General features: G+C 46.3%; 53 protein-coding genes and 1 pseudogene (1 of these 54 cut by a window edge). 29 read left to right on the forward strand and 25 right to left on the reverse strand.

Going from position 1 to position 57453, the window contains the following annotated elements; translation table 11 throughout:
- Window positions 1-471, forward strand: the final stretch of a protein-coding gene (locus tag PMG25_RS21145) for a metallophosphoesterase family protein (protein ID WP_283768880.1). Its footprint begins 780 nt before the window's first position; the window shows 471 of its 1251 coding nt (coding positions 781-1251); the start codon falls outside the window, past its left edge; it ends in the stop codon at window positions 469-471.
- A gap of 61 nt (window positions 472-532) precedes the next feature.
- Here the strand turns inward: PMG25_RS21145 and PMG25_RS21150 are convergent, their stop codons facing one another.
- Entirely contained in the window at window positions 533-2053 is a 1521-nt protein-coding gene (locus PMG25_RS21150) for a family 10 glycosylhydrolase (RefSeq protein ID WP_283768881.1), read from the reverse strand.
- A gap of 324 nt (window positions 2054-2377) precedes the next feature.
- Between PMG25_RS21150 and PMG25_RS21155 the strand changes: the two genes are divergently transcribed.
- Complete coding sequence (locus PMG25_RS21155; protein ID WP_283768882.1) at window positions 2378-3136, forward strand: PEP-CTERM sorting domain-containing protein; 759 nt, start codon at window positions 2378-2380, stop codon at window positions 3134-3136.
- A gap of 28 nt (window positions 3137-3164) precedes the next feature.
- Here the strand turns inward: PMG25_RS21155 and PMG25_RS21160 are convergent, their stop codons facing one another.
- Window positions 3165-5882: a CHAT domain-containing tetratricopeptide repeat protein gene (locus PMG25_RS21160; RefSeq protein WP_283768883.1), complete on the reverse strand. Its 2718-nt coding sequence runs from the start codon at window positions 5880-5882 to the stop codon at window positions 3165-3167.
- 31 nt (window positions 5883-5913) lie between these two features.
- Here PMG25_RS21160 and PMG25_RS21165 point away from each other — a divergent pair, with 31 nt between their 5' ends.
- A complete protein-coding gene (locus tag PMG25_RS21165) occupies window positions 5914-6645 on the forward strand; it encodes a hypothetical protein (RefSeq protein WP_283768884.1) in 732 nt (243 codons plus the stop codon).
- Window positions 6646-6757: 112 nt separating this feature from the next.
- Here PMG25_RS21165 and PMG25_RS21170 read toward each other — a convergent pair whose 3' ends face one another.
- A complete protein-coding gene (locus tag PMG25_RS21170; protein ID WP_283768885.1) occupies window positions 6758-6895 on the reverse strand; it encodes a hypothetical protein in 138 nt (45 codons plus the stop codon).
- A 97-nt stretch (window positions 6896-6992) separates the two neighbouring features.
- On the opposite strand from PMG25_RS21170, the gene PMG25_RS21175 reads away from it, so the two are divergent.
- The 6 genes from PMG25_RS21175 to PMG25_RS21200 all read left to right on the forward strand — a co-directional run bounded on the left by PMG25_RS21175 (window position 6993) and on the right by PMG25_RS21200 (window position 14602).
- On the forward strand, window positions 6993-8828 hold the full coding sequence (locus PMG25_RS21175) for an NAD(P)H-quinone oxidoreductase subunit F (protein WP_283768886.1): 1836 nt from the start codon (window positions 6993-6995) through the stop codon (window positions 8826-8828).
- 21 nt (window positions 8829-8849) lie between these two features.
- Complete coding sequence (locus PMG25_RS21180; RefSeq protein WP_283768887.1) at window positions 8850-10346, forward strand: NADH-quinone oxidoreductase subunit M; 1497 nt, start codon at window positions 8850-8852, stop codon at window positions 10344-10346.
- A 117-nt stretch (window positions 10347-10463) separates the two neighbouring features.
- Entirely contained in the window at window positions 10464-11765 is a 1302-nt protein-coding gene (locus PMG25_RS21185; RefSeq protein WP_283768888.1) for a CO2 hydration protein, read from the forward strand.
- Window positions 11766-11900: 135 nt separating this feature from the next.
- Complete coding sequence (locus tag PMG25_RS21190) at window positions 11901-12302, forward strand: fasciclin domain-containing protein (RefSeq protein WP_347178904.1); 402 nt, start codon at window positions 11901-11903, stop codon at window positions 12300-12302.
- Between the two features lie 394 nt (window positions 12303-12696).
- Window positions 12697-13635 carry a D-hexose-6-phosphate mutarotase gene (locus PMG25_RS21195; RefSeq protein ID WP_283768890.1) on the forward strand — a complete coding sequence of 313 codons (939 nt, stop codon included), beginning with the start codon at window positions 12697-12699 and terminating at the stop codon, window positions 13633-13635.
- A 388-nt stretch (window positions 13636-14023) separates the two neighbouring features.
- On the forward strand, window positions 14024-14602 hold the full coding sequence (locus PMG25_RS21200; RefSeq protein WP_283768891.1) for a Uma2 family endonuclease: 579 nt from the start codon (window positions 14024-14026) through the stop codon (window positions 14600-14602).
- 152 nt (window positions 14603-14754) lie between these two features.
- On the opposite strand, the gene PMG25_RS21205 is transcribed toward PMG25_RS21200, so the two are convergent.
- Together PMG25_RS21205 and PMG25_RS21210 are read right to left on the reverse strand one after the other, a co-directional pair.
- Window positions 14755-15060, reverse strand: coding sequence for a type II toxin-antitoxin system RelE/ParE family toxin (locus PMG25_RS21205; protein ID WP_283768892.1), 306 nt, complete (start codon window positions 15058-15060; stop codon window positions 14755-14757).
- Complete coding sequence (locus tag PMG25_RS21210; RefSeq protein ID WP_283768893.1) at window positions 15060-15317, reverse strand: hypothetical protein; 258 nt, start codon at window positions 15315-15317, stop codon at window positions 15060-15062. Before PMG25_RS21210 ends, PMG25_RS21205 begins: the two co-directional genes overlap by 1 nt.
- A gap of 149 nt (window positions 15318-15466) precedes the next feature.
- On the opposite strand from PMG25_RS21210, the gene PMG25_RS21215 reads away from it, so the two are divergent.
- Window positions 15467-15730 carry a Uma2 family endonuclease gene (locus tag PMG25_RS21215; RefSeq protein ID WP_283768933.1) on the forward strand — a complete coding sequence of 88 codons (264 nt, stop codon included), beginning with the start codon at window positions 15467-15469 and terminating at the stop codon, window positions 15728-15730.
- A gap of 190 nt (window positions 15731-15920) precedes the next feature.
- On the opposite strand, the gene arsC is transcribed toward PMG25_RS21215, so the two are convergent.
- The 6 genes from arsC to PMG25_RS21245 all read right to left on the reverse strand — a co-directional run bounded on the left by arsC (window position 15921) and on the right by PMG25_RS21245 (window position 22803).
- Window positions 15921-16313 (reverse strand): arsenate reductase, glutathione/glutaredoxin type, encoded by a 393-nt coding sequence (gene arsC, locus PMG25_RS21220; RefSeq protein ID WP_283768894.1) that lies wholly within the window; start codon window positions 16311-16313, stop codon window positions 15921-15923.
- Window positions 16314-16328: 15 nt separating this feature from the next.
- On the reverse strand, window positions 16329-17474 hold the full coding sequence (gene arsB, locus PMG25_RS21225; protein ID WP_283768895.1) for an ACR3 family arsenite efflux transporter: 1146 nt from the start codon (window positions 17472-17474) through the stop codon (window positions 16329-16331).
- A 21-nt stretch (window positions 17475-17495) separates the two neighbouring features.
- Window positions 17496-18524: a PstS family phosphate ABC transporter substrate-binding protein gene (locus PMG25_RS21230; protein ID WP_283768896.1), complete on the reverse strand. Its 1029-nt coding sequence runs from the start codon at window positions 18522-18524 to the stop codon at window positions 17496-17498.
- 117 nt (window positions 18525-18641) lie between these two features.
- The gene (locus PMG25_RS21235) at window positions 18642-20540 is read right to left on the reverse strand and encodes a M48 family metallopeptidase (RefSeq protein WP_283768897.1); all 1899 of its coding nucleotides are present in this window, start codon (window positions 20538-20540) and stop codon (window positions 18642-18644) included.
- A 109-nt stretch (window positions 20541-20649) separates the two neighbouring features.
- Complete coding sequence (locus PMG25_RS21240) at window positions 20650-21249, reverse strand: LemA family protein (RefSeq protein ID WP_283768898.1); 600 nt, start codon at window positions 21247-21249, stop codon at window positions 20650-20652.
- Between the two features lie 111 nt (window positions 21250-21360).
- Window positions 21361-22803 (reverse strand): CHASE3 domain-containing protein, encoded by a 1443-nt coding sequence (locus tag PMG25_RS21245; RefSeq protein WP_283768899.1) that lies wholly within the window; start codon window positions 22801-22803, stop codon window positions 21361-21363.
- Window positions 22804-22988: 185 nt separating this feature from the next.
- On the opposite strand from PMG25_RS21245, the gene PMG25_RS21250 reads away from it, so the two are divergent.
- Both PMG25_RS21250 and psb35 read left to right on the forward strand, forming a co-directional pair.
- The gene (locus PMG25_RS21250; protein WP_283768900.1) at window positions 22989-23501 is read left to right on the forward strand and encodes a hypothetical protein; all 513 of its coding nucleotides are present in this window, start codon (window positions 22989-22991) and stop codon (window positions 23499-23501) included.
- 180 nt (window positions 23502-23681) lie between these two features.
- On the forward strand, window positions 23682-23867 hold the full coding sequence (gene psb35, locus PMG25_RS21255) for a photosystem II assembly protein Psb35 (RefSeq protein ID WP_283768901.1): 186 nt from the start codon (window positions 23682-23684) through the stop codon (window positions 23865-23867).
- Between the two features lie 8 nt (window positions 23868-23875).
- Here the strand turns inward: psb35 and PMG25_RS21260 are convergent, their stop codons facing one another.
- A complete protein-coding gene (locus PMG25_RS21260; protein ID WP_283768902.1) occupies window positions 23876-25237 on the reverse strand; it encodes a 16S rRNA (cytosine(967)-C(5))-methyltransferase in 1362 nt (453 codons plus the stop codon).
- A gap of 128 nt (window positions 25238-25365) precedes the next feature.
- Between PMG25_RS21260 and PMG25_RS21265 the strand changes: the two genes are divergently transcribed.
- The 3 genes from PMG25_RS21265 (at window position 25366) to PMG25_RS21275 (ending at window position 33229) form a co-directional block, all read left to right on the forward strand.
- Window positions 25366-26118, forward strand: coding sequence for a hypothetical protein (locus PMG25_RS21265; RefSeq protein WP_283768903.1), 753 nt, complete (start codon window positions 25366-25368; stop codon window positions 26116-26118).
- Window positions 26119-26324: 206 nt separating this feature from the next.
- A complete protein-coding gene (gene leuC, locus PMG25_RS21270) occupies window positions 26325-27728 on the forward strand; it encodes a 3-isopropylmalate dehydratase large subunit (RefSeq protein WP_283768904.1) in 1404 nt (467 codons plus the stop codon).
- 200 nt (window positions 27729-27928) lie between these two features.
- Window positions 27929-33229: an AAA family ATPase gene (locus tag PMG25_RS21275; protein WP_283768905.1), complete on the forward strand. Its 5301-nt coding sequence runs from the start codon at window positions 27929-27931 to the stop codon at window positions 33227-33229.
- Window positions 33230-33519: 290 nt separating this feature from the next.
- On the opposite strand, the gene PMG25_RS21280 is transcribed toward PMG25_RS21275, so the two are convergent.
- The 4 genes from PMG25_RS21280 to PMG25_RS21295 all read right to left on the reverse strand — a co-directional run bounded on the left by PMG25_RS21280 (window position 33520) and on the right by PMG25_RS21295 (window position 38801).
- On the reverse strand, window positions 33520-34887 hold the full coding sequence (locus PMG25_RS21280; RefSeq protein WP_283768906.1) for a UDP-glucose dehydrogenase family protein: 1368 nt from the start codon (window positions 34885-34887) through the stop codon (window positions 33520-33522).
- 70 nt (window positions 34888-34957) lie between these two features.
- Complete coding sequence (locus tag PMG25_RS21285) at window positions 34958-35890, reverse strand: UDP-glucuronic acid decarboxylase family protein (RefSeq protein WP_283768907.1); 933 nt, start codon at window positions 35888-35890, stop codon at window positions 34958-34960.
- Window positions 35891-36010: 120 nt separating this feature from the next.
- Entirely contained in the window at window positions 36011-37636 is a 1626-nt protein-coding gene (locus PMG25_RS21290; RefSeq protein WP_283768908.1) for a bifunctional pantoate--beta-alanine ligase/(d)CMP kinase, read from the reverse strand.
- A gap of 163 nt (window positions 37637-37799) precedes the next feature.
- A complete protein-coding gene (locus PMG25_RS21295; protein WP_283768909.1) occupies window positions 37800-38801 on the reverse strand; it encodes a septal ring lytic transglycosylase RlpA family protein in 1002 nt (333 codons plus the stop codon).
- A 529-nt stretch (window positions 38802-39330) separates the two neighbouring features.
- Between PMG25_RS21295 and purM the strand changes: the two genes are divergently transcribed.
- The 5 genes from purM to PMG25_RS21320 all read left to right on the forward strand — a co-directional run bounded on the left by purM (window position 39331) and on the right by PMG25_RS21320 (window position 45210).
- Complete coding sequence (purM, locus tag PMG25_RS21300; protein WP_283768910.1) at window positions 39331-40356, forward strand: phosphoribosylformylglycinamidine cyclo-ligase; 1026 nt, start codon at window positions 39331-39333, stop codon at window positions 40354-40356.
- A 185-nt stretch (window positions 40357-40541) separates the two neighbouring features.
- Window positions 40542-41543, forward strand: a complete 1002-nt coding sequence (gene egtD, locus PMG25_RS21305; protein WP_283768911.1) for an L-histidine N(alpha)-methyltransferase — start codon at window positions 40542-40544, stop codon at window positions 41541-41543.
- 6 nt (window positions 41544-41549) lie between these two features.
- A complete protein-coding gene (gene ovoA, locus PMG25_RS21310) occupies window positions 41550-42878 on the forward strand; it encodes a 5-histidylcysteine sulfoxide synthase (protein ID WP_283768912.1) in 1329 nt (442 codons plus the stop codon).
- 32 nt (window positions 42879-42910) lie between these two features.
- Window positions 42911-44671, forward strand: coding sequence for an HAL/PAL/TAL family ammonia-lyase (locus tag PMG25_RS21315; protein ID WP_283768913.1), 1761 nt, complete (start codon window positions 42911-42913; stop codon window positions 44669-44671).
- Between the two features lie 44 nt (window positions 44672-44715).
- Window positions 44716-45210, forward strand: coding sequence for a DUF427 domain-containing protein (locus tag PMG25_RS21320; protein WP_283768914.1), 495 nt, complete (start codon window positions 44716-44718; stop codon window positions 45208-45210).
- Window positions 45211-45223: 13 nt separating this feature from the next.
- On the opposite strand, the gene PMG25_RS21325 is transcribed toward PMG25_RS21320, so the two are convergent.
- On the reverse strand, window positions 45224-45637 hold the full coding sequence (locus PMG25_RS21325) for a type II toxin-antitoxin system VapC family toxin (protein WP_283768915.1): 414 nt from the start codon (window positions 45635-45637) through the stop codon (window positions 45224-45226).
- 2 nt (window positions 45638-45639) lie between these two features.
- Window positions 45640-45978 carry a hypothetical protein gene (locus PMG25_RS21330; RefSeq protein WP_283768916.1) on the reverse strand — a complete coding sequence of 113 codons (339 nt, stop codon included), beginning with the start codon at window positions 45976-45978 and terminating at the stop codon, window positions 45640-45642.
- Between the two features lie 91 nt (window positions 45979-46069).
- On the opposite strand from PMG25_RS21330, the gene PMG25_RS21335 reads away from it, so the two are divergent.
- Window positions 46070-46420, forward strand: coding sequence for an AEC family transporter (locus PMG25_RS21335; RefSeq protein WP_283768917.1), 351 nt, complete (start codon window positions 46070-46072; stop codon window positions 46418-46420).
- A 362-nt stretch (window positions 46421-46782) separates the two neighbouring features.
- Window positions 46783-47859, forward strand: coding sequence for a heat-inducible transcriptional repressor HrcA (gene hrcA, locus PMG25_RS21340; protein WP_283768918.1), 1077 nt, complete (start codon window positions 46783-46785; stop codon window positions 47857-47859).
- A gap of 6 nt (window positions 47860-47865) precedes the next feature.
- Here the strand turns inward: hrcA and PMG25_RS21345 are convergent, their stop codons facing one another.
- Together PMG25_RS21345 and PMG25_RS21350 are read right to left on the reverse strand one after the other, a co-directional pair.
- Window positions 47866-48297, reverse strand: a complete 432-nt coding sequence (locus tag PMG25_RS21345; protein WP_283768919.1) for a hypothetical protein — start codon at window positions 48295-48297, stop codon at window positions 47866-47868.
- A gap of 128 nt (window positions 48298-48425) precedes the next feature.
- Window positions 48426-48572 carry a hypothetical protein gene (locus PMG25_RS21350; protein WP_283768920.1) on the reverse strand — a complete coding sequence of 49 codons (147 nt, stop codon included), beginning with the start codon at window positions 48570-48572 and terminating at the stop codon, window positions 48426-48428.
- 157 nt (window positions 48573-48729) lie between these two features.
- Between PMG25_RS21350 and PMG25_RS21355 the strand changes: the two genes are divergently transcribed.
- From PMG25_RS21355 to PMG25_RS21370, 5 genes and pseudogenes are all read left to right on the forward strand, one after another.
- A complete protein-coding gene (locus PMG25_RS21355; protein WP_283768921.1) occupies window positions 48730-49599 on the forward strand; it encodes a transporter substrate-binding domain-containing protein in 870 nt (289 codons plus the stop codon).
- Window positions 49600-49607: 8 nt separating this feature from the next.
- Entirely contained in the window at window positions 49608-50351 is a 744-nt protein-coding gene (sfsA, locus tag PMG25_RS21360) for a DNA/RNA nuclease SfsA (protein ID WP_283768922.1), read from the forward strand.
- Window positions 50311-50427: pseudogene (locus tag PMG25_RS24560) on the forward strand (BrnT family toxin); the annotation flags it as partial. The gene sfsA and the pseudogene PMG25_RS24560, both read left to right, overlap by 41 nt.
- A complete protein-coding gene (locus PMG25_RS21365) occupies window positions 50390-50656 on the forward strand; it encodes a BrnA antitoxin family protein (protein ID WP_283768923.1) in 267 nt (88 codons plus the stop codon). The pseudogene PMG25_RS24560 and the gene PMG25_RS21365, both read left to right, overlap by 38 nt.
- A 111-nt stretch (window positions 50657-50767) precedes the next feature.
- Window positions 50768-50977, forward strand: coding sequence for a hypothetical protein (locus tag PMG25_RS21370; RefSeq protein ID WP_283768924.1), 210 nt, complete (start codon window positions 50768-50770; stop codon window positions 50975-50977).
- A 183-nt stretch (window positions 50978-51160) separates the two neighbouring features.
- Here the strand turns inward: PMG25_RS21370 and PMG25_RS21375 are convergent, their stop codons facing one another.
- From PMG25_RS21375 to PMG25_RS21390, 4 genes are all read right to left on the reverse strand, one after another.
- A complete protein-coding gene (locus PMG25_RS21375) occupies window positions 51161-53617 on the reverse strand; it encodes an HAD-IC family P-type ATPase (protein ID WP_283768925.1) in 2457 nt (818 codons plus the stop codon).
- A gap of 34 nt (window positions 53618-53651) precedes the next feature.
- On the reverse strand, window positions 53652-54209 hold the full coding sequence (locus PMG25_RS21380) for a Uma2 family endonuclease (RefSeq protein WP_283768926.1): 558 nt from the start codon (window positions 54207-54209) through the stop codon (window positions 53652-53654).
- Between the two features lie 324 nt (window positions 54210-54533).
- The gene (locus PMG25_RS21385; protein ID WP_283768927.1) at window positions 54534-55085 is read right to left on the reverse strand and encodes an ExbD/TolR family protein; all 552 of its coding nucleotides are present in this window, start codon (window positions 55083-55085) and stop codon (window positions 54534-54536) included.
- A 30-nt stretch (window positions 55086-55115) separates the two neighbouring features.
- Window positions 55116-55508, reverse strand: a complete 393-nt coding sequence (locus tag PMG25_RS21390) for an ArsR/SmtB family transcription factor (protein WP_283768928.1) — start codon at window positions 55506-55508, stop codon at window positions 55116-55118.
- Window positions 55509-55646: 138 nt separating this feature from the next.
- On the opposite strand from PMG25_RS21390, the gene PMG25_RS21395 reads away from it, so the two are divergent.
- Window positions 55647-55814, forward strand: a complete 168-nt coding sequence (locus tag PMG25_RS21395) for a metallothionein (RefSeq protein WP_283768929.1) — start codon at window positions 55647-55649, stop codon at window positions 55812-55814.
- Between the two features lie 230 nt (window positions 55815-56044).
- Here PMG25_RS21395 and PMG25_RS21400 read toward each other — a convergent pair whose 3' ends face one another.
- The gene (locus PMG25_RS21400; RefSeq protein WP_283768930.1) at window positions 56045-56746 is read right to left on the reverse strand and encodes a MotA/TolQ/ExbB proton channel family protein; all 702 of its coding nucleotides are present in this window, start codon (window positions 56744-56746) and stop codon (window positions 56045-56047) included.
- A gap of 197 nt (window positions 56747-56943) precedes the next feature.
- On the opposite strand from PMG25_RS21400, the gene PMG25_RS21405 reads away from it, so the two are divergent.
- Window positions 56944-57246: a YkvA family protein gene (locus PMG25_RS21405; RefSeq protein ID WP_283768931.1), complete on the forward strand. Its 303-nt coding sequence runs from the start codon at window positions 56944-56946 to the stop codon at window positions 57244-57246.
- Window positions 57247-57453 lie beyond the last annotated feature (207 nt).

The following is a 57453-nucleotide window of genomic DNA, read 5'->3' on the forward strand; positions in this document are numbered from 1 at the left end:
TATTATCAGCGACCGATTGTCCGCCTTAAGTTAAAGGTGAATAAGGAGCAAACGCAAGAGGAAGTTGAAGAAGCGGCGGTGGAGAAGGTGAGTAAGGAAAAAGACAAGATGAGGGGGGCGATCGTTGAACTGCGAATTGAGGGACAATTGGGATTTAATCGCTTAGATATTAATGTGCGTCAATTACGGCAAAAATTACATGAAAAAAGTGAAGCGCTGATTTTCTTGCTCAAATATGAAGTCACCGGAACGGAATATGAAAGTCCTTTCCCCAAAGGTGGAGACCCCCCAAAACGGGAAGAGATTGAACAACAAGTTTTTGAGGATTTACTCAGCGCCAATACCAATTATCAGCATCAAGCCGAACCTCTAGCCAAAGGCTTAAGAGTGCTAAAACAACAGGTTTTAGACAGCGAACATCCCTCTGTTCTCTATCAGTTTGTCGAGCAATTATTGACAGAGAAAGAGTAGGGGCTTGCATACAGCGCTTTGCGCTTTTAAGTAATGAGTAATGAGTACAGAAGAGGGGTATTTATGACGAGGATTGCCGACAGGAGCGCCGTTGGCGATCGATTTGCGGTTCTTGCCAAGAAAAAGCAAAATGACTAATGGCTGAAATGCGGCCCTGCCACCGTTGCAAATCACGCATCTGAGCTTCTAAAGAGGGACGATTTCTGTAATCTCGTCCCCATTGTCCGGCTAAGACGGGCTTAACTTGCACATTTTGAGCCGCCATACTTAACACCCGCTCCACCTGTTCGGTAATACACTCGGTTCCGCCACAAACACCGTAGGACATGGGATGCCATTCCATAGAGGCGGGGAATCTGTCCCAAGGTTGCAGGCGGGAATCATAACCTTTGCCCACTACTTTGTTAGCATCAGGGAAAAAGACCGCTCCGGTGGGTAACCCTTGCCGTTGAGCCGGGGCACTGGCGAGAACCAGAAAATCGATCACCCCTTGCAGAGCATGGGCAACACTGAGTAACCAGAGTTCCTGTTGTAGGCGGTTTTGCTGTTGTCTTAAACTGAGGGAGCCTTGGGGAGTATTGCGACCTTGCCACAGGGGTTGCCCTTCTTGGGGATAGCGCTGCTTGGCGGCTTGCAGATCGTCAATGGTAATGTATCCTTTGCTGATATAGGCTTGAATGATGTATTGACCCTGGTTATTCGTGGCCCGTTGATAGAGCGCCTGTTGGGAGGCGGGGCCATAAATCCATAAATCTTGGACTTTGGTGGCGACGGAAGCGGGGCCGGTGAGCCGAGGATAGCGAATATAGTCAAAGAGCATCCCATCAGGCTGACGTTTGAGGATGGAGTTGACTAAATAATAATAATCTCGTTTGGCTTGGGGATGATAGGGATCGATAAATACATTCTGGCTGTCGCCTCCGGTGAGATCGTAGCCGGTGTCTTTTGCGTCATGAACGGAGAGGCTGGTTTGGTTGTTGCCGTTGCGGGCTAGGGCTTGTTGGCGATCGCCCAACAAACTATAGTTATAACCAAAGTTCATGGAAAAGAGCCAGGCATAAGCCCGTAACCCCCGTTCTCTAGCTTTCTCAATGGCTAGGGCTAACAAATCAGCATTTTCCTGCCCCTGAAGCCGAACTACAGAGGGCCAAGGGGTGGGATTATCGTTGGCGGGTAAGAGAACCTGACCGTTAAAAAAGGCTTCAATATAGACCTCGTTATAGCCCTTATTGACAATCTCATCCATCACCCGATCTAAGTTTCCGTTAAATAAATCACAGGGATAGAGGCGCAGCCAAATGGCTTGGGTTTGGGGCCAAGTGCGGGCGCGGCAATTTTGCAGTTGGGCGGTATGTTGTTGAACTAAAGCTTGATAGCGCTGTTGGGCTTCAGGATTTCCACTCAGGGCGGCTTGGCGTGCCTGTTCTTTTGCTTGCCGCTCTTGATTGGATAACTGACAGTGGGCATTGACAGCCGCAGAGCCGGGTTTGACCTGGGTCAGGGTTCCTAAAATGGGGGAGAGAAGCAGAAATAAGGCCAGCCAAAGATTGAACTTGTAAGGTCTCAAGAAGGGAGAAGTCATGAAAAACAGATCGAGTGGGTTGCAGGAGTTGGTAGGGGTGGGTTCTCCCCGATCTAGGATACCGAAGATCGATGAGGTGAATTCGCCCTAAGACTACCGATCATTGTACCGAGTGAAGGGGGGAAAATCTGGATGAGGCGATCGCCAGTTATATGAGTCCGATAGGAGATCCGTAGTTTACCGAATCTTCATATCCATGTGAAGAGTTGGTGAAGAAGGGGATTTAAGCTAGTCACGAGCAAAACTGGCAGCTTAAATTAGGGATATGACATGCACTCAATCTTATTCAAACCCCTAAACGTGCGCTACCCAGGAGAAATAATTATGAAATCCTCTCAAGTTTTTGCAGCGATAATGCCCCGCATCGCTGGCGCGATCGCCACTACCACCACCTTAAGCTTACTCTCTATGACCAGCGCCGCCCAAGCCTTCACCATTGGCGGCCATCTCAATGGAGCTGAATTTGACGACTTAGGTTTAGACATTCCCTGGGCAGCAGAAAGCCGCATTGGTCGTGTAGGAGACCATGAACTGAATATTCACGACCATACCAACAGTTCCCAAAATCGGGTGCAAGCCAACTATGATAGTTGGGTAAGTGGTGAAGCGGTTGATTTTTCCTTAGCCTTTGACAGTCTGCTCAATACCCTCACCTATACCGTCGCTGGTATTGAACTGAGCAAAACCGAGATCTTCGAGGATAATTTTTCCGACCTCTACATCCGCACCAGCGCTCGCAAGGAAGGAACCAGTATGGTGGTGGATAACTTATTCTTGAGTGATGAAACCATGTCATCCGCTATTGGCGCTTTCTCTAGCGCCTCTTGTTCAAGTGGAGTCGGTTGTGGCTACGTTGATGCTGACTATCTTCACATCGGCAATATCGTCGGTGACTTTACCCTCACAGGACAATCAACCATGACTTGGTTAGAAGGCGCGAAACCCAATAATTCTAATCTCGCCTATCAGATTAAATTGGTTGAAGGAGATCCAGGGGTTTCTGTTCCAGAACCCGCTACCTTGTCTCTGTTCTCTCTCGGTTTAGTGGGTTTGTTGGCTGGTCGCAAACGCCGTCAATCTTAATGAAGATTCACTGAGAGTAGAGGGTATTTTATAGTCCCTTTGAAGGTTGCCATTCTCCCTGGAGGGTGAAAGCTGCCCAGAAGTAAGGCAGTTGGTATTCTTCGCTATTCCAAAGTTCTAGCTGGGCAGCTCGGAGAGCGGCGGCGGGCGAGAGGTTGTTTTGCAGCATGTTTTGATACAGGTGAATCATCAGTTGGGCGGTGGCGCGGTCATCGACTTGCCAGAGACTAACGATCGCCCGTGCCGCACCCGCATAGAGGAAGCCTCTAGTCAGTCCAATTAAGCCTTCACCCCGAACCGCTTTTCCGAGTCCCGTTTCGCAGGCGCTGAGAACCACGAGTTCAGCGCGAAGATCGAGGTTATAGATCTCGTGGAGACGGAGAAAACCGTCGATCGCCTCTCCTTCGGGGTTGAGCAGAGAAAGAACTAAGCCGGAGAGTTCCGGGGTGATACTGTTGAGCAGTCCATGGGTGGCAAAGTGGAGGATGCGATATTGGCTGATGTCGGGACTGGTAGCGATCGCCTTAGACGCTTGGAACCCAAAGCCTTGGGTTGTTTGTTCTGGGGGCAATAGGGCGAGAATTTCTTCAGCTTCTGCTTGGGTAAAGGGGAGGCGATCGAAAATGAGTCCCGCTTCTCTAGCCGATCGCTCTAACTCTGGTGGTAAAAAATTTTCTGCGGGTTGAGTTTCAAGTTTAAGCCGGTTGTCTTGGGGACTAAACACCGGATCGGCAAGGATCGCTAGGGTTTTGGGGGCGGGTTGGCGTTGGGCAATATCCTGCCTGAGTTGACCGAGACTAGAGGCACTGGGAAGGGTGACGAGTTCATAATCAACAATCAGAGGGGTATAGGTATTTACAGAAGCCGGAGCAGCGATCGCCGCCCAAGGAATGTATTGTAGTCCCCCATCACTGATAATTGCCAGCCGTTCCCCCTCCAGATAGGGAGCAATGGGGTCTAAAATCATGGTGCTGAGGATGTGCGCTGCTCCTTCTGTGCGTCGTCGGCGAATTCTGAGGGTGGGAGCAATCACCGCTTCCCGAAACTCGGCGGCAGCTTTTTCGATCGCCTCTCGGCTCGGCAGTTGGGCACTATGCAAACCATTAGAATTTAAAACCCATACAGTGCTGCGCTCTTTTCCCAGAGCATAGGTGATGAGAGTCGTATCCCGATCCACGACTTGCTGTTGCATCTGCGCCACAGTCAGGGGTTGGGGTTGGGTGAGGTTGGCGTAGTGGGGACTGGTGGCACGGATACGAGCGCGAACATCGCGGTAAGTGAGTAATAACTCTTCTATTTCTCGATCGAGTTGTGCCGCTAGATCGGCTTGATAATGGTTTCGCAGCAGCCTAAGTTTTCGCTCTTCTAGGGCGGATAGTTGCTCTCTGAGGTCTGTTTCTTGTGCAACCAGTGCCGGATCGACTCCCGTATGCAAGTCAATTTTAGCTTCTGTGAGCAAGTCCAGGAGCGATCGCCCACTGGCTCGTTCTTTGGCTTCTAAAGCTTGAGCATCATATCCGCGATCGGGGTTATTTCGATGAAGCTCCATGAGCAGATCGATATAAAACTCATAATACTCTTGCTTGCTGGCAAAAAATGTGCTTCTGAGATCCTGGGCACTGACGCGGGTTCGCAGATCCTCGATCAAGGTAAGGGCGCTTTCTATAGTCGTTTGAGCCAGTTCGAGATCCCCGTGTTGGCGCTGCGCTTGGGCAATAGAATAGAGTGTCAGGGCTTCCTTGGGGCGATCGCCCACCTGTCGCCGTAATTCCAGAGCCTGGTTATAGTAAGTTAGGGCTAACTCTAAATCGCCTTGTTGGGCATAAACATAGCCCAGATTATTTAAGGTACTCGCTTTTCCGGCGCGATCGCCCAATTTTTCCCATAACGGCAGCGCATTCACATAAGTTGCTAAAGCATTATCGAGCTTATCCAACTTCGCATAGACAAAGCCAATATTATTAAACGTACTCGCCTTTCCCCTTAGATCCTCCTCCTCTTGCCACAGTTCCAGGGCATCCTGATAGTAAATCAAAGCTTGGGAATAGCGCTCCAAATCGCTATAAGTTCCACCAATATTATTTAACGTTGCGGCGATCGATTTTGAATTGCCCAACTCCTTCACTAACTCCAAAGCGCGGTTGTAGGTAGCAAGCGCCTGGTTATAGTCCCCCAACTCCGTATAGACGACACCAATATTATTCAACGTCGCCGCCTCTCCCGTTTGGAAATTGACACTGCGCCAAACCCCCAACGCCTGATTATACATATCCAAAGCCTCTTGGGTGTTAGAGAGCTTTGTATGCACCTGCGCCAAGGACAACAGCACACTGGCTTCGGTTTGGGGACGACTAGCCGTTCTCGGTAAAAGCTGGTTATAAAGGGAGAATGCTTGGTCAAACTCCCCCAACTCGCGATAGGTTAACCCCATCCAATTGAGGATGATGATTTCCTGGGCAGTATTTTCACTCTCTTGCGAAAGCTTGAGTGCCACTTCCCAAGACTTCAGCGCCTCCCGCAGTCCCGTGGCTGTTCCTTGGGTATAGTGTTTCATCCCTTCTCGGAACATCTCCATAGCTTCTGGGGAACTTTCCACCCCCCAGGCTAGGGGTTCTGCATGGGGACGGTGAGGAGCGAACGGAATTGGGGCGAAAAGTTTTTCGCCCCCAATTGCCAAAAGTATGCCCAATAGGACAGCGAAGAGCCACAGCCTGAAACGGGTTGGAGTTAAGCGATTGAAACTCATATTATTTTATACATTTGAAAATCATCAACCTATGAATACTCTGCCCAGAATTTCTCGTATTCTTATCAGCAGTTTACTCGCGAGTGGAACAATTTTCTGTTCTCCCCTCTCTAGCTTGGCTCAAATTAACCAAGCTGAAGTGAACGAAATTTTAGATAGTGAAGAAGTCTTCATCGAAGAAAACCCCGCCAAAGTGGAAGATCAAGCCGATTTTGGCCAAGCCGTGGTTACCCAAGAAGCTAGAGCGGGTCTAGAGTTTAATAATGGAGCTGTGGGTCGTTTGGGAAGTCATTCTTCGGTTACCGTCGGTCAATGTGTGGAAGTGAAAAATGGTCAATTGCTGGTGAGCGGGCCAGTTGATGGTTGTATTGCCGGTTTTTTAGTCAATGTTCAAGGAACGCTTTATCTTTTAGAAATAGATGCGGAAAATAATGGCAATATCAAGGTTTTAGAAGGTACAGTTTCAGTCATTCCCCAAGGAGCGTTAGACGCGGTTGAACCGGTGATTTTAAGCGCGGGTCAAAAGCTGCCCGTGGTGGGTAATCTTTTAGGACAAATTCAGGATATTACCCCGGAAGAATTCGCCCAAATTGTTGCGGGTGAACTGTTCCAGGGCTTTACGATACCGGTGACTGTAGAAGGGGCCCTGCGATCGGTTTGTCTACAATTATTTGGGGATTTAGGCTTTACTTGTACTGCCCAAGGAATTCCGGTTCCTGCACCCCCAGTTCCGGTTCCCAGTGTTCCCAGATTACCCTTTTAATGATTATTTTTATTCAATTTTGTAGGGGCAGGTTCTCCCAATACAGGGAAAAGTGCTGTATTGGCGGAATGGGGGAGCCTCAGCAACAGTCTTAATCTAGGTTTGGGTACTTTCACTTGGAAGCGCTTTTTTGCAGGGTCTGCACTTCTGCTAGAGAAATACGGGGATTTAGGCGATCGCCACCAGTCGATCCCGTTTGTTTTTTGATCGAGAAGACTTTATAATCCGTAAAGGTATAGACTTTTGGCAATGCATAATCCCAAAAGCAAGGATAAAGCTTATCCTATTCTTTTAGGTTGCTTAAGTCTAACTTATGTTTTTCTCCTAAATGGATGATCGTCTCACCCATGAACACCTTTAGTCAAACGATTTGGTTAGTCCCGATGTATGCCGTATTCGGTGCATTATTGACCATTCCTTGGTCACCGGGCTTAATTCGTAGCACCGGCCCTCGGCCGGCGGGTTACATTAACTTATTGATGAGTTGTGCCGCATTTATCCATAGCCTCCTCGGTTTACGGGAAGTCTGGGATGCACCGACCCACTACTCCCTCAATTGGCTCCATGCGGCCAATCTGAATATTACGTTTGATGTGGAAGTTTCCGCCACCACCGTCGGCGCGTTAGTGGTGATTTTGGGCTTGAATATCCTTACCCAAATCTATGCCATTGGCTACCTGGAAATGGATTGGGGTTGGCCCCGGTTCTATGCGCTCCTGGCGGTGTTTGAAGCAGGGATGGCTACCTTGATGCTGACCAATTCCCTATTCTTCAGCTATGTGATGCTGGAAATCCTCACTTTGGGAACCTATCTGCTGATTGGCTTTTGGTTTAATCAGTCTCTGGTGGTGACTGGCGCGAGAGATGGGTTTCTGACGAAGCGGGTGGGGGACTTGGTGCTGCTGATGGCGGTCGTTGCCCTCTATCCCCTGGCGGGAACCTGGAATTATGATGAGTTAACGGTTTGGGCTTCTTCGGTGGAACTGAGTCCCACGGTTGCCACCTTACTCGGTTTAGCGTTGCTGGCCGGGCCGTTGGGTAAATGCGCCCAATTTCCCCTACAACTGTGGCTCGATGAAGCTATGGAGGGGCCGATGCCTGCGACGGTACTGCGAAATTCGATCGTGGTTTCTACGGGGGCTTGGGTGCTAATTAAGATGCAGCCGGTTTTGGAGTTATCGCCGTTGGTGGTGAAGGCAGAAATTGCGGTGGGCGCGTTTACTGCGGTGACCTGTGCGGCGATCGCCTTAGCCCAAGTGGATATTAAGCGGGTATTTTCCTATGCGACCAGTAGTTATTTAGGCATCGTGTTTATTGCGGTCGGTACGGGCAACAGCCAAGGAGCGCTGATGCTGCTGCTGACCTATGCGATCGCCATGGCGCTGATGTTAATGGCAGTAGGTGGTATTATCCTTAACAATGTTGCCCAAGATATTACTCAACTGGGTGGCTTGTGGTCTCGTCGTCCCATTTCTGGAATTTGCTATGTTGTGGGCGCTCTCTCCTTGGTCGCTGTTCCTCCCCTGGGCTGTTTCTGGGGATTAGCAAAAATTGCCCAAGGTTTACCCCCAACCTTATTAATGGTTTTGTTAGTCGTTAATGGCTTAACTGCGTGCAGTTTAGCGCGAGTCTTCGGGCACTTGTTCACCGGCTCCATTACCGACTGGACGAAGCGATCGCCAGAAGGTCTATGGGCCTTGGTGCTGCCGATGATGATTTTACTTGGTGTCGCTCTCCATTTACCCCAATTACTGGCCGTTGTAGGACTATTACCGGGTCTAGCTTTGGTTACTCAACCGGCTTCCTTACTCTTGATTGGCTCGACGGCGATCGGTGCAGGAGTGGGATTATACCTCTATGGGGGTGACAGAATTCCCAAACCCATTAAGCTCCCGGTTCCAGCCATTCAAGATTTCTTTGCCTATGATTTATATACCGCCAAACTCTATAAAGTCACCGTGATTGCCCTAGTCGGATTTATGGCTAAAGTGATTGATTGGTGCGATCGCACCTTAGTCGATGGAGCCGTTAATTTTGTCGGCCTGTTCACCATTGCTAGTGGCGAAAGCTTGAAATACAACACCACCGGACAAGTGCAGTTTTATGCCCTGTCCATCCTCTTCGGTACACTCCTCTTTGGACTCTTACTCGTGTATCCCCTGCTCTTTGGCCTACCTCAATAACAATCAACTGTTGTCATTCCTATGCTCTCTGCCTTACTCCTAATTCCTGTATTGGGCGCGATCGCCATTTATCTGTCTCCTAAACCCGAATCCAGTCGGGCGATCGCCACAGTTGCCAGTCTCGCCAGTTTCGGTTGGAGCCTCTATTTACTCAGTCAATTTGACCTCAACCCAAGGGGACTGAGCGTAGTCCAATTTAGTGAATTCCATATTTGGATTCAACCCCTGGGCCTAAACTACAGTGTTGGTGTAGACGGCCTCTCCTTACCCCTACTGGTTCTCAATGGTCTTTTAACCCTCATCTCCCTCTATACCAACCGCAAAGATCTCGATCGCTCCCGGCTCCATGACAGCCTGATCCTCCTGATTAATGGCGGAATTGCGGGCGCTCTGATGGCCCAAAATCTGCTCTTATTTATCATCTTCTATGAATTAGAACTGATTCCCTTTTATCTACTGATCGCCATTTGGGGAGGAGAAAAACGGGGGTATGCTTCCACCAAGTTTCTGCTCTATACCGCCATTTCTGGCTTAACGGTGATTGTGGGATTCTTGGGGGTTGTGTTCCTGGGTGACACCGGTAGCTTTGAGTTTAGCCATCTGCAAATCGACGATCTCGATCTGATTACCCAATTGATTCTGTTGAGTGCCCTCCTGATTGGGTTTGCCATTAAAACGCCCCTGGTTCCCCTGCATACCTGGATGCCGGATGCCTATGTAGAAGCCTCCCCCAGTACCACGGTGCTGCTCGGTGGTATTTTTGCTAAGTTGGGAACCTATGGCTTATTGCGCTTTGGGCTGCAACTGTTTCCCGTGGCTTGGCAAACCATGGCTCCAGGTTTAGCGATTATTGGGACAGTGAGTGTGATTTATGGGGCGTTAAGTGCGATCGCCCAACGGGACATTAAGCGCATGGTCGCCTATAGTTCCATTGGTCACATGGGGTATATCCTCGTGGCGGCGGCTGCGGGGACTGAATTGAGTGTATTGGGGGCGATCGCCCAAATGATTGCCCACGGCCTCATTCTCGCCCTCCTCTTCTTCCTCGTCGGCATCGTCGAACAAACCACCGGAACCCGCGATCTCGATGTCCTCAACGGCCTAATGAACCCCATTCGCGGCCTACCTCTAACCAGTGCCCTGCTCATTTTAGCCGGAATGGCCAGCGCCGGTATCCCCGGTTTAGTCGGCTTCGCTGCTGAATTTGTCGTCTTCCAAGGCAGCTTCGCCACCTTCCCTATTCCCACCCTGATCTGTATCCTCTCTTCAGGATTAACCGCCGTCTACTTCGTCATCCTCATTAACCGCACTTGTTTCGGCAAGTTAGACAACCAGAAAGCCTATTATGCCCGCGTTACCCTGAATGAACAATGGCCAGCCCTAGTGCTAACGGCCATTATCCTCTTTTTAGGCATTCAACCCAACTTCCTCCTGCGCTGGATGGAACCCACCACCAACCGCATTGTCGCTGAGTTGCATCAACCCAAAGTTACTCATATTGCTGCTCTGGAGAGATAGGGAGATAGGGGGATGGGGGGATAGGGAGATAGGGGGATCTCATCTTGCCTATTACCCATTCCCTATTACCCATTCCCTATTACCCATTCCCTAATTACCCATTCCCTATAAAAAACCATGACTACAACTCTAGATTCATCAACCACAAAAATCCCTCCTTCAACCCACAAATACGCCGAAGTCATCCATCGCCTAGAAGCCGGTGGCTCCATGTTGCCGGACACCCCCGAAAACCTGATGCAAATTATCGGCATTTATAAAGCCTATGCCGTACCCATGGATTTCTATTGGCGGGATTTGCTCTACATTGCCGAGCGGGTGTTTCTAGACCCTTTACCCTTCTTTAAATACTTCTTACCCCAAGAATATTTAGACCTGCCCAATCATTACGCTGGAGACACCGCAGATTTTCGGGTTTGGCAAAAGGGAGAAGCCAGCGCTCACCCCGAATTATTAGAATTTATGGACAAGGGAGAACTCAAGAAAAAGCTCCCAAAAATATTCCATCATCTCTGGCACGATCGCGTTAACATGGAATTCGCCGAAGCCTGTATGCGAGCCATGCTCTGGCATCAGGGCATGGGCGGCCAGTTTTATGACTACCTGGAGAGCGACGAATATATCGCCAACTGCGATAAAGCCATTAAAGCCTATTTCAAGGGCAATCCCTTGATGTTGGGACTCTATAAGCTGTTCCCACAAATGTTCTACGAAAAGGTGCGCGAACTGTCCTATTACGCCAACTTGGGCTTATTCTGGGAAGTCATGGCTCCCGTCTTCTTTGAAATGAGCGATCTTTATGATGCCGGAGAGTTCAAAACCGTCCCCGATGCCATGAATTTTCTGGTTAATGGCATCTTCATTGCCGCCGGACGACCCATTTATCACCATGTCTATATTGGCGATGAATGTTATGAAATCATTCCCAAATCAAAAGGGTTTATGTGGCTCTATGAAGCCGCCCTGCCCTATGTCGAAGCCGTGTTTTACCGGACGGCTCCCTTCCGAGGCACTAAATCCTACAACGCCCAAGCCAAACAAGTTCCAGAAGAGCAAAAAGACTTTCACTATGGCATTCTCTACGCCGATGTCTTCCCCGTGGGAACCGCAGGCATCCCCCCCACACTGCTGATGCAGGATATGCTCCACTTTCTCCCCCCCTATCTAGAGGAGTATTACCAAAAATACTGTCGGGGTGAAGATGATATGCTGATTCAGTTGGGCATCACCTTCCAGCGATCGATGTACAATGTTACCTCGGCGGTCATTCAAGCCTTAAGAGTCGCCCTACTCTATCCCTTAGATGACCCCAACCCCGAACACTTATTAAAAAATCGCCAATTCTTTGAAGCCCAAATGGACAGATTCCTGCGTCCAGAAGCCCGTTTATCTGATATCCAAAGCCAAGATTATCGTTAACGGACTGAATCCCAAGAAACAAAGTTTTCCCTCTTGCCTCTTGCCTTTTGCCTTTTGCCTTTTGCCTTTTGCCTTTTGCCTATTCCCCATTCCCTATTCCCCATTCCCTATTCCCTATTACCCATTCCCGAAAACATGCCAAATATTGTTGAAATTGCCGTTAGTAATGATGCCTTCTCGACTCTCGTCACTGCGGTTAAAGTGGCGGGGTTAGTCGAGGCCTTGCAACAACCTGGCCCGCTCACGGTTTTTGCCCCCAATGATGATGCCTTTGCCAAATTATTACCCGGAACAGTAGAGAGTTTGGTGCAGAATATTCCCCAACTTCAGCGTATCCTGACCTATCATGTGGCTGCCGGACGCTATACCACAGCAGAATTAAAGGATCTAGAGAGTGTAACTTCTCTGGAAGGTTCTCCTATTCCTATTCGTTGTGGTGAAATTTTTGAAGTGAAAAATGCCACAGTTTTAGCCCCAGATATTGAAGCGACTAATGGCATTATTCATGTGATTGATACAGTGATTTTGATGGGGTAATATCAAGTCCGGTTAAAGACTGGTCATTGCGACCATAGGGACGCAATCCCTGCAATTTGCGAGATGATCGAGATTGCTTCCCTGCGGTCGCAATTACAATTCTAACCCATAGATTAATGTTGTACCTCATAACAGTGCAAAGCGCTGTATTTTCTGCCAAAATAAGGAGACGGCATTGCCGTCTCCTTATGGAAATAAAGAAATTGGCGAAGGGATTACTTGACTTGCTGGCATCATAGTCCAGGGATTCCAGGTTCATAGGATAAAAATCGCGACAATTTTCAATCCAGGGCAAATAGCAAAACGGTTTATAGAAATGTTGATGAACTTTGCAGGTTTCGTAGAAATGGTATTATTGAAGTCCTAACCGAGTTTAACAGCAGGGCCGGCTAATATGATTCATCAACTCAGCGATCGCCATGCCATTGAGGGCCAACTCAAGTTTATAGAGGGCAAAACCCTATTCAGACCCGATCAAATGGTATCCGGTTCTGAAGCAATGGCAGACTTTCCCGTTATCCAAATTGAGAATAACTTCGCCAAAGCCGCCATTTCCCTTTATGGGGGTCATATCCTCTCCTTTCAACCCGTCACCGAATCCGAAGATCTCCTATTTCTGAGCGAAAACGCCATCATCCAATCTGGAAAAGCCATTCGCGGTGGGATTCCCGTCTGCTGGCCCTGGTTCGGCCCCCATCCCGAACGATCCGATCTTCCCAGTCATGGATTTGTCCGCAATCGGTTTTGGTCAGTCTTATCCACCGGAACCACTCCAGAAGGAGAAACCCAAATCCAACTCGGATTAACCGACACTCCAGAAACCCGCGAACTTTGGCCCCATGCTTGGGAATTAGTCCTTGATATTGTCGTCGGCGATACCTTAACCGTCAGTTTAATTACCCGCAACCGAGGCAATGAACCCTTTACCATTACCCAAGCCTTACATTCCTATTTTCAGGTGGGTAGTATTAATGGGGTGAGAATTTTAGGTTTAGATCGAACAGAATATATGGATAAAGTAGACGGTGGAGCGCAAAAATATCAAGCGGGAGTGGTAGAGATCGCCTCAGAAGTCGATCGCATCTACACCCATGTTCCGCCTAAACTTGTCGTTGATGATTCCACCTGGAAACGCCAAATCGAGGTACTCTCTCAAGGGAATAGCAGCGCTGTTGTTTGGAATCCCTGGTCTGAGAAATCAGCAAAATTTCCAGATTTAAGCGACGATGACTATCTTCGCTTTGTCTGTGTTGAAACCACCAACGCCGGCCCCGACCAGATTCAAGTTTTACCCGGAAATGAACATCGATTAGAATCAAAGATTAGGAATTGAAAATATACCCTGTGAGCGTGCCCTGAACAAGGGGCTTCAGCCCCTTGTCCTTCAAGACAGAATGGTTTCAATTCTTACTCATTACTCATTACTTAACAGCGCAAAGCGCTGTAAACACTTGGCCAGATTTTCCCACGTGAATGGTGTCCAGAAACTGATTGAACACCAGGAACACCCATCATTATGCCAGTAAAACTTTCATGCCAGCCAACTATTACAGAATGTGTTTATACTCTCCTCAACTTTAATTGGGGTCGATTTATGGACTATTTAAGGAAAGGTTAAAACCCGGTTTTTTTGCATTGCTTTTTGCCTTCCCAAGATACCAGCAAATTAATGCTATCCTGAACTCAGACTATTTCTACTTGTTACCCTGGTTCGTCTCATTATGGCTGCTTTAACCCTCGACCTCAGTCCGATCGCCACTTTAACCCGCAGTGAGTTCCGCAAGCTCTGTGCTGCTAACCCCGATCGCCACCTCGAACGCAGTCCCCAAGGAGAACTCATTATCATGTCCCCAACCGGTGGAGAAACTGGCCATCGTAACTTTTGTATCGCTGGGCAGCTCTATGTATGGAGCCAAACCAACGGTGAAGGTAAAGCATTTGACTCCTCGACTGGGTTTGAGCTGCCATCCGGGGGCGATCGCTCTCCCGATGTTTCCTGGATACCCCTAGAAACATGGAACGCTCTCACCCCCCAAGAGCGCAAAGGCTTTTTACCCCTATGTCCCGATTTTGTTATCGAGCTGCTTTCCCCCTCCGACTCTTGGACAGCAGGACAACGAAAAATGGAAGAATATCAAGCCAATGGTTGTCGTTTAGGCTGGTTATTAGACCCCAAAGGCAAGCGAGTGGGAATCTATCGCCCTAATCAACCGGTAGAAATTTTGCATCAACCTGCAACCCTTTCTGGAGAAGATGTATTAATCGGATTTGAATTAGATGTAGAGTTTTTGTGGGTCTAGTACCGTAGTGCGAGCATCTTGCTCGCTGCCTTTTCCTAAGATCTTACTGGCTTTTCCTAAGATTTTAATACCTTTTCCTAAGATCTTGCTGGCTTTTGAACCCTAGAGAGCAAGACTTTTGAACCCCAGGGAACTCCTAAAGCTGGCTTTTGCTAACTATCTCCATTCTCACCAAATAAGGCATCTAAATCGCGATATCCACTGACAATACGAACAATCACAATCCCTTCATCATGAGGGTAGTAAAATACAATGTAGTCTGCTACCAAAAATCCTCTTAAATTCGGCCTAATCTTGTCATACCGCTTACCCATATTGGGGAAATTAGCAACTAACTTGCATTTTTGCCGAATCGCATCAAAGAGATTACTGGCAGAGGAATGATTATTCTGGGCAATATAATCGCAAATTTTATTAATGTCTCCGATCGCATCTTCGGAAAATTGATAATTGGCCATTATTTCAATCCGAACTCATTTCGCAATCTAGCTTGTAATTGCTCGAAAACTAATTCTCCATCGGTGACATTACCCTCCAGAATCTGTGCAGTCGCACTATCAATTTTTTGACGTAACTCTTCTAGTTGACTATTGGTTTCATTGTCTTCTTCAGCTAAGATAATCACCTCAACCCTTTGACCGGGGGCAAAAGGTAGATCCGATAAAACCAACTGTTCTGGATTGTCAATAGTGACATATTTTTTGTAAGCATTCATGATTTGAATCTCCCGAATTGAGATTGATACAGATGTAGTTATTTTGCCATCTCTTCAAAGGGTCACCTGCCTAGGAGATAATCCTTGCTTTCAATACTATCCTAAACTCAGGCTATTCCTAATTTGTACCCTGGTTCATCTCATTATGGCTGCTTTCCCCCTCCGACTCTTGGACAGGAGGACAACGAAAAATGGAAGAATATCAAGCCAATGGTTGTCGTTTAGGCTGGTTATTAGACCCCAAAGGGAAGCGAGTGGGAATCTATCGACCCCATCAACCCGTGCAAATTCTGCATCAACCGTTAACCCTTGTTCCGTGTTTATATGTTGTTCCGAGTTCTTATTTATTACGAGGATTTAATAAATTGATTTACGGTGTTAATCAATTTCAATTCTTTTCTCCTTCCGGATAATTGGCAAATTTCCTATTCATTGAACCCGGAGAGTGACAGAAAAGCAATAAAAGCACAATGGAATGAATAATTATAAACAAGTTTCAGCCGAGAAGGGGAAGGAGTTGTTTATTGCCAATAGTGCTGAATAATGTAGGGGATTTCCGACCGGAAATCCCCTACAACCTGGTCTGATTATGAATTGAATCAACTATAATTTGCCAATTAACCCTTCTACCTGTTCTTTAATTTCCCCCCGCACTCGGCGAAAGGTTTCTAGGGGTTGACCGTCGGGATCGTCGAGTTGCCAATCTTCAAAGATTTCTCGTAAAACCCAATCTTGGGGGAGATTCACTCCACAGCCACAGAGAGAAATTACGGCATCATAGTCTTCAGATTTAAAGTCACTAATGGGATCGGAGGTTTGACCAGTAATATCAATGCCAATTTCTTTCATTACTTCGATCGCCGTCGGATGGACTCTAGAGGCTTCTAAACCGCAACTGGTCACTTCAATTTTATCTTTACCTAGGGTGCGAGCAAAGCCTTCTGCCATTTGGGAACGGCAGGAGTTGCGTTTACAGACAAACATAACTTTTTTCATGGAAATGACCTCAAACTATCTCAAAGAATCAATACAGCGCGGATCGAGTAAAGTTGCTTTTTCTGGATTTCGAGGAAACCAAAAAGCTGTTTTTTTACAAATTTCTACTAATAGCAACATCACTGGGACTTCGATTAAGACTCCCACAACGGTGGCTAAAGAAGCGCCAGAATTAAGACCAAACAGCATCACGGATGTGGCAATCGCGACCTCAAAGTGATTGCTTGCACCAATTAAAGCAGCAGGGGCTGCATCTTCGTAGGTCAGATTGAGTTTGAATGCCAGAACATAAGTGATTAAAAAGATAAAGTGGGTTTGAATAAACAAGGGAACTGCAATTAATAAAATATGCAGGGGGTTATTGACAATCAGTTCTCCTTTAAAAGCAAAAAGTAAAACTAAAGTTAATAACAGAGCTGTTGTGGCAATGGGACTCAGGTAGTGTAAAAAACGACGCTCAAACCAGTCTTTTCCTTTGTACTTAAATATCCAATAACGACTATAAATTCCAGCCGCTAAAGGCAAACCTACATAGATTAAAACTGAGAAGACGATGGTTTGCCAAGGAACCACTAAATTATTGACTGAAAGCAGCCATTTCCCCAGGGGAGCATAGAGGAAGAGCATGGCTAATGAGTTGACAGCAACCATGACTAGAGTATGCCCTTGATTGCTATAGGAAAGATATCCCCACATGAGTACCATTGCTGTACAAGGTGCAATTCCTAATAAGATGCACCCGGCAATATAGGAATTAGATAGGGTGACTTCTGAACCTCGAATGATCTCCGTTGAGTTTAATAGGGGTGAAAAAAACCAGCCTAAAAAGAACTGGGCAAAAACGACCATTGTAAAGGGTTTAACTAACCAATTAATGACTAATGTCAAAAGTACAGGTTTAGGATTTTTTGAGGCTTTCACTGCTTGGGAGAAATCTATTTTTACCATGATCGGATACATCATGAAAAATAGGCATATCGCAATGGGAATGGAAACATTATAGACACTCATTGAGTCTAAGGTTTCTGCTACTCTAGGAAAGGTACGCCCTAATATAATACCGAGAATAATACAGACAGCCACCCAAAGGGTAAGGTAAGCTTCAAAGATACTGAGTGTTCCTCCCGCTTTGACTGCCTTGGGGTTAACTTTATTCGTCATAGACTTTTCTTTCCTTTTATGTTAATACTGGGCTTGCTTACGCATTAGCTCGGCGATCGAAAGTCCAAATTGAGATTGTCCTTCAAAAACCGTGCCGACTTCCCCTTCATTATACGTGACTTCGTTAATATGATAAACCTCATCTGGTAGCGGCACATAACCGACTTCTGCTGCAATTCCCGATGCTTGTTCTAAATAGTAATACACGAATTCCCTCATCGCTGCGTTTTCTTGAGCTGCCGCTAGATTAATATAGATAAATAAGGGACGAGCAAGAGGCTGATATTCACTGTTTTCTACCGTTTCTCTAGAAGGAAAAACAGGGCCCTTACCACTATCGACACCTAGGGCTTTTAGCTCATCTTTATTTTGTTCGTAATACGCTAATCCAAAATAACCTAAGCTATTGACATCTGAGCTGATTTGTTGCTCAAGTAATATATCATCTTCACTGGCAATATAATCACTACGACTCGATCCCGCCGTTCCCACAACTGCTTCAGTAAAATAATCATAAGTTCCTGAATCCGTACCCGGGCCATATAATTTTAAAGGAGCATTGGGCCAAGAGGATCGAATTTGATTCCATCGGGTAATGGTTTGTTGCGCTTCGGGTTGCCAAATTTTTCGCAATTCATTGATTGTAATGTCCTCAATCCAAGTATTTTGAGGATTTACGACTACAGTAATCGCATCAAAGGCAATAGGAAGTTCAATATAAGCCACTTTTCCCTGTTTACAGGCTTCCATTTCTGATAGGCTAATCGGTCTAGAGGCGTTATTAATATCTGTTTCTCCCGCACAAAATTTATCAAATCCTCCCCCAGTCCCCGAAAAGCCTACCGTTACTTCTACCGGAACACTTTGACCTTGGTTAAAGCGGTCGGCAGCCATTTTGGTAATGGGATAAACGGTACTTGAACCATCAATATTAATCGGTTGATAGGATTGAGGCGTAGAAGATTGACACCCATTGAGTAAGGAAGTAGACACTAGAGCTAAAATGAAGAACCCTATAAAGGGTTTAACCGTTTTCAGAAAGAATCGCATAATTCCCCACTCTGCCATTAGAGACCCACTTGTTATCATTTCAAAAAATGGTCAAATTTAAGTTAAATTTAGGTTAAATTAAAGTTAAAAATTGGTAAAAAATATAGAGAATTCTAGCTATAAGGTTTCTAAAAAGGGAGGAATGGGACAATCTAAGAGGATAATAATGGTGCGTAAGAGTTCGGCCTCTTCGATATTCACTTGATGATTAAATAATACGGTATGGGCACAACCTTCAACAATGGCTTGTTTTAATTTTGGGGTTGTATTCATCAGTCGTCTAAGACTGCGACGAATACTGATAATATTGGTGGGAATGAGTTGGTTAGGAAGCGTTTTTTTAGCTGTGCCAGGTAGCTGTTTTAATCCTGATAAAAAAGCCTGAATTGCTTGCTGTTCATTCGGATGTCCGACTTCGGCTAAGGCCGATAAAATGATCAGACAATCATTCCAAATTTCATGGACGGTTGTCGATACAGTTTTGGGGTTACGAGTGGGGTGGAAATAGGGGGCGAGACGATGGAGTAAAACGACCTGTAAAGTGTATTCTGATAAGGATAATTTTCCGTCGGCATCAATGAGGGTTTGCACTTGTTGACTGAGATGTTGATAAGAGTCAAGGGATAAAGTTCTGAGGAGGGGAATGGTTAAGTCAATCAAAGGTAAACGGTAGCGAGGGTTTAAGTCTTCAAAATAGGGGAAAATCTGCCAGAGATGATCGAGGAGTTCTGGGGGTTCGGTGGCTCTGAGGTGGCTGATTTGGCGCTCCTGAATAGATTTATCCTGTGTGTTGAATAACAGTCCATAAATGAGGGCTTGGCAACCGGGTTCAGATTTGAGGGCGGTTTTAATGGTTTCTGGAAGTTGAGCGAGTAAGGATTGGGCATAGTTGAGATGGGCGCGGTCAGTTGTGCCAATTTCAGGGACAATTGATTTAGGATTGGCGCGAAGGGTTTTCTGTGGTAATTGACTGATTTCTGGGGTTTCTAAAGTGGCGCTGAGTGGCTTTTCTGGTGGGGCAATATCCTCTGATAATGCGCCAGAGGGCAAGTTTTCTAAGCGTTCAATCCGCTCGGTGAGGGGGGGATGGGTGGCAAAGAAGCGTTGATTGAAGTGGCGGATGGCTTCACCAAAAAATAGATGGCTGGCTTCTTCGGCTGTGGGGGTTTTGATTTTTGAGCCGTCTTTTAATTCGCCAATTTTACGCAGAGCGCCGGAGAGTCCGAGGGGATTGCGGGTGAATTGAACTGCACTTGCATCGGCTAAAAATTCTCGCTGACGAGAGATGGCGCTTTTAATCATTCTGCCGCAGAGGAAGCCGATATATCCAATGCCTAAAAGGGCTAAACCGGCAATTATGAGAAGACCTTGTTTTTTTCGGTTCACCCTAGGGCCATTGTTTATGACTTCTAACATTGTGCGCCCTAAAATGTGGATGAGTAAAATACCTTGGATAATTCCCATCAGATATAAGTTTAGCCGCATATCGCCGTTGATAATATGGCTAAATTCATGGGCAATGACTCCTTGAAGCTGATCGCGGGAGAGTTCTTTTAAGCAGCCTTGGGTTACGCCAATGACGGCATCGTTGATGGTAAATCCGGCGGCAAAGGCGTTGATGCTGGGTTCATGATCGAGGAGGTAGACGGGGGGAATGGAGGTTCCGGAGGCGATCGCCATTTCTTCGACTACATTCAGCAGTCGTTGCTCCGAGAGATCGGGGGTGTCGGGTTGCACCAAACGCCCGCCCAGACTAAAGGCTACGATTTTGCCCCCCGCTCGCAATTGCAGGATTTTATGGCCGCTGCCAAACCCGACAACCAGCAATACAGCGAAGGTAATGAGGATGAGTAATTCCGGTGAAATGAGCGATCGCCTCGTTTGCAACTCCATGTAAGTGATGATGGCGACTACAGAATACAGAGCCAGGATCATCCCCAAAATGGCGATCGCAAACAAGAAAATCAGATAAACCGTTTTCCGCCGTGCTTGCTCTTGATGCTCAAAAAAGTTCATCGTTGTCTAGGACACATTTATAATGTCCCCTCTCCTGTGGGAGAGGGGGTTGGGGGTGAGGGCTATACCTCATTGAATAGAGAAAGGCTATATTAAACTTCATCGTTTTCTAAAACGAAACCGTAGGCGCATTTTTCACATCGGGATCGGTTTCTTGCAATAACTGCGCCGCCCGAAAATTAAACAAACCGGCAATAATATTACTGGGAAACACTTGGCGCTTCGTGTTGTAGAGCGTCACCCCATCATTAAACGCCTGACGCGCAAAGGCAATCTTATTTTCCGTCGATCGCAACTCTTCCATCAACTGAGCCATATTTTGATCCGCCTTCAAATCTGGATACGCCTCAGCTAAAGCAAACAACCGCCCCAGAGAACCCGTCAGCGCCGCCTCTGCATTGCCTAACGTCTGCATCGCGGCTGCATCGCCTGGCGCTTGAGCCGCTTGGGAAGTCGCCGCTACCGCCGCATTTCTGGCTTGAATGACAGCCTCTAATGTTTCCCGCTCATGCTTCATGTATCCTTTCACCGCTTCCACCAAATTGGGAATCAAATCATGACGGCGGCGCAACTGCACATCAATCTGAGCAAACGCATTCTCATAGCGGTTGCGTAGCTTAACCAAAGAATTATATGCGTCAATGACAATAGATGCGATCAATGCCACCAACGCCCCTAGAACGCCTAGGGTAAGGACGATCTGTGCCATAGGATGAGACCCCTTTTAGATGGTATTATATCAGGGGTTGGAGGCACGACTGGGCTAGGGGAGATAGCGATCGCCTCTTTTTGCACGCTCCCTTAATTCATAGAAGTGGACTTAAGCAATTCTCTTTAACTCCAATGCCACATTATTTAACTGTTGAATACTATCACTGATCTGAGTTAAAGCACTCGCATTACTATTTGCCCCAGCATTGATACGAGTAATGGATTCAATGAGCTGTTCTACACCAATTAACTGTTGTTTTAAGTTTAACGTAATTTGCTGGTTACTATGGACAACATCAGTCACTGAATTTTTGACATCTTCAAAGGTTTGGGTCGTATTTTCAGTAATCTGAAAGCAAGTTTGTACACTTTCTTGACCCTTTTGACTAATCTGAGTCGTTCCATTAATAGCTTTTTGAATTTCCAGTACCCGATTATTGATATCCACTGTAGAGTCTCGACTTTGATCGGCCAACTTACGAATTTCCACCGCAATCACAGAAAACCCTTTACCACCTTCTCCAGCTCTTACCGCTTCCACAGACGCATTTAATGCTAACATATTGGTTTGATTCGCAATGCTACGAACAACATCCGAAACTTCGCCAATTTGATCGATTTGCTCAGTTAACTCCAGAATCTTATTGGCCATTAATTCGACTTGTTTTTGAACATTGATCACTTCTAAACGAATTTTTTCTACAGCAGCGTTCCCTGTTGCAACTATGGTTAAAGTTTCTTGAGCTGATGCGTTAGACAAATCTGCTTGTTCTGCCGATTGAGTGTAGGATGTCCCCAATTCATTGGCTGTTGCCATTGTTTCATTGATAAAACTGGCCTGTTGTTGGGCAATTTCTTCCTGTTCTTCGACACTATCAGCAATTTGAGTGGAAGAAGCCGCAATATGGCTGGAAATTTTAGTGATGGGATTGACCGCAATTTTATTCATCCAAATAATGGTCATGATTCCCACAACAATGACCACAACAAATGTTCCCCAATTGACTAAATCAATGAGTCGATACGCGACCGATAACTGTTGCAATCTTTGCTCAAGTAGGCGATTCTCAATTCTATGCATATCCTCCAGATCGATGCGAATTTCATCCATAATAACTTGACCTTTTTTGGATCTGACTAAACTCAACAACTCTTGTTCTTTGTTGTCCCTTTTGAGTTGAATGGTTTCTGCTAATTCATCAAGTTTTTGTTCGGATAATTGTTTTATGTTTTGTAGATTAACGACTTGCTGTGAGTTATCAGCAATCAACTCTTCTAAAATTTCAAACTCTCGGTCTAGTATTTGAGTTGCTCGGTTGTAGGGTTGTAAAAAGGTTTCATCTCCAGTGTAAATAAATCCCCTTTGACCCGTTTCTGCATCGACAAGATTTCGTTCAATATTTTTTAATTTGATTTGAACATCGTAAGTATGGAGTACCCAATCTTGATTCTCTTCTAAAAAGGATGTTGTATAGTTGGAAACAATGCTACTGACTCCAACAGCACTGAGAATGACTCCAAAGCCAATGACTAAAACTTGTTTAATATTCATTGAAGCAAATAGGTTGAGTGTTTTTAGAGTTACCTGGGTAAGGTTCTCTATGGATCGTATCTTTAAATGAAAGGACTTAAACCTATTTTACCCAATCTTCATGGCCGCACGCTAAAATCAACTTATTGTCCAAAAACAATGCGTCATTATACCTAAAAATAAAATTAAAATTGGGAGAATATTGAATGAGATTCACGACTAAATTTGCCTGTTTCTTTGCCCTCAGTGCCTTCAGTTCCTTCACCTTAAACACCCAAGCTTCAGCGCAACCCCTAGGATTTTCCTGTCGGGATAACCAAATTTGTCCGGTTTTCAACATTTTTCTGCAAACGACAGAAATATTTACAAATACTTGTCCACCTACATCGGATAATCCCCAAGACTATGCCAATTATTTAGGCCAATGGATCGATCAAATTCCTCGAATTCAAGCTGAGGTTAATTCATTAAACAGAAATAATTCTTATACTCGCGCATTACCTTCTTCACCCAATCAAGTGGCCGATTTTCTCAAGGCTTGGGTGGATATTGCTAGAATTGCCCAAGCTCAAGCGAACCGCATTGAGCAACATCTGGAAAGTTGCCCCTCTCGTCTCCCTGTTCTACCGGTTGGTTCGACTCTGCCTTCTATTTCTACGGATACTGAATTTCCTAAAGTCTGTCAGTTTGACCCCAAGACTTTAACTTGGAAGTGTTAATATCCATTAAAATTTAGAAAATGGGTATGAGTTGAGTACAAGTGGGTAGGGTGGGCAGGGTCTCCAAGCAGACCCTGCCCACTCTACTAGACTGGCGATAGGGTAAAAAACGGTTGACCCATTACCGCGCGAAGGGCTATATCCTGAAAGATGACCTTTATAAAAACAGGACTTTAAACGATGTTTATCCTCATGGAAGCCGGATCGTTTCCTCTGGCCTTTACGCTGGTTTATGTGGTGGGATTTATTGCTGCGGTGGCGATCGGTTCGATCGCCTGGTACAACTCTAAACGTCCCGCAGGATGGGAGGATGCGGAAAAACCGGACTATATTCCGGACGTGAATAAAGATAACAAAGATTCTTAAATCGACTCTTAGCTTAATTGCAAGCGTGCCATAAAAAAGCCATCCATCTGATGACGGTGGGGCCAAACTTTAATCCAGCCTTCAGGAGTGGATAAAGGGGCTAGGGGTTCGGGCGATAATGCTCTGCATCGCTGACGCGATTGCACCAGGTCAATTTTCCATTGAGAGTTCTGGTCTAAAAAGCGGCCAATCACCTGCTCGTTTTCCTGGGGGTCAAGGGTACAAGTGGAGTAGACCAAAATTCCCCCCGGTTTCACCCAAGTGGCGGCTTTTTCGAGCAGTTCTTGTTGTAGCACGGATAACTGCTCAATGGACTCTGGAGACTGTCTCCACCGTGCATCGGCATGACGGTGGAGTGTCCCTAACCCGGAACAGGGGGCATCCACCAACACGCGATCGCCTTTTCCAGTAAAATCGGCCATCTCGCGTATATCCCCTACACGAGTTTGAATACTGTGTAAATCCAGCCTTTGGGCATTTTGGCTAACTTTTTTCAAGCGCGACTGTTGGCGATCGCATCCCCAAATTGTACCGCGATCGCCCATTAACTCCGCTAAATGAGTCGTTTTACCCCCAGGAGCAGCACAGCCATCAATCACCACCTCCCCCGGTTGCGGATCGACCAAATACCCCACCAATTGGGCGCTCCCATCCTGAATACTCCACCATCCTTGCACAAAACCGGGTAACTGCTGCACAGCTCCCACCCGTTGCAATAATCGCAACCCTTGGGGAGAATAGGGGAGTCGCTCCACGGGAATATCAGCTTCCTCAAACGCCTTTTCCACCTCTTCCACCGAGATTTTATGAATATTCACTCGCAGATCCAGAGTCGGAGGACGGTTAAACCACTCACACAACTGCTCAGTTTCCCCTTCTCCCAGTTGGGTTAACCATTTTTCCACGATCCAATCTGGATAACTATGGAGAATAGCCCACCGTTGCGCTACCGGTTCGGGTAACTTCAGAGGATCGCCAGGCGATCTCATATACTGCCGCAATACCCCATTCACCACCCCGGACAAACCCCGCAAACCATTATTTTTCGCCAACTCCACTGTCGTATGCACTACCGCAGGAGCTGGGATTTGATCCAAATAGCGCAGTTGATACAATCCTAAATGAAAGATTAATCGTAAATCGGTTGGTTGTTCCTCAATCGGTTTACGGGCAAACTGACTAATAAGCGCATCGAGCGATCGCCTGCGTCGCACCACCCCATACACCAACTCCGTTACCAAACCTCGGTCTACCTTCGCCAATTTGGCCCCACTCAACCCCCGATTTAAGGCCACATCCGTATAGGTATCGCGGCGATCGATCTCCTTGAGAATTGAAAAGGCAACTTGACGAGGATTGGCGTTAGGCATGTAAACTTTTCCCAGACTGACAAGTTAATGATAGGGGTAGAGGCGCTCGATCGGGCCAAAATTGGGTAAGATGAGTTTCGGACACGAAGCGAGTCGGTCTGGTCAACTTACAGCTAGGGGAGATATCTATGGTTCATCCACGTAAACCCATTCATCGCTCTACTGGAAAGCAACGGTTAAACCGACTTCAGTTCATCCTGGAACCGATTCAAAGGCACACCCTATTGGTGTGGAGTGTTTTAGCGCTGGTGGCGATCGGTATTGGCTATGAAGCCTTAAGTGTTCTCCTGAATCCTGAAGCGGTCGAAAATCCTGAAGTCGTTGAACCCGAACAGGCGATCGCCGAAATCACAGAAGAAGAGCCAACCCTAGAAACCAAAGAGCAACCCAAGGTTAACATTACAGTTCCCTGGCTCTGGTTAGGGGCGATCGCCTTGGGAGTAGGGGGTTCCTTCCTCCTCTGGAAAACCTTACAAAATCCAACTGCCCATAAACGGGCAGCCCTCAACCGTCGCCAACGTCGCGGAACCCCCCTATTATTAGAAAAACCCCAACCCTTGCGAGTCCCTAAGCGCCAACCCCACCAACCCATAACTCCCTTCAGTCCAGAACAGGTGACCCCAGAACCCACCTCGCCAGCGCCTCAACCCTTAGAAGCGTCTGCCTCTTCCCCAGACCTAACTCCACCGACTCCGGCTCAACCCCAAAAATCCTTTAACTTTGAGGTCAATCGTAATCCCAAACCCGTTCAGAATTCTTCCTTACAGGTTCCGAACTTTCCCAAACTTACCCCAGATATTCCCCAGGGATCGGCTCCGAAAACCGGTCGCAAGAAACCCCCCCAAGATCGTCAAGAGCAAGATATTCGCAAATCTTCTTAGAAAGCTGAAAACCCTTATCCAGTCTGATTTTCAGAGTTGTACAAAAAGCCCTGTTTATGAACTATTGCCTATTGCCTATTGCCTATTGCCTATTGCCTCCCGAATGACTATACAAGCCCCCAGATAAAATGATAAACTGCCAGTGAACTCAGGTAAAAAACAGTTTACCGATTACCGATTACCAGCGTCTAGCGCTACTATAGACTATGAGCAAGGGCACGCTATTTGATAAAGTCTGGAACAACCACAAGGTTGGCACACTTCCTTCTGGACAAACTCAACTGTTTATCGGACTACATCTGATCCACGAGGTGACCAGTCCCCAAGCGTTTGCCATGCTGCGGGAGAGAAATTTAAAGGTCTTGTTTCCCGATCGCACTGTCGCTACGGTCGATCATATCGTCCCCACAGAAAACCAGGCTCGCCCCTTCGCAGACACTTTAGCCGAAGAGATGATGCAAGCGTTGGAACAGAGCGTTGAAGAACATGGAATTCGTTTCTATAATGTGGGGTCGGGAAACCAAGGCATTGTCCATGTGATCGCCCCAGAACAAGGAATGACGCAACCCGGAATGACGATCGCCTGTGGAGATAGCCATACCTCAACCCATGGCGCATTTGGGGCGATCGCCTTTGGCATAGGAACCAGCCAAGTCCGGGATGTTTTGGCTTCCCAAACCCTAGCCCTAGACAAGCTCAAAGTGCGCCGGATCGAGGTCAATGGCAGCCTGCATCCGGGGGTTTATGCCAAAGATGTGATCCTCCACATTATCCGCAAACTGGGCGTTAAAGGGGGCGTAGGCTATGCCTATGAGTATGCCGGAACTACCCTAGAACAGATGTCCATGGAAGAGCGGATGACGATCTGCAATATGTCCATCGAAGGGGGAGCCAGATGTGGCTATGTAAACCCCGATCGCGTCACATTTGACTATCTAAAAGGACGGGAATTTGCTCCCCAAGGGGAAAGCTGGGATAAAGCCGTGCAATGGTGGCAGAGTATCCGCTCTGATGCTGATGCAGAATATGATGATGTGGTGGTGTTTAAGGCTGAAGACATTCCACCAACGGTCACCTGGGGCATTACTCCCGGTCAAGGGATAGGAGTCGATGAAGTGGTTCCCACCCCAGAGAAGCTCAACGACGGCGATCGGCTCTTAGCTGAAGAAGCCTATAAATATATGAAACTCGAACCCGGAAAGGCGATCGCCGGAACCCCCATCGATGTCTGCTTCATCGGCAGTTGTACCAATGGCCGCCTCAGCGACCTGCGGGAAGCCGCCAAATTTGCCCAAGGTCATCAAGTCGCCCCCCACGTCAAAGCCTTTGTGGTTCCCGGTTCAGAAGTCGTCAAGCAACAAGCTGAAGCAGAAGGCTTAGATAAAATCTTTACCGAAGCCGGGTTTGAATGGCGCAATGCCGGATGTTCCATGTGTTTAGCCATGAACCCCGATAAACTCGAAGGGGATCAAATCAGCGCCTCCTCCTCCAACCGCAACTTCAAAGGCCGTCAGGGGTCTTCCTCCGGTCGCACCCTACTCATGAGTCCCGCCATGGTCGTCGCTGCGGCCATCTCCGGTCAAGTTTGTGACGTGCGAAAACTGCTATAGCCCACAGTGGGGTGCTGAGGTTGAATGACTATCATTATCCCTCTTTTATTTTTCCTAACAGAAACTCAAAAATCTAGTCAGAGAGACAAAGGTCTTGCTATATAGAAGAGACAGCGATCGCGATCTCCAAAAGTGACAGAAGAGGGGTATAGTATAATCGAGTTTACATTCTGAATTCTCGTCTCTCGGTCGATGATTTTATGGTTACTCTTGCCGGATACGACAATTTTATTCAAATTCATGAGAGCAGTAGCTCTCAAGTCTATCGCGCTCGGCGGACAAGAGACAACTTTCCCGTTATCCTCAAATTTCTCAATCAAGACTATCCAACCCCAGAGCAAATTCGTCACTACAAACAGGAATATTATCTCACCTGCCAGTTCGATGCTCCAGGGATTATCAAAGCCTATAGTCTTGAAGAATGGCACAGGAGCTATGCGATCGCGCTTGAAGACTTTGGTGGGATTTCCCTTAAACAATGGTTGCAAGAGCGAGACCCAGTATCTGTAGAGGAGTTTTTGGCGATCGCGATCGCCATTACCGAGAGTTTAGCAGACATTCACGCCCGACACATCATTCACAAAGACATCAATCCCGCCAATATCATTCTCAATCCCGCAAGCCAAGAAATAAAAATCATTGATTTTGGCATAGCCACCCAACTGAGTCGAGAAAATACCACCCTAAAAAATCCCAATGTTTTAGAAGGAACCCTGGCTTATATTTCTCCGGAACAAACTGGCAGAATGAACCGCAGTTTAGACTATCGAACGGATTTTTATTCATTAGGAGTCACTTTTTATGAAATGCTGGCGGGAAGATTGCCCTTTGAAGCTGAAGATCCTTTAGAATTAGTTCACTGTCATATTGCCAAAATGCCTGCTGCATTGGGGAACGGTGAAGACATTCCTGCTGCGATCGCCGATATTGTCATGAAATTGATGGCGAAGAATGCCCAAGAGCGCTATCAAAGTGCCGAGGGATTGCGATCGGACTTAGAAAAATGCCAGCAACCATTAGAACAGACGGGAAAGATTGTTCCATTCCCCCTAGGTCAAGAAGATATTGCCGCACAATTTCAAATTCCCCAAAAGCTCTACGGGCGCGAGGAAGAAATTGCCACATTACTCGAATCATTCGAGCGAGTAGCCGAGATGGGGAAAGTCGAACTGATGCTGGTGGCAGGTTATTCCGGCATCGGCAAATCTTCCCTAGTGCAAGAACTCTACAAACCCATTACCGCCCATCGGGGCTATTTTATTGCCGGGAAATTCGACCAATTTCAGCGCAATATTCCCTATTCGGCGATCGTCGCTGCTTTTGGCGAACTGGTCGGACAGCTACTGGGAGAAAGCGAAACTGCATTGCAAGTCTGGCGAGAAAAATTATTAAAAGCTTTAGGAAATAACGGACAAGTCATTATTGATGTCATTCCCGAAGTCGAACTGATAATCGGCAAGCAACCTTCTGTTCCCGCTTTAGGAGCCAACGAAGCGCAAAATCGCTTTAACCTGGTTTTCGGAAACTTTATCCATGTTTTCTGCGATAAAGAGCATCCGCTAACTCTATTCCTAGACGACTTGCAATGGGCCGATTTGGCGACCTTGCAACTGATGGAGCGGATGTTACTCGAAGGGCAAACAGAATATCTTTTGCTGTTGGGAGCTTATCGAGATAATGAAATGTCCGCCGGCCATCCTTTGGCAATGTCCCTAGCAAAACTGCGGCAAAACAAGAGCGAGTCTATAGACCAGATTGTTTTAAACCCTTTGCCCCTAGAGGAAATTACTGTTTTAATCGGCGATGCCCTCCAGCAAACTGCTGAAACCGTTAGGGACTTGGCTGAGTTAATTCAGCAAAAAACTGGAGGCAATCCGTTTTTTATTAATGAATTTTTACAAGCATTATACGACGAAGAGTTGCTGCAATTCGACCGGCAGTCGAGAAGCTGGCAATGGGATATGGGAGCGATCGCGGCAAGGGGGTTCACCGACAATGTAGTGGAGTTGATGGTGGAGAAGTTACAAAAATTGCCCCCATCCAGCCAAGAAATTTTATCCCTAGCCGCGTGTTGGGGCGCAGAATTTGACTTAGAATTGCTGACCTGGGTCGGGAAAAAATCAGCTCTAGAAACTTTTGAGTTGTTAAAAATAGCTCTCGATCGCGGTTTTATTTTACCGTTATCTGAACTCGACGAAAATCTGCTGATTCAGTCTTATAAGTTCGGACACGATCGCATCCAACAAGCGGCTTATGCGCTGATTCCTGACGCTCGAAAAGAATCGCTTCATTACCGCATCGGATACACGCTACTTCAAAATATACCCCCAGAAGCTAGAGAAGAGAACATTTTTGAGCTAGTCGGCCAATTTAACTATGGAACAGCTTTAATTACCGAGCAAAAACAACGGGACGAAATTGCCCAACTCAATCTCATTGCCTGCCGCAAAGCTAAAGACGCTACTGCCTATCAAGCGGCTAGAGAGTATGTCAACACCGGATTATCGTTACTAGGCGATAATGCCTGGAAGAGGCAATATGAAATAACTCTAGCATTCCACGAAATAGCGGCTCAATTAGCTTGGTTATGCGGAGACTTTGAGGCGATGGAAAGTTTTTTTGAAACCGTTATTGCAAGAGCAAAATCTTTACTAGAAAAAGTTGAAGTTTATAGCACTATAATTAGCTCGAATATCTCCCGAAATCAACTGACCGAAGCGATTACTATAGCCAGACAACTCCTGCAACAGTTAGGTGTCAGTTTCCCCGAAACTCCCACAGAGAATGATATTCAATCTAGCCTTGCAGAGATTGGAGAACTGATTGGCAACAGAAACATTAAAGACCTGGTTCATTTGCCCATGATGACAGATCGCGAAAAAATAGCCATTATGCAGGTTATCAATAGCATTATATCAGCCGCTCATATTTCTGTTCCTCTCTTATTGCCATTGCTGATTGCCTTATCAGTCAAGCTATCCATTCAATATGGAAATACATCGACTTCAGCTTATGCGTATGCCTACTATGGCGCACTCTCTTGTATTCGCCTGCACGATGTCGATACAGGGGTAAAGTTTGGTCAGTTGGCCCTCAAAATTGTATCAAAACTGGACAAAAACGTAATAAAAGCTGAAGTATTGTGCATCATCGTTTTTTCCGTACTACACCGCAAATTTCATACCAAAAAAACCCTATCATTCATGCAGGAGGCTTATAGATCTGCTAGTGAATTTGGCCAATTGGAAGATATCGGATATGCTGCTCACAATTTTTGTCTCAATGCTTTCTGGTGCGGTCAGCCCCTGACTACCTTGAATCGAGAGGCTAGTGCTTACTGCGTTGCTTTGGTGCAATTCAATCAATCGATAACAGCGAATTACTGTCGAATTCATTGGCAAACCGTTTTAAATTTGCTGGGACTTGCGAACGATCCGAGCATTTTGTCTGGAGAGTCTCTCCAAGAAGCAGAATTAGTGCCTCGACTCATCTGTGCCCGTGACTTGCTTGGCTTGTTCATGCTATATTTATACAAGCTTATGCTTTGCTACCTGTTTGGGGCGATCGAATCAGCTCAAAGCGCTGCAAATCAAGTCAAGCAGTATTTAATAGCCAGCTCTGGAACCGTTGGCGAACCTGCTTTTTTATTCTATGATTCTTTAACCGCTATAGCTACTTTGAGTTCGGAATCGGAGCAGATATCAGAGGTACTCCAACAGGTGGAACAAAACCAAACGGAACTGCAATATCAATGGGCCCACTATGCTCCGATGAATTATCAACATAAAGTAGATTTGGTGGAAGCAGAAAAATGCCGATTTCTAGGACAAAAGGCAGAAGCTATAGAACTCTATCACAAGGCAATATCTGGAGCCAAAGAAAACGAATACATTCAAGAAGAGGCTCTGGCTAACGAACTCGCGGCAAAATTTTACCTGGATTGGGGTCAGGAAACAGTGGCTCGTGCTTACATGATGGAAGCTTATTACTGCTACGCTCGCTGGGGAGCAAAAGCAAAGGTCAAGCACCTGGAAGAAAATTATCCGCAATTATGTCAATCGCGAACTATTAAAACTTCGAGAAGCAATTCTCATAGTCTATTGATCTCTACCAACTCCACTATTTTCAATCCGATCAGCAATCTGGACATTGCAACGTTGATGAAGGCATCTCAATCTCTTGCCAGTGAAATTGTCCTGAGCCAATTACTGAGCCAATTGATTAAAATTTTGATGGAAAATACGGGCGCTCAATCTGGCTTTTTGATTTTGGAAATTGAGGGAGAGTTACTCATTGAAGCAGAAGCAGGGGCAAACGGCGAAATAGCGGTATTGCAGTCCATGCCTTTGGAATTTGTCAAACCTGATGGTTCTGTACCCTTAATGTCCTCGGCGATCGTTAACTATGTTGCTCGCACCCAGGACAGTGTAGTTCTTAATGATGCCTGCAATGAGGGCAATTTTACCAGTCAAACCTATATCCAAAAATTTCAGGTAAAGTCTGTGTTATGCGTGCCTCTGCTAGAACAAGGTCAGCTTAGGGGTATCGTCTATCTAGAAAATAACCTAACTACAGGAGCTTTTACCCAAGAACGGGTAGAAATCGTGAAATTATTGTCGGGACAGGCAGCCATCTCTATCGAAAACGCCCTGCTCTACCGCACCCTAGAGCAAAAGGTGGAGCAGCGCACGACCGAGTTGGCTGTTGCCAACGAAGAAATCAAAGCCCTCAACAAGCAGCTAGAGTCGGAAAACCTGCGTATGAGCGCCGAACTCGATATAACCCGGCAGTTACAGCAGAAGATGTTGCCCGAAGAAAAGGAACTGGAGGAAATCGAGGAGCTAGATATCGCCGGTTTCATGGAATCGGCGGACGAAGTAGGCGGCGACTACTACGATGTACTGCGGCAAGACGGCAAAATAAAAATCGGCATCGGCGACGTGACGGGACATGGCTTGGAGTCGGGGATGCTGATGATAATGCTTCAAACCGCCACGCGAGTCCTTCTGGAAAGCAACCTCGCCAACCCGGTGCAATTCCTGGACATCCTCAACCACAGCATTTGCAAAAATATAGAGCGGATGAAGACCGACAAACACCTGACTCTCTCCATCCTGGACTACGAGGATGGAACTGTAACCATAAGCGGACAGCATGAAAATGTTATCCTTGTCCGAGCTGGGGGGCACTTAGAGATAATCGACACTTTGGATTTGGGCTTCCCTGTCGGCCTGGTTCCGGAAATTGCTGACTTCACCCACCCAACTCAAATCGATCTGAACCCCGGCGACCTGATAGTGCTATACACCGATGGCATCACCGAAGCGGAAAATAGCGAAAGGAAATTTTACGGTTTCGATCGCCTCTGCAACCTAGCCCAGGAAAACTGGCAGCTATCGGCCGTTGAGATACGCCAAGTGATTATCGATGATGTGAAGCAATTCATTGGGGCACAAAAGGTTTATGATGATATAACTTTGGTGGCGATTAAGAAGAATTAAAAATTATCCCTCTTCTATCACTCTAGGCAGAAGAAAATAAGAAATCAGGCTCAAGAGTAAAAAAAGAGGGGTATACAGTCTACTCTTTAGTTTCCTTGTCACCCCTTAAACTCGAAATCGCTTGAACAACAAAACAAGGGGCCCCATGCCCCTTGTTTGGGTGATATCAAATACTTAAATGTTTACCACATTATCATTCCTGAGAGCCACCTTATTAAGGGCGTTTAGGAGATATAAAATCTAGCATTCTTTTCTAGATTTTATATGAGTTCAATTGCCCTCAAGAAAGATTAGCGACCAATTCCTACATAACGGAATCCAGCCGCTTCTAGGGGTTTAGGATCGAGGAAGTTACGACCATCAATCATCACCGGATGGGCCATTTTCTTGGCCATTTTGGCATAATCCAATTTCAAAAACTGCTGCCAATCCGTCACTAATACTAGAGCATCACAACCATCAGCTAACATATCTACATCGGATTCCACAATCACATCGGAGAGACCGTGACGCATTCCTGACTGAGAGATAATGGGATCGTAAGCTTTGAGCTTGGCTCCTAAGCGGCTGAGTTGTTCAATTAAGTTTAACGCTGGAGCATCTCGCATATCATCCGTATCGGGTTTGAACGTCAGTCCCAACAGACCAACGGTTTTCCCTTTAAGGATTTTCAGTTCCTGTTGTAGTTTTTCTACTGCCATTAGCCGTTGACGGTTGTTGACACTGACGGCTGCTTTGAGTAGTTCCGCTTCATAGTTATAGTCATCGGCAGTATGAATTAAAGCAGAAACATCTTTGGGGAAACAGGAACCCCCCCAACCAATTCCGGCTTGTAAGAACTTATTCCCAATCCGGGAATCGAGTCCGATGCCTTTGGCGACTTGGGTCACGTCTGCGCCGACTTTATCGCAAATATTAGCGACTTCGTTAATAAAGCTAATTTTGGTGGCGAGGAAGGCATTGGCGGCGTATTTAATCATCTCGGCAGAACTGAGATCGGTAACGACGACGGGAACCGGAGGTAAGGAGCCATCCGTGCCGACTTTGCGTTCGACGATGGGGGTATAGAGTTCTTGCATCAGGGCGATCGCCTTTTCACTGTTGCTGCCCAGGACGATGCGATCGGGATTAAAAGTGTCATAAACTGCTGAACCTTCCCGTAGAAATTCTGGGTTGCTGACCACATCAAATTCAGCTTTAATCGCCTCGTTGCTAGAGCCTTCTTCTTTCTTGCGTTCGGCAATGCCATCGAGGACAATCATCCGTACCCAGTCCCCGGAACCAATGGGAACAGTAGATTTATTAACAATGACTTTATAACCTTCCCGGAGATGGGCCCCAATGCCACGAGCCACTGCTTCCACATAGCGAGTGTCGCTATCTCCAGTGGGTAGGGCCGGGGTTCCCACGGCAATAAACAGGATATCCCCATGGGCGACTCCAGCCTCTAAATCGGAGCTGAATTCCAAGTTACCGGCTTTGGCTGATTTTTGCATTAATTCGGACAATCCGGGTTCATAAATGGGGGACTGGCCGGACTTCATCAACTTGACCTTCTCTTCATTGTTATCAATACAGATCACATGGTGGCCGCATTCAGCTAGACAGACACCAGTCACCAAACCAACGTAACCTGTACCAATTACACAAACTTTCATGGGTATACCTCAAGAGACTTGATTTTAGATTGACAGAGGGTAGATGCTTCTTCGGTCTATCATCAACGTTTCAGGATTGGCTCAGGCGATCGCGGAAATCGGCGATCGTTTTCTCTAAACCGTCATTCAAAGGAATCGTCGGTTCCCATCCTAGCCATTCTCTAGCGCGAGTAATGTCCGGTTGTCGTTGCCGGGGATCGTCTGCCGGAAGGGGTTTATACTGAATTTCGGCATCCGGATTAATCTTTTGTTGAATTTTTTCGGCTAACTCCAGAATGGTATATTCATCCGGGTTACCCAGATTGACCGGCCCTACATGGTCACCATTCATCAACCGCATTAACCCTTCTACCAGATCGGAAACATAGCAGAAACTGCGAGTTTGGGAGCCATCCCCATAAACGGTTAGGGGAATCCCCTTCAGGGCTTGTACAACAAAGTTACTCACTACTCGACCATCATTTTCTAACATGCGAGAGCCATAGGTATTAAAAATTCGAGCCACGCGAATTTCTAGACCATGTTCCCGATGGTAGTCAAAACATAGAGTTTCAGCAATTCGCTTGCCTTCGTCATAACAGGAGCGAATACCGATGGTGTTTACATTTCCCCGATAGTCTTCGGTTTGGGGATGCACATCAGGGTCGCCATAGATTTCTGAAGTAGATGCTAGTAATATGCGTGCCTTTACTCGCTTGGCGAGTCCGAGCATGTTAATGGTTCCCAAGACGCTAGTTTTGGTCGTCTTAATGGGGTTGTATTGATAATGAATCGGTGATGCTGGACAAGCCAAGTGATAGATCTGATCGACCTCTAACCGGATGGGTTCGGTAATATCATGTCGGATCAGCTCAAAATAGGGATTATCGAGCCACTGAAGAATATTTCGTTTGTTTCCCGTGTAGAAGTTATCTAAACAGATGACTTCATGACCCGCTTCCATCAAACGGTCAATAAGGTGAGAGCCAACAAAGCCAGCTCCCCCCGTTACAAGGATTCTCATAATTTGTGCAGGTATCTTAAGCCAGCAAGGTTATATTAGCCTTTTCCTGGCTGATTTGGTGAGAACTGGAACATTAGTTCAAAATAGCGCTACTGGCTGGGCAGATTGCTTAAGATTTTTTTAATTGAGGCTCAACACCGTAGACTCATAGAGAGCAATGATTTTATGGGTTACCTCTTCTATACTGAGGTTATCCGTAATAATCTCGATCGCCTCTGGACTTTTCTGTAAGGGGGCAATTTCTCGGTGACTGTCGGTATAATCTCGTTGCCGAATAGCTTGCTCTAATTGTTCGGTGCTGGGCAGGGTTTGCGGTGCATGGGAGGATTGGGCTAAGTAATCTTGTTGTCGTCTTTTTGCCCGTTCTTCCACAGAAGCTGTGAGGAAAATTTTCAGATCGGCATCGGGAAAGACGTGGGTTCCGATGTCCCGTCCTTCGGCTACGAGTCCTCCCCGTTTGCCCCATAACCGTTGTTGCTCGACGAGTTTTTGCCGGACTGCGCGTAAGCTGGCGATCGCCGAAACCTGAGCCGTGACTTCTAAAGACCGAATCGCTTCGGTCACATTTTGATTATTAATAAACACTTGCAAGGGGTGCGAACTGCCTTTTTCTAGATAGGCAACTCGGCCACTCTCTGCTGATGTAGAGGTCAACGGCCGTTGACTCCTACTGACCGGCCCATTGGGGGAAGAGTCGAAGCGAATGTCAGATTCACTGACTAACTCGACAATCGCAGGTTCATCCGTTAAAGCAATTCCGGCTTGTTGGACTAACCAAGTGACAGCCCGGTACATGGCTCCCGTATCTAGGTACAATAGGCCAAGGTTTTGGGCCACTTGACGAGCAATGGTCGATTTTCCGGCTCCGGCTGGGCCGTCAATGGCAATGATGGGGCGGCGATCGCGCAAGATCATATTATCAATCAAACGAGTAGAACCCACTTTAGCAGCAACACTTAATAATCCCTCAAAGGCGATCGTCTGTAAAGGGTCTAAGGTCTGGGGATCGACTAAATCTGCATATTCGATTTCTACATTGGGCATGGTTTGGGCGATCGCCTCAAAAGCACCGATTAATCCTTCGCGGGTGCGATCGCCGTTTTTAAACTCCAGTTCGGCATTTTTCAGTCCCTGATATAACACCGAGGCTTGTTCGCGCTCTTGCTCGCTTAAATACTGATTCCGGGAACTCATGGCCAAACCTGACGCTTCCCGCACCGTCGGACAGCCAATAATCTCGACCCCCAGATTGAGATCCTTCACCAGTTGGCGAATAATGGCCAACTGTTGGGCATCCTTTTGGCCAAAATAAGCCCGATCGGGTTTGACAATATTGAATAACTTGGTGACAATCGTCGCCACTCCCTGAAAATGCCCGACACGGTTTTGGCCACAGAGAACCGAAGTCATGGACTCTGGAGGAATTACCAGGGTTTGATTGCTCTCTCCTATCCCCATAGCTTCCGGACTTGGGGCAAACACCACATCTGCTCCAGCTTGCTCACAGAGTTCGCAGTCGCGCTCTAAATTGCGGGGATAGGTGGCTAAATCCTCATTGGGGCCAAATTGGAGGGGATTGACAAAAATGCTCACCACCACGCGATCGCTCTCTTGCCGCGCTAACTCAATCAAGCGCAAGTGCCCCCCATGAAGCGATCCCATGGTGGGCACAAAACCCAAAACTTCAGAGGGAGATTGCTGCTGTAAATAGGTTTGAAGAGCAGCAATCGTTTTGTACAGATGCACAGTTTCCTCGTTATGAATGGTGTCTCAGGAGTCAAGGGAAGAAATTCCCTACTCAAACTCTTGCATAAGTGGGCATAAAACCAATAGTAATGCAGTAATCATCTTAATTCTTAATGACTATTGCCTTTTGCCTATTGCCTTTTGCCTGACTTCTGCAAGAAGTCTACTGTCGTTCCAGGATTTCCATCCGTACTGGGGCAACGCCCGTACTCATCAATCCCAGTTCTTGGGCTGCGCCTTTAGACAGGTCGATGATGCGGTTGCGAATATAGGGGCCGCGATCATTAATCCGTACAACCAGGGAACGGCCATTATCCATATTGGTAACCCGCACCATGGTATTGAACGGTAAGTTGCGATGGGCAGCCGTTAACCCATATTGATTATATCGTTCCCCATTAGCGGTTAAGTTGCCATGGAATCCGGGGCCATACCAGGAAGCCCATCCACTAACGGCTTGGACTGTAACGAATTCCCCTTGGGAGGCAGAGGGGTTGTTGAGGGCTTTGCCTGGAGCGGTAACGGGTTTACCGTAGACTTCTTCGATCGGGGGAGCATTTCCGAGGAGGCGACGCAGACGGTTGGTTGCTTGGACGGCATCCTGGGTGGAATTTTGGGTGGTGTCGGGTAAGATTACGTCCTGTCCCATAGTCACTAGGGTTTGGTCATTGGCTTGAATGAGATAGGTTTCTAAGTCTTCATCCCATTTGAGGGCGATCGCCTCAGCATCGTCTACGCTACGCACCCATACCGAGAGTTTTTCGGCGACTGCTTCAGCTTCTCGAACTGCTTGGGTATTGGATAGGTTAACCATGGACACTTGAGCCATGGGCACGGTCGAGACTTCCTGAGCTTTTTCTTGTGTTTCTTGTGTTTCTTGTGTAATCGGCTCACCTAAAAAGGTGAGAACCGGAATATTTTGGACGTATAATGTGGCGGCTTCTTGTCCATCCAGGGTATGGGGATAAATTTTGGTGGCCGAGTGAGGATCGGCTTCAGGGAGCTTTGCCGACATGGAAGCGGTACTGTCTTGTTCTCGTTGGGCGATCGCTTCTGACTCAGAAGCCACAAGGTTAGCGCTCGGCTCTGCGTGACCGGAAGACCCCGATCCCAGGGTCAAGAGGAGAGCAGAAACAGTTAAAGTTTTCCAAAGATGTTGGTTCATAAACTTTTAGGTTGTGAGGACAAGAGCGGTAGAGTCTTAACCCTGATGTTCCATCTGAAATTTACAGTTGTTATCAGATTGACTTAGCCGTTCTGAAAAACTTAGACAAACTATGACAAACCTAGATCGAGTTGCACATAATCTGATGTTTTCTTCCTGCTTCGTCGTGTCCGCTTTGCCGAAACATTGCGTTTGTTTGACACTCCACAGGCACACCCCGAGGAACTCTCGGTGAATAACTGTCAGTTCCCCTACTTTTACCGCTCCAACAGAGGGTAGAATAACCTTCAGTTGTGGAGGGTTTTAGGTTTCTTGGTCTAAAAATCGAACTCGTTATGAATTTGATTTTTTGGTTGAACAGCGATAGGTTATCACAGTTTTTCGGGATTGGGAAAGGCCGCGATCCCCAAAAAAATAAGTACAAATACGCTGTATGGATTGCCCAGACTAAGATACACCCTGCGATCCCGCGATGGATAAGAATATTTGATAGATGCCCCCAAAAGGGGGGAAATTGGGAGCTGAAACCATGGATTATCAAGAATCAGGAGTGAATATTGAGGCGGGTCGAGCGTTTGTGGGCCAGATTCGTCGTTGGGTGGAGAGTACCTATCGCCCGGAAGTGTTGGGGGGTTTAGGGGGATTTGGGGGCTGTTTTCAGTTGCCGGGAGGGTATTCACAACCGGTTTTGGTGTCGGGAACCGATGGGGTGGGAACCAAGTTGAAGATTGCCCAAGCCTGCGATCGCCACCATACCATCGGCATTGATTTAGTCGCCATGTGCGTCAATGATGTGCTGACTTCTGGCGCTGAACCCCTGTTTTTTCTGGATTATCTCGCTACGGGTCAGTTAAATCCAGAACAATTAGAACAAGTAGTTTTTGGGATTGCCCAGGGATGTAAGGAGGCTGGATGTGCCCTGTTGGGAGGAGAGACGGCGGAAATGCCGGGATTTTACCCGGTGGGTGAGTACGATTTAGCGGGCTTTTGTGTGGGCATTGTGGAAAGAGAGCGGTTATTGGATGGCTCGCAAGTCCGCGTGGGGGATGTGGCAATAGGGTTAGCCAGTCAGGGCGTTCACAGTAATGGCTTTAGTTTGGTTCGCAAAATTGTGGAAACTCAAGGTTTAAGTTGGCAGGCGATCCCCAAGGGATTAAATAAACCGTTGGGTGAAGTTTTACTCACCCCAACAAAGCTTTATGTTAAACCGATTTTAACCGCCATAGCTGAAGGTTTAGATATCCATGGAATGGCCCATATTACCGGGGGAGGATTACCCGAAAATTTACCCCGTTGTTTAGGTCAAAATCAATCCATTGCCATGAATTGGAGTGCCTGGGAAATTCCGCCCATTTTCCAATGGTTAGCCCAAGCGGGATCGGTGGCAGAAAAAGAGATGTTTAATACGTTTAATATGGGCATTGGCTTTGTTGTCTTGATCGATCCCGAACAAGCCGAATTTGCCCTCAATACCTTTGATGCACAAGGGATTCAAGCCTTTGAGATCGGTAAAGTTGTGTCAGGAAACGGGGAGTTGCTGGGCGCTAGGGAATAGGTTTGAGGCAATAGGCAATAGGCAATAGGCAATAGAAAATGTCCTAACTTTCCCTTTCTCTGGTGTGGCGGTTTCTATAGTCGGCGATAAAACTCCGTTTCGCTAGATTTTTCTTTGTGCAGGAGACTAAAAGCTGATACCCTAGATTGGGAGAGTTTAGATAACAAGGGAAGGGAGCATTTATTGTGGCTGTTTTACCAGCAACTCAGGAGCGTTTACAGATTAAACATCTCAGTCATTCTGATCGAGAAGATGCTACGGTCGATGGCCAAGATGTAATCGATGGATTAAGCCAAAATCCGAAGACATTACCCCCGAAGTATTTCTACGATAGCTATGGCTCGCAATTATTCGAGCAAATTTGCGAGCTACCCGAATATTATCCCACCCGTACAGAAGATTCTATTCTTAATCAATATGCCGATGAAATTGCCCAGATGACGGGTGCTTGTGAGTTGGTGGAGCTAGGAAGCGGAAGCTCTACGAAAACCCGTCGCTTGTTAGATGCGTATCAAACTTTGACGGACTCCCTGCACTATATCCCCATTGATGTTAGTGGTAGCATTCTCACGGAAAGTGCCCAGCAGTTGCTCCAAGAGTATCCCCATCTACAGATTCAAGGGTTGGTGGGAACTTATGAAGAAGCTTTAGTCGAACTGGAACGAACCCCTGCACCTTCTCGGATGGTATTCTTTTTAGGTAGCAGTTTGGGGAATCTGAATCCTCAAGAGTGCGATCGCTTCTTCGACCATATTTTAGACGCTCTACACATGGGCGAATATTTCCTCCTCGGTGTAGACTTACAAAAGCCCAAAGATATCCTAGAAGCAGCTTACAATGACGCTCAAGGCGTTACTGCTGAATTTAATCTCAACATGCTGGATCATCTCAACCAGCGTTTTGGGGGCAATTTTAAGCGGCAAAACTTTGAACATTGGGCTTTTTATAACCAGGAATTGAACCAAATTGAGATGCATTTGCGCTGTTTGAGCGCTCATTCTGTTGAGTTAGCTGCCCTCGATTTTCAAGTTAAATTTGAGACTGGAGAAACCATTAGAACCGAGATATCCCGTAAATTTAATGTACAGACAGTGCAAGACGAACTAGCCGCAAAAGGTCTAAAACCAATCACTGCTTGGACGGATTCCAAACGGTGGTTTGGATTAATCCTCTCGCAAAAAGTATAAAAAGACATGAATAAACTGACCTCATTACAGAATCTAGAGCTGGATAAGTGCGATCGCCAAACCCTCCTCAACTACTTCCAAAACTCCTGGGAATTAGAAGAAATTCTCATGAAAAGCCTAGTCCACAATGACAGCTTTTACCTCAACCCCGATCCCCTGAGAAATCCCATTATCTTCTACCTCGGACACTCCCCCGTCTTCTACATCAACAAACTCATTCGAGTAGAATTATTAGACCAACGCATTAATCCCGACTACGAAATACTATTTGAACTTGGAGTCGATCCCAGCAGTCCAGAAGAGCTAGAAGAAGCAACCAAAAACATTAATTGGCCAGAAGTCGAACAAGTTTGGGACTATCGGGAAAAAGCCAAAGAAACCATTACCCAAGTCATCAAAACCTGTTCCCTCAATCTTCCCATCACCCAAACCCATCCCCTTTGGGCTTTAATCATGGCAATGGAGCATAACCGGATTCACTTTGAAACCTCCTCCATGTTGCTTAGACAATTCTCGGTTGAGCATCTTAAACGTCCCGAAACCTGGCAATATGCCCCCTCAAATCAGACTACTCCCGAAAATAAAATGATTGCCATTTCTGGAGGAAAAGTTAACCTTGGAAAACCCGAAAACTCTAACACCTACGGTTGGGATAGCGAATATGGAACTCGCACCGTAGAAGTCCAACCTTTTTTCGCCAGTCAACACCTGATTACTAACGGAGAATTTCTGCAATTTGTCCAAGATCGGGGCTATGAAAACCCAGAATTCTGGGATGATGAATCCTGGAATTGGAAGCAAGAAAACAACGTCAAACACCCCAAATTCTGGATCGAAAAAAATGGCAGCTACCAGTACCGCACCCTCTTCGAGGAAATCGACTTACCCCTAGATTGGCCCGTGGAAGTTAACCATTATGAAGCCATGGCCTATTGTCACTGGAAAGGCGAAGGAACCCGCTTAATGAGCGAAGCAGAATGGAAAATCGCCACGGGAAAGTCTGATGATCATCAAGACTGTAACCTCAATGTAAAATTTGGTTCTCCCTCCCCTGTAAGAAGCTTAAAAAATTCTGAAGCATCCTCCGGACTCTACGATCTTCGCGGTAATGTTTGGGAATGGCTCAGTGATGAATTTAAGCCCTTACCCGGATTTAAACCCCATCCCCTATATGAAGATTATTCTGCTCCATTTTTCGACAGCGATCATAAGATAATGTTAGGCGGATCTTGGGCCAGCACAGGTGCTTATGCATCTCCCTCTTGTCGGAATTGGTTCCGCAAGAATTTTTATCAACATGCCGGTTTTCGTATCGCTCAAAATCGAGTGGGTTAACCTTAAGCCAATCAACTATAATCTCCAAACTTATGACTTATAAAATTAAGCCTCTCAGTTTTCTGCTATTAGCGACTCTTTGCTTCAGTCAAACCGGTGTTAAGGTTCATGCCAAAGACTCCTTAGAAGCATTAGAAGCATTAGATGCATCTAAGGGGACTCATTTAGCTCGTATGGACTCTCCGAATCAAATCGGGTTACAAGGACAAACAATTGTCCTTACAGGGCGAAGTTTAACAACGGCTGATGTAGCTCAGGTTGCCAGAAATGGGGCGAGGGTTACCATTAGTGATGAAGCGTCCAATCGCATCCAAAAAGCCCATGAGATTTTGCTGTTAGCGGCTAGAAGTGGACATCAGATTTACGGAGTGACTGCTGGAGTCGGACTCAATAAAGATCAGTCTTTTGTCGATCCTAGTGGTGGTTTAAGCGAAGAAGTTATTGAAGTTTCTAAAGAATTCAACCGTAACTTAATTTACGCTCACACGGCTGGAGTCGGGCCAGAAATGAGTCCAGAAGTGGTTAGAGCAATCATGGTTACTCGCCTCAACTCAATTCTCTTTGGCGCGACTGGCGCACAACCTCGCGTTGCCGAGCTGTACCGTGATTTTCTCAATAATGATATTATTCCCGTTATGCCATCACGGGGTTCAGTTGGACAAGCAGATATTACCTTAATTACTCATATTGGGCTGGCAATGCTTGGTGAAGGTGAGGTGTATTTCCAAGGTCAAAAAATGCCAGCCAGCAGAGCGCTAGAGGCTGTTGGACTAGAACCCTTAGATATTTTTGGTCGAGATGCCCTATCCATCCTTAGTTCTAATGCTTATTCTGCTGCCTTGGCAGCATTAGCCATCGAAGATTTAAAGCACTTACTTGAGGTCAATAAAATCTTATTTGCTCTAAGTTTAGAAGCTTTAGATGGTAACATTGAGCCGTTCTTACAAGATAGTCATGTTATTCGTCCTTTTCCTTCTGTGACTTCAGCCGCTAGAGATATTCGCACAATTTTAGCAGGAAGTTACTTGTGGGAGCCTTCAGAAGACCGTGCTTTGCAAGATCCCTTGAGTTTCCGTACAGCAGCGTATACCTTGGGTGCTGTAGAGCAATCCTTAGCAGAATTGGAGACTATGTTGCAAATTCAACTGAACTCTTCCGATGATAATCCTGCTATTATTTTAGATGTCTCTACCCCATCCAATTTACCTGAAGAAGCCTCGAAGTATGTGGCAGAGGATGGACTTAGAGGTGCATTAATCCCAACAGGGAACTTTTCTCCTCTTCCTTGGGTGATTTCTTTTCAGGAAGCGGCGATCGCCCTGAGTCACCTCTCTAATGCATCAGCACAACGCACCATCAAACTTGCCGATCCTCACTTTACCCATCTTAGTCGTTTTCTAGGAACCGATCAAACCTTTCATGCTTATGGGGCAATACAAAAGGTTTTTGCTTCTCTAGCTGCTGAAAATCAATCCTTGGCTGTTCCTGTCTCTATGGATTTAATCTCAATTGCAGGTAACATTGAAGATACATCAACTAATGCACCTCGCGTCATTCGCCGCTTTCAGCAAATGACTGATAATCTCTATTACATTCTGGGGATTGAAATGATGCATATTGGTCAAGCCATTAATTTAAGGCAACAAAAAAATCCTGGATTAAGGCTCTCAGGTGCTACCCGTACCTTCTTCAATAATTACCGTCGCTCTGTCTCTTTTTTACAAGTAGATCGCCCTCTTTCTCCTGATATTGAGGCTTCTTATCAATTTTTGAAGCAATACCCCGTTCGATAATGAATGAAGTCCTTAGAACACTTTGATAGGCAAAATTATTAACCATGAGACCCCAACCCATTCCCCCACAACCTGGCCAAGAATCTGTTTGGGATTACCCCAGACCCGCTATTTTGCAAGATACAGATAAATATCTGAAAGTCATTTGTAATGGCATTGTGTTAGCTGAAACAACCAAAGGGAAAAGAGTTTTAGAAACAAGTCATCCCCCAACCTATTATTTCCCCATTGAAGATGTGAAAACAGAGTATTTGGTTGAAACTCCTAAAAAGGGATTTTGTGAATGGAAAGGAATTTATATTTATTATGATATCAAAATGGGTGACAAATATATTCAAAAAGCTGCTTGGCGCTGTGTAGAAACCACACCTAACTTTGCTGCACTACAAAACCATTACAGCTTTTGGGCTAACCTCATGGATGCCTGTTATGTTAATGATGAGCGAGTAATCCCTCAAGAAGGTAATTTTTATGGAGGATGGATTACCTCTGATGTGGTTGGCCCGTTTAAGGGTGGGCCGGGTACATGGGGATGGTAGAATTAACCCGTGTTTAGGGAGATTCCTGCAACCAATCTTCTAATTTTAATCCCTCAATTCTGAGCATATCGGAGTCATGGGAGACTAGGGTTAAATCCTGCTCTAGGGCAGTTGCGGCGATTAAAATATCAGCAAATTGGATGGGTGTGCCTTTACGTCTGAGATTGGCATAGATGCGAGATGCTGTGTGAATGATGTTCATCTGGTCTAAAAACAAAACCTGTAGGGTAGTTTGGCATAAATCCTCCAAATGAGCTAATTTTTTTCGAGACTCAATGGCTAATAGTCCTCCTTCCGATTCAAAATAAGTCACACAACTGATAAATAGCCGATCGCCTTGGTATTGTGCATTGTTAACCCGATTCCGAATTCCCTGATTATTTTTTAACAGAGCCGTTAAAATATTGGTGTCGAGCAAATAGTCCATGGTTAACTGTTCTTCACTCCTGTGCGAATTTCTTGAACTGCGGCTTCAAATTGGGAAATTTCGTCAGGGGTTAAATCATCAAAGAAATGAGCCAATGCTTCTGTGCCCAAAATCCTCCTGACTTTCTCAGTCATCACTTCATCGCTCATCTGTTGCAGCTCTTGCTCGTTGCCGTTTCTGATGAAAACCTCTAAAACTTCATTGAGGGTGCGATCGCCCTCTAAACCCGCAAACACCTCATCCGTATTCAGGAAATGCTCTACAATGGGGCGGATTCGCTGTTTCAGGGTTTCCTCGGTTTGAGGGGTAATTCCATAGTTATTAGTAGCGCTCTGAGTCATGATTTTCTCCTCCCTGGTGAGTGATGGCAGCTACAGATAGTATAGCGAGATCCCCTAAACTCCTTGGTGTTTGCCTCCCTGTCTTTTGCTAATGAATGTTATTTTATCTGCCTTAGTTCCGGTTACTTTTATTATTTCCATTGGCATGATTGCCGGTCGGACTTTGACTCTGGAGCGCTCGACCCTTTCTGAACTGGCGGTCTATATTTTAACTCCAGCTTTAATTTCCAGTAGTCTCTATCAAGCCCAGTTATCCACCGACACGACTCTGGGTTTGATTATGGGATATCTGATTACTTCACTGGGCCCAGCCTTGTTGCAAGGGGGAGGATTACGAGATAGTCTGCGCCTGATTATCAGGTTACCGCTCTGTTTTGGTCAATTGTTCCGTGTTTATATGTTGTTCCGAGTTCTTATTTATTACGAGGATTTAATAAATTGATTAACGGTGTTAATCAATTTCAATTCTTTTATCCTTCCGGATAATTGGCAAATTTCCTATTCATTGAACCCGGAGAGTGACAGAAGAGTAGTATTTGACTTACTCCGTCATCAATTCTTCGGGGGTGAGGGCAGGGTCTACTGATAGAATTTGAATGATGTCGCTTCTTCCCTGCCCACCCTACGATGATTGGCGATTTCATACTCCAGAAATAATGGTGTACCCATAAGCTATCTCCTTATCCTAGAAGATGGATGGACAAATTCTTGCTATCTTATGACTTATAGATCAAAATTCCCACCGATGAGGTTCTCTAGCATACATCGGTTATCTATTCCATAATATTTCTGATATAAACTCAAATGCACTTAGAATTTAAACTGAGCGATCGCCATAAGCGCGTCTTACAAGCAACCGTTAATCATTATGTGGCTACCGCCGAACCGGTGGGTTCAAAAGTTTTAGTGGAAGAATATAATTTTTCTGTAAGCACGGCTACCATTCGTTCTTGTTTAAGTTATTTGGATAAATCGGGTCTACTTTATCAACCCCATACTTCGGCCGGTCGCGTGCCTTCGGATTCTGGATATCGGTGGTATGTGGATCATTTGATGACCCCGAATATTAAAACGGGGAAACAGGTGGAAAACTTGCTGCAAGAAAAGCTGAATTGGCAATGGAGTTTAGAATCTCTTTTTAAGTCAGCCGCGCAAATTTTATCGAGTTTAAGCGGTTATATTACCCTAATTACGATGCCCCAAGCGCAAAATTCCCGCTTGCATCATTTGCAATTAGTGGCTGTGGATAGCGATCGCGCCATGTTGATTTTGGTGACGGATACTTACCAAACCCATTCGATTCTGATTGATTTACCCAACACGGGAGAAGAGGGAAATGAAACGATAGAACAGATATCGAGGGAATTGCAAGTGCTTTCCAATTTCCTGAACCATAATTTGAAGGGACGGTTACTAACGGAGTTGGAGCATTTAGATTGGACAGAGTTAGATAGTGAATTTGAGCGCTATGGAGAGCAGCTTACCCAGGTTTTAAGGCAGTTTAAGCAGCGCCATGCGTCTTCTGTTTATACCGATATTTGGATTAGTGGAGTTGCGGAACTATTGCGACAACCGGAGTTTTCCCAACTGCAACAGGTGCAAACCTTAATTCATTTGCTCGAAGAGGAACCGACTCAGTTATTACCCCTGATTTTTAAGGTTCCAGAGCCGGAAAAAGACAGCAGTCGGGTACAGGTTTGGATCGGCTCAGAAAATCCCCTGGAACCGATGCAAAGTTGCGCTCTGGTGACTTCTTCCTATTTTCGCGGCTCCGTTCCCGTGGGGAGCGTGGGGGTTTTGGGGCCGACGCGGATGATGTATGAAAATGCGATCGCCGTGGTGGAAGCCACGGCTGCTTATCTCTCAGATGCCCTGAGTTAGTCGGTTTTAGTCCGGATCTTTGGATTTGGCATCGCTTTCGGTGCGGGGAGCGGTGAGAATTTCCCAAGCTGCTTTAGCCGCTTCCGACAGGCGATCGCCGAGTTCTTGGGCTTGCTTAACGATGGTTTCCCAGTTTTTCTCCGCATCCTTTTGCAGGAGTTTGAGGGAATTCTCAATGCGATCGGGATCGAATAGGTTTTCTTCTTCTAAGCTGGTTTTAGCTTTCTTGACAGAACTGAGATAGGTTTCCAGGGTATAGTTTCCGGCTTTATGAATTTCTGACTGGGCCCGAGTTTTCATGGCTTCAATCAGTGCCATTGTTTCATTTTTAACCTGTTCCGTTGCATCTTTTAGTCCCTCATCTTGCTCCACCATGGCTTTGGTTTCGGGGCTAACTTCTACTATGCTAGATTCTTTAGGTGTATCAGTTTCGCTCATTTTTAGATAACCTCATATAGACGAACCAACGATTCTAGGCATCACCCCATGAAACGGGTCTCTAGATTCACCCCGATTGTAATGGAGTGGTCAGTTTTTTGCACGATCGTGGCAATTACGGGTTTATTCTAACGACTGATCGGCGATCGGCGATCGGCGGTAAACTCTCCATCATGGGTACGGTTGACTCCCCTTTTGTAGCGCTTGGCACTGGTAATGGGGAATAGGCATTGGTAACAAGTTAAGGTTGTCGGTGAGGGGGAGGCAAAAGGCAATAGGCAAAAGGCAAGAGGGGGGAGGTAAGAGGCAAGAGTCCATAAATAGTGTGAGCTAATTCGTTCTCCTAGAATTAGAGCTTTGTCTCTCAATTGACAAAAGCAGAATTTCGGGATAATCTAGCTCGTCAGGTTATTCCGAAAATAAATAACGGTAATGTTCAAGAAAATAGCAGCGATCGCCGCCAGCTTGGGTATCCTTTTAACAACGGCTGGAGCCAGTCCCGCCCAAGAAGTTCTGGAAGAGATTCAAAACACAGGAACCTTAAAAGTCGGCATTCGTAAAGATGCGGCTCCTTTTGGTTATATGGAATCGGGAGAATGGAAAGGCCTATGCTTACAAATGATGGAGTCTTTTGCCGAAGAATTAGAACAAGAATTAAACCGCCCGATTGAACTCCAAACCATTGAATCTACCCTCAATGAATCTTCCCCCAATGGTCGCTATCGAAGCGTTAGAGATGGACAAGTTCATCTAGAATGTGGCCCGAATACCATCAGCACTACTCCCCCCCAAGGAACCCAATTTTCGTTCAGATTCTTCGTCACCGGAACCTATTTTTTAATGCGTCCTCAAACCCGGATTTTATTCAAACCTTCAGGATTTTTACAAGGCTTAGATATTGGAGTTTTAGATAATACTCTGACGCGCCAATTTATCGAAAGTCGCTATCAACTGGCTGACTCTATTCCCTATACTGGAAATCAGGGGCGACAACAAGCCGTTCGAGATGCCATGGCGGGAACTATTGATGCCTTTGCCAGTGATGGAGTTCTCTTAATCGGAGAAGCTGAAAGACAAGGATTGTCCGATGAAGAATATAGCCTCTTACCGAATGAACCGTTAACCTGTATTGGCTATGGGATGATTTTGCCCTCCCATGATGAGCAATGGAGACAAAGGGTAAATCAGTTTATTGTCGCAGGAGACTCCAGGAATATTATCACCGATCTATTGACAGATTTGGTTGGCATAACCTCTCCTTATATTGATCTGACGATCGCCGCCTTAGATAAGTGCAGTTAACTCTGGCAATGTCTCCTTTTTTATATTCCTATCCTCCCCTATTTCCGGGTATCCTCAAACGTCGCTATAAACGCTTTTTAGCCGATATTGAACTGGAAACGGGGGAGTTAATTACGGCCCATTGTCCCAACACGGGGCCCATGACCGATGTCTGTGAAATAGGCGCTCCGGTACAAGTGTCTTATCATGATAATCCCAAGCGGAAGTTGGCTTACACTTGGGAGATGATTCAGTTGCAGAAACCGGAACCGGTTTGGGTGGGGGTGAATACCAGCTTGCCCAATCGAGTAATTAAATTAGCTCTAGAACAGCGCATTTTTCCTGAACTCCAAGACTATGAAACCCTAAAAACCGAGGTAGTTTATGGACAGAATCGGCGCAGTCGAGTCGATTTTCTGCTCACTGGAGAGCCGCCGATTTATGTAGAGGTGAAAAATACCACTTGGGCGAAAAATGGGCTGGCTTTATTTCCCGATACCGTCACCGATCGCGGCCAAAAGCATTTACGGGAGTTGATGGAACTGCCCCCAAAAGCCAGAGCAGTGATGCTTTATTTCATTAATCGCGCCGACTGTGAGCAGTTTTCCCCTGGAGACAGTGCCGATCGCGTCTATGGGGAGCTGTTCCGTCAGGCGATCGCCAAAGGAGTAGAAATTCTCCCCTGTCGCTTTTCCGTCACTCCACAAGGCATCGAGTATCTGGGTTTAGCCGAACTGTGTAGCCGTTGTAGTGTGGACAGAACGACAAAATAACGTTATTCGGATTATTTCAGCACGAAGGGCAAATCGATATGAGCGCAAAAGACTTGAGCAATACCTCTCGGACTAATTGGGAAGCGTTAGAGAATGGGGATGATGACGAAATTGATTATTCTGACATTCCACCCTTGACTGAGGAGTTCTTTCAGAGGGCAACGTTAAGAATTCCGGCAGCTCAAGCGCGGCAACTGGTGGCTATTGAGCCAGATATCTTGGCATGGTTTCAGGCTCAGGGTGGAGACTATAAAATGTTAATTAACTCAGTTTTGCGTGGTTATACGGGAAATTACAGGGAATAGTCAGGGAAGAGGCGATCGCAGCACGATCGCTGGGGACATCCAAGGGAGAGGGCAAGATCTTGGTGATAAATTAGGATAAAGCAGAATCTTACCTAATGGAGTTTGTAGACAATGAATAAGCGCCAACAGTTAATCGAAGAACTTGAACAAGCACCCGATGATATAGTGCAAAAAGTTCTAGAGTTTTTACACCGAATTCAAGTCAGTAAAAAAGAACACCCTCTAGCGAAGTTTGTGGGAATTTTGAGTGATGCTGAGGCAGAGGAGATGCAGCAAGCTATTCGGAAAAATTGTCGGCAGGTAGATGAAAATGAGTGGTGAGACGGCTTTAGATACTTCAACTGCCATTCGGTTTCTCAATGGTGATGAAGGGGTAGTTGAAAACATTTTGGCTTTGCCAGAAGTTATGTTACCAAAGATACAGCGCTTCGCGCTAGGCAAAAGGTTTGGAGCGTTCAACCCTGTATTCCATAACAGCGCAAAGTGCTGTATAGTAGCATTGGATTAATGGAATTTCCCTAAAAAACGCTCTAACCATTTCCGTCGCCAGGTGAGGCGCAGGAGATACATCCATAGCAAAACGATCGCCAGAATAAACGCATAATCTGATACCGATAATAACGTCAAGTCAAAGAAGGCTCTCACAGGGGCGATCGCCAAAATTAAGCTGTATAACCCCAACAAACTCAACGCAACCGCCGTATATCGCCAATCTCCGCTCAGGGGTTCCACGGCTACCCAGAACCGGGTTGGGGGTTTGAGAAACAACATTAAGGTTAAGCCGCACAGGATTAATAGGGTGACTAAAGCGCTGCGAGGAATGGCTAATAACTCATTATCAATGATGACCATTCCGTTAAGGCTCACCGCTCGCCAAACACTGGTGACTAAATAGCCTAAATAGACGATTAATCCGGCTAAGGTTACGGATAATGTGGCGGGTAAAATAAACCGAAATAGAGCGCGGACGCGATCGCCACTCTGTTCTCCTCCTGGTTTGGCATAAACCGGTAAACTCATACTCGGAAAGCCTACAGAAAGCGCCGTTACTAAAGCACTATGTTTATTCAATAAGGGAAACGTGCCAATCACTTGACCGGTGGCTAAAATGAGTAAGGTAAACGAAAAAATGCGGATAATAAACAACTTCAAAACATCCTGAATTCCGTTTTGAATCCGTTGCCCTTCCAAAAATGCAAAGGGGAGCGACACAAAGGAATCTTTTAATAAGACTAAATCCGCCACCGCTTTCGTGGCTTTACTGCCACTTTCCATGGCTATCCCCAAATTCGCTTGTTTCAGGGATAAAACATCATTGACTCCATCCCCAATCATGGCTACATAAATTCCTTTTTGGCGCAATTCTTTGACCAATTGGGCTTTTTGATCGGGGGTAATGCGCCCAAAAATAGTATAGTCTTGCACGACTTGCGGCCATTGGTGCGGTTCAATTTGGGCTAACTCCGCTCCCGAAATCATGGCCAAATCTCCCTCTAATCCGACTTGACGGGCGATCGCCTGTACCGTCTGCGGATAATCCCCGGAAATAATCTTCAGTTGCACTCCCGCTTGCTGAAATCCTTGCAGCGTTTCTAACACGCCCGGACGCAATTGATCCCCTAAAATCACTAATCCCAAAGGGGCAAGGGTGGGGGGAATAGTGGGGGTATTTTCCCCATCATAAAGGCTCACCACCGCTTCAGAACCAGCAAACAGCAAGACGCGATAGCCCTGTTCTGTCCACTGGTGGATGGTTTCCCGGATCTCCTCAGCCAGGGGAATGGTGCGAGCGAGAATATCTGGAGCGCCTAAGACATAGGTTCCTTGAATTTCACCTGTGGCAAAAATGCAACCGCTCCACTTGCGTGCCGAGGTAAAGGGAACTTCACTATTCACCGGTTGGGGGGGATGGGGACGGTAGCGAGCGATCGCCTCACTGGTGGCATTTTGGGTGGTTGCACTGGCTGCGAACCCCCCTAAAATCTGCTCTAAACGCGCTCTATCTTCCTGAATTGCCTCTAACTGATGCACCTCAATTTGATTCGCGGTTAGGGTTCCCGTCTTATCCAAACAGAGAATATCCACATGGCTCAGGGACTCCACCGAGTTAGCCTGTTGAATGAGAATCTCTCGATCCAGCATCCGCACCGCTCCCAGAGCATAGGCGAGGGTAATCGATAAATATAGGCCCGCAGGCACTAAACTAGAGATCACCGCCGCTTTTTGCACCCCATCAGGGACTGAAAGGGTACGACTGAGAACGGCGATCGCCACTAAAATCCACAGAAAACCAGCCACTAAGATAAAGATGCGAATCACCAGGTTAATCTGTTGCTGTAAAGGCGTATACACCTGTCGCACCGCCCTAGCCCCCGAAGCCAGGCGATAGGCTAGGGTTTCCCGCCCCACCTGCTGTGCTTCATAATACCCATTACCACTAATGCAAAACGTGCCAGAGAGCAGGCGATCGCCCGGTTTTTTCACAATGGCATCACTCTCCCCCGTCAACAGCGACTCATCCACCTCCATCTGTCCCTGTAACACCTCCCCATCCACCATAATCTGTTCCCCAGGAACCAAATGCAACACATCTCCCTGCACAATCTCACGAGGATCGAGGGTGCATTCTTGGCCATTCCGCATCACCAAAGACCGAGGACGAGTCAACAATGCCACTTTATCTAACTTGCGTTTTGCCCAAATCTCCTGACAAACACTCACGATCACCGCACTAAACAACACCACAATCACGATCGCCCCATCACTGTAGCGTCCCAGGGAAATCAGCAGCATAAAAATCGAAAAGAACACCCCATTAATGAAGGTGAACACCGTTTCCCCTAAAATATCTTGATAGGAGCGACTATTGGGCAAATTAACGTCATTATGCAAGCCTGACCGATAGCGGTCTTTCACTTGCTCATCCGTTAATCCGGTGAGGATAGAATTAGCATTTACCATAAAGCATTAATGGTGGACATTGAACAGACTTTCCTTAACCAAAGAATTGATTGACTTGGCAAGAAAAATCAGGAAGCAAAGGAGATGTGAGTTCATCGTTCTCTAATAGCGTCATCACTAATTCCAATTTTGCTTTTTCCCGCCGATAAACCTCTACCGTCTTTAATCGCCAGTCCACAATCCAATATTCTTGTACACCTTGATTGGAATATAATTTTAACTTGCTTTCCTTATCGCGACGAACATCAGCTTTGCTTGGCAATAATACTTCAACCACTAACTCTGGAGCGCTGGTAAAATGACCTGATTCATCAACACAATTGTTTAATTTATCGTTAGTCATCCAAACGAGATCGGGGATAACATTATCGGTATCACTGAAAATTACACCGGGATTGAAGATTACTTCACCCGATCGAGTTTCACTTGACCAGTTGCCTAAAAGTCTGCAAATTTCACCAAGGGTCTTTTGATGTTTCCAATGGGGGGCATGGGTCATGTACAGTTCTCCATCGATAATTTCATAGCGGTTATTGTTATCGGGCAACAGTTCTAAATCGGCTGATGTCCAGGGAATTTGTACGTTCGTCATAGTCGTGAGGGGCTGTCTTACTGAAGTTGATTCAACTATAACGTTTTCCGGCGATCGCTGGTATCCTCAACTCAGGGCTACTTTTTGCTCAGGTTCGTGTAACTAGGGCTGCTCTAATCCTCGACCTCAGCGCGATCGCTTCTCTGGTACTCTGGTCTATGGTGTAATTCGCAGCGACAATTTAGGGGATTTCTTTAACCCAGATTTCATTTGCAACGGGAATTCTAGCGGCTTGCATCTTTTCCAGTTTATTTTGGGTGGGTTAACTTGTTCTCAAAATCCCATTACCGCGTTCTGCCAAGCGAACGGTTGATCGATCTCTCGCTATTCCTGGGTTTCTGGATTCGCTGGGGCTGGGGGAACGGTTGCTGTGGGTTCAGGAGCCGGAACTGGAGTCGGTAGGGGCGTTAAACCGGGAATGCCTAAATCAAGATTTGGCTCGTCTTGTGGAGTCACTTCTGAGGGGTTCACCCCTGTAGGAAGGGTTGCCAAAGCCACGCGATCGCCGCCCACAGACCGCATTAAGTCTAAAATTTGGACAACATCTTCATAAAGGGCAGTTTTCGAGGCATACAGCACCATTAAGCCCTGGGGAGTCTGAATCTGATAGGCGAGTAACCGTTGTCGCAATTGATCCCTGGGGACTAATTCCTGTTCAATATAGGTTTGGCCCACCGTATCCACACTCACAATTAACATATCCTGCATTTGGGTGGTTCCGGTTTTGGCACTGGGCAAATCTACAGTAATCGCTTGCTGGCGCGTCAATCCTACCGCCGCTAAGATAAAAAAGGTCAAAATGCAGAAAATGACATCAATCAGGGGGATGACTTCGATTCGCGCTTCTTCTGTTGGATTATCCCAGTTGATTTTCATGGTGTGCTTGGTTTTCGGTTTTCAGGTCTCTTAACTTTCGTCTAGGTGTTCGGCAACATTGTGATAGAGATCGAGAATATGGCGATCGTCTAAATAATAATAGACTTTTCGGCCCCGTTTTTGGTAGCGGACAAGCCGATGAGCGCGGAGGGTTCGCAGTTGGTGGGAAACGGCGGATTCTGTCAGTTCGAGGGTGGTGGCTAAATCACATACGCACAGTTCTTCTGTGGCTAACAGAGATAGGATTCTTAAGCGGTTGGGGTCTCCGAGGATACTAAAGAATTCTGCCATTTTTTGGGCTTTCCGGGGATGCAGAAGATGGGATTCTAGGTCTTGTCGATGTTCGGTGTCTAAGTCTTCGGGGGGGCAATGGGGGGAGCAGTAGGGGGAGTCTATGGACTGGGAGAGGGAAGATTGTGACATGGAGTTGGGTGATGGGTTATGAGTGAGTAGATCGTTTTTGGGCTACTTATTCAAATTTAACAATCTCTGAACAATCTTTCAATTATTTTATGCTAATCTATGAATATCTGTTCAGATGTAAGTCAAGGAGACAAGATTATGGCAACTGCAACCCAAGTCAAATGTGCTTGTGAGTCTTGTAGCTGTATGGTGGATGAGGCAACTGGGTTTAAGAAAAATGGCCAGGTTTATTGTAGTGAAGCTTGCGCCAATGGCCATCCTGACGGTTCAGGCTGTGGGCATCACGGATGTAATTGTCACAAATAATATAAATCCGGGTAAGGTGGGCAGGGTATGCTAGTGGAAGTTGAAGGATATGGCTTATCCTCCTGCCCACCCTACTGCCGTGACAACCCTAAAATGGTGGGTTACGGCGGATTGATAGATTGCTGTCAGAGTCTAGGTTTTAGCCGCCTAACCCACCCTACGCTAATGCACATTTTTAGCTGTGTCATGGCACTACTGTTGTTCACTCCCCCTATTCCCCCATTCCCCCGCTAAGGTGCATCGGAACCATCGGCTTTCACGGAGCCTTTGTCTAAGGTGCGGGGCGTTTTTTCTAAATAATCGCTTTCTTCCTCCGACCAGTATTGACGATACAATAGCTCTAATTCACTTCCAGCGCGGCGAAAGAGCTTTACTTGCATAAAAATCAAGCCTTGAAATAAGCGATAAAAGGCTACAGCAGTAATGGCAATCACCAACCCGACGGCGGTACTAATTAAGGCTTCCCCAATGCCCAAGGTTACGCCACGGGTGGAGGCAGTGGCTAAGTCGCCAATGCGAATGGAGCCTAATGAATTAATTAATCCTAATACGGTTCCCAAGAGTCCCAACATGGGAGAGAGGGAAATCACTGCTTCTAAGATTTTGTCTCCCCGGCGCATGGCTGCTAATTCATCATCGGCTGCTGCTTCTAAGGCTAAACGAAAGGCCTCCGGGTCGGCATTTCTGATCCTTAAGGGAGCATAGAGGAACCGGCCCACAGGTTGATCGCTGGCACGTCGGGCAATTTCTGGGGCAGTTCTCCAGTCTTCTCGTGCGGCTTCGAGAATTTGCTCGATGAGTTCTTTTTCTTTGGTTAAGACTGTCCACCAAAACCATAACCGTTCAATAATGGTACTGAGGGCCAGTACGGATAAGAACAGTAATGGGCCAATGGTTAACCCCCCCTTCTCTAAAATTTCTGCGATCGTCATAGTTGTCTGGTTCTCTGTGCCTAAACGCCGGGTAATGGAATCAGTGTTCTTCGATTGTCTTACATTTTAGGGTGAATTTTCGGGTGTTCGGAGTTTATTCTCAGGTTTTCCCTTGCAGTTGAGCTAGGTGGGGAAATCCTTACCCACATTTTAGATAAGAGTTTGCGACAATAGAGGCAATGAGAGAAAGATATCTTATGAGCAACCCAATTCAATCCCTGTATACCTGGTATCGAAACATGATTCGCAATCCCCAGTATCGCTGGTGGATTATTTTGGGGACTTTGGTTTATATTTTCAGTCCCCTAGACATTTCCCCGGATGTGTTCCCGATCGCCGGTCAAATTGATGATGTCGCGGTGATGGTAATTTTGCTTTCGGAGGTCTCCCAACTCGTTTTAGACCGGGTAAAAGCGAAACAGTCATCAACCTCTGCCTCCTCCAATGATGGAACCTCCCCCAAAAATACGGTGGATGTGGATGCCGTTTCCCTCGATTAGTCCCCTCACCGACTATAGGAGCTACCCTACTGCCGTGACAACCCTAAAATGGTGGGTTACGGCGGATTGATAGATTGCTGTCAGAGTCTAGGTTTTAGCCGCCTAACCCACCCTACGCTAATGCACATTTTTAGCTGTGTCACGGCACTACGCTATTGCCTATTGCCTATTGCCTATTGCCTATTGCCTATTGCCTATTGCCTATTG

This window comes from Roseofilum capinflatum BLCC-M114 (assembly GCF_030068505.1).
GTDB lineage: Bacteria > Cyanobacteriota > Cyanobacteriia > Cyanobacteriales > Desertifilaceae > Roseofilum > Roseofilum capinflatum.

What these genes read in the sequence shown, in the direction of transcription:
- PMG25_RS21190 (WP_347178904.1), top strand. Translation starts at nt 11,901, where the DNA reads ATGCCAAATATTGTTGAAATTGCCGTTAGTAATGATGCCTTCTCGACT.
- PMG25_RS21345 (WP_283768919.1), bottom strand. Translation starts at nt 48,297, where the DNA reads ATGAGCGAAACTGATACACCTAAAGAATCTAGCATAGTAGAAGTTAGC.
- PMG25_RS21320 (WP_283768914.1), top strand. Translation starts at nt 44,716, where the DNA reads ATGAGACCCCAACCCATTCCCCCACAACCTGGCCAAGAATCTGTTTGG.
- PMG25_RS21245 (WP_283768899.1), bottom strand. Translation starts at nt 22,803, where the DNA reads ATGAATATTAAACAAGTTTTAGTCATTGGCTTTGGAGTCATTCTCAGT.
- PMG25_RS21395 (WP_283768929.1), top strand. Translation starts at nt 55,647, where the DNA reads ATGGCAACTGCAACCCAAGTCAAATGTGCTTGTGAGTCTTGTAGCTGT.
- PMG25_RS21250 (WP_283768900.1), top strand. Translation starts at nt 22,989, where the DNA reads ATGAGATTCACGACTAAATTTGCCTGTTTCTTTGCCCTCAGTGCCTTC.
- PMG25_RS21195 (WP_283768890.1), top strand. Translation starts at nt 12,697, where the DNA reads ATGATTCATCAACTCAGCGATCGCCATGCCATTGAGGGCCAACTCAAG.
- PMG25_RS21280 (WP_283768906.1), bottom strand. Translation starts at nt 34,887, where the DNA reads ATGAAAGTTTGTGTAATTGGTACAGGTTACGTTGGTTTGGTGACTGGT.
- sfsA (WP_283768922.1), top strand. Translation starts at nt 49,608, where the DNA reads ATGTCTCCTTTTTTATATTCCTATCCTCCCCTATTTCCGGGTATCCTC.
- PMG25_RS21235 (WP_283768897.1), bottom strand. Translation starts at nt 20,540, where the DNA reads ATGAACTTTTTTGAGCATCAAGAGCAAGCACGGCGGAAAACGGTTTAT.
- PMG25_RS21160 (WP_283768883.1), bottom strand. Translation starts at nt 5,882, where the DNA reads ATGAGTTTCAATCGCTTAACTCCAACCCGTTTCAGGCTGTGGCTCTTC.
- arsC (WP_283768894.1), bottom strand. Translation starts at nt 16,313, where the DNA reads ATGAAAAAAGTTATGTTTGTCTGTAAACGCAACTCCTGCCGTTCCCAA.
- PMG25_RS21155 (WP_283768882.1), top strand. Translation starts at nt 2,378, where the DNA reads ATGAAATCCTCTCAAGTTTTTGCAGCGATAATGCCCCGCATCGCTGGC.
- PMG25_RS21405 (WP_283768931.1), top strand. Translation starts at nt 56,944, where the DNA reads ATGAGCAACCCAATTCAATCCCTGTATACCTGGTATCGAAACATGATT.
- PMG25_RS21380 (WP_283768926.1), bottom strand. Translation starts at nt 54,209, where the DNA reads ATGACGAACGTACAAATTCCCTGGACATCAGCCGATTTAGAACTGTTG.
- PMG25_RS21285 (WP_283768907.1), bottom strand. Translation starts at nt 35,890, where the DNA reads ATGAGAATCCTTGTAACGGGGGGAGCTGGCTTTGTTGGCTCTCACCTT.
- leuC (WP_283768904.1), top strand. Translation starts at nt 26,325, where the DNA reads ATGAGCAAGGGCACGCTATTTGATAAAGTCTGGAACAACCACAAGGTT.
- PMG25_RS21275 (WP_283768905.1), top strand. Translation starts at nt 27,929, where the DNA reads ATGGTTACTCTTGCCGGATACGACAATTTTATTCAAATTCATGAGAGC.
- PMG25_RS21375 (WP_283768925.1), bottom strand. Translation starts at nt 53,617, where the DNA reads ATGGTAAATGCTAATTCTATCCTCACCGGATTAACGGATGAGCAAGTG.
- ovoA (WP_283768912.1), top strand. Translation starts at nt 41,550, where the DNA reads ATGAATAAACTGACCTCATTACAGAATCTAGAGCTGGATAAGTGCGAT.
- arsB (WP_283768895.1), bottom strand. Translation starts at nt 17,474, where the DNA reads ATGACGAATAAAGTTAACCCCAAGGCAGTCAAAGCGGGAGGAACACTC.
- PMG25_RS21295 (WP_283768909.1), bottom strand. Translation starts at nt 38,801, where the DNA reads ATGAACCAACATCTTTGGAAAACTTTAACTGTTTCTGCTCTCCTCTTG.
- PMG25_RS21200 (WP_283768891.1), top strand. Translation starts at nt 14,024, where the DNA reads ATGGCTGCTTTAACCCTCGACCTCAGTCCGATCGCCACTTTAACCCGC.
- PMG25_RS21185 (WP_283768888.1), top strand. Translation starts at nt 10,464, where the DNA reads ATGACTACAACTCTAGATTCATCAACCACAAAAATCCCTCCTTCAACC.
- PMG25_RS21260 (WP_283768902.1), bottom strand. Translation starts at nt 25,237, where the DNA reads ATGCCTAACGCCAATCCTCGTCAAGTTGCCTTTTCAATTCTCAAGGAG.
- PMG25_RS21180 (WP_283768887.1), top strand. Translation starts at nt 8,850, where the DNA reads ATGCTCTCTGCCTTACTCCTAATTCCTGTATTGGGCGCGATCGCCATT.
- psb35 (WP_283768901.1), top strand. Translation starts at nt 23,682, where the DNA reads ATGTTTATCCTCATGGAAGCCGGATCGTTTCCTCTGGCCTTTACGCTG.
- PMG25_RS21175 (WP_283768886.1), top strand. Translation starts at nt 6,993, where the DNA reads ATGAACACCTTTAGTCAAACGATTTGGTTAGTCCCGATGTATGCCGTA.
- PMG25_RS21325 (WP_283768915.1), bottom strand. Translation starts at nt 45,637, where the DNA reads ATGGACTATTTGCTCGACACCAATATTTTAACGGCTCTGTTAAAAAAT.
- hrcA (WP_283768918.1), top strand. Translation starts at nt 46,783, where the DNA reads ATGCACTTAGAATTTAAACTGAGCGATCGCCATAAGCGCGTCTTACAA.
- PMG25_RS21385 (WP_283768927.1), bottom strand. Translation starts at nt 55,085, where the DNA reads ATGAAAATCAACTGGGATAATCCAACAGAAGAAGCGCGAATCGAAGTC.
- PMG25_RS21355 (WP_283768921.1), top strand. Translation starts at nt 48,730, where the DNA reads ATGTTCAAGAAAATAGCAGCGATCGCCGCCAGCTTGGGTATCCTTTTA.
- PMG25_RS21365 (WP_283768923.1), top strand. Translation starts at nt 50,390, where the DNA reads ATGAGCGCAAAAGACTTGAGCAATACCTCTCGGACTAATTGGGAAGCG.
- purM (WP_283768910.1), top strand. Translation starts at nt 39,331, where the DNA reads ATGGATTATCAAGAATCAGGAGTGAATATTGAGGCGGGTCGAGCGTTT.
- PMG25_RS21315 (WP_283768913.1), top strand. Translation starts at nt 42,911, where the DNA reads ATGACTTATAAAATTAAGCCTCTCAGTTTTCTGCTATTAGCGACTCTT.
- PMG25_RS21210 (WP_283768893.1), bottom strand. Translation starts at nt 15,317, where the DNA reads ATGAATGCTTACAAAAAATATGTCACTATTGACAATCCAGAACAGTTG.
- PMG25_RS21335 (WP_283768917.1), top strand. Translation starts at nt 46,070, where the DNA reads ATGAATGTTATTTTATCTGCCTTAGTTCCGGTTACTTTTATTATTTCC.
- PMG25_RS21150 (WP_283768881.1), bottom strand. Translation starts at nt 2,053, where the DNA reads ATGACTTCTCCCTTCTTGAGACCTTACAAGTTCAATCTTTGGCTGGCC.
- PMG25_RS21390 (WP_283768928.1), bottom strand. Translation starts at nt 55,508, where the DNA reads ATGTCACAATCTTCCCTCTCCCAGTCCATAGACTCCCCCTACTGCTCC.
- PMG25_RS21205 (WP_283768892.1), bottom strand. Translation starts at nt 15,060, where the DNA reads ATGGCCAATTATCAATTTTCCGAAGATGCGATCGGAGACATTAATAAA.
- PMG25_RS21265 (WP_283768903.1), top strand. Translation starts at nt 25,366, where the DNA reads ATGGTTCATCCACGTAAACCCATTCATCGCTCTACTGGAAAGCAACGG.
- PMG25_RS21400 (WP_283768930.1), bottom strand. Translation starts at nt 56,746, where the DNA reads ATGACGATCGCAGAAATTTTAGAGAAGGGGGGGTTAACCATTGGCCCA.
- PMG25_RS21370 (WP_283768924.1), top strand. Translation starts at nt 50,768, where the DNA reads ATGAATAAGCGCCAACAGTTAATCGAAGAACTTGAACAAGCACCCGAT.
- PMG25_RS21165 (WP_283768884.1), top strand. Translation starts at nt 5,914, where the DNA reads ATGAATACTCTGCCCAGAATTTCTCGTATTCTTATCAGCAGTTTACTC.
- PMG25_RS21230 (WP_283768896.1), bottom strand. Translation starts at nt 18,524, where the DNA reads ATGCGATTCTTTCTGAAAACGGTTAAACCCTTTATAGGGTTCTTCATT.
- PMG25_RS21240 (WP_283768898.1), bottom strand. Translation starts at nt 21,249, where the DNA reads ATGGCACAGATCGTCCTTACCCTAGGCGTTCTAGGGGCGTTGGTGGCA.
- PMG25_RS21330 (WP_283768916.1), bottom strand. Translation starts at nt 45,978, where the DNA reads ATGACTCAGAGCGCTACTAATAACTATGGAATTACCCCTCAAACCGAG.